Source organism: Mesorhizobium sp. AD1-1, from assembly GCF_020164655.1.
Taxonomy (GTDB): Bacteria; Pseudomonadota; Alphaproteobacteria; order Rhizobiales; family Rhizobiaceae; genus Mesorhizobium; species Mesorhizobium ciceri.
In genome coordinates, this window is sequence record NZ_JAIUGP010000016.1 from 1 (window position 1) to 55753 (window position 55753).

Below are 55753 nucleotides of genomic sequence, written 5' to 3' on the forward strand. Positions count from 1 at the left end.
CCCCCCCCCCGCCACTGCCGCGAGCAGCCCGGCCGAGGCCGCCGCCCGGGCCGGCAATGCCATCACGTGCCTGCCTTCGCCCAAGGTCAGCGAAGCGGTGCTGGCCGGACCCGGCGGATTGCTGGAGGGCCTACCCCAAGGCGGCACCTGGATCGAGATGTCCACCAACGGCCGCGACGAGATTCTTCGCCTTGCGGCCCTCGCCTCGGCCAGGGGCGTCGAGACGCTGGAATGCCCGGTCACCGGTGGCGTGCATCTGGCGGCGGCTGGCAAGATCACCGCGCTGGTCGGCGGCGATCCAGCGCTCTACGAACGTCATCGGCCGGCCATCGAGGCGATGTGCGCAAAGTCGTTCCTGATGGGTCCGGTCGGCTCGGCGGCGGTGATCAAGGTGATCACCAACATGCTCGCCTTCATCCATCTCGTCGCCGCCGGCGAGGCGCTGATGCTGGCGAAACAGGGCGGGCTCGACCTCGCCCAGTCCTACCATGCCATCTCAGCCTCCTCCGGCAACAGCTTCGTCCACGAGACCGAAAGCCAGCTCATTCTCAACGGCTCCTACGACATCGGCTTCACCATGGACCTGGCGCTGAAGGACCTCGGCTTCGCGCTGGCGATGGGCAGGGAATTCAGACTGCCGCTCCAACTGGCGCCGCTTGTGAGTGAGATTTTCCAGATGGGCAAACAGGAATATGGCGGCAGCGCCTGGTCCACCCAGATCGTCAAATTGCTCGAGGATGCCGTCGATACCGACCTGCGCGCGCCCGGTTTTCCGGCCAAGCTGGAACTCTGACATCAGCCAGTTATCAAGCGATTTCAGGACGTTGGATTGATGGGCGGATTCATCTGAATCAATCTGTCAACGGATTGATTCAGTATCTGAGCGTCAATGCACCCGGCAGGATCTCGAAGGTCGCGGGTATGCGTCCCGGCGACTCGCCGTCTATATCGACCAGGGCGCCATTCTCTGACGCATCGCCGAGCGGCTCGACCACCACTTTCCTGCCGCGCAGGATGGTGATCGCCGGATGGTTGCGGTGCCGGCCGCCATAGAGCAGCCGGATGTCCCAGATCAGCTTCAGCTTGCCGGCGGCGCGCAGGATGACGATGTCGAACTGCCCGTCGGTGATTTCGGCATCCGGCGCGATCATCATGCCGCCGCCGAAGAACTTTCCATTGGCGACCGCCACCAGCGCCATGCGCGCTTCGACGGGTGCGCCGCCGTCGACCGTGATCCTGACGTCCTGAAAACGGTAGCGGATGAACTCCACCACGGTGCGCCACAGGAACAGTGCCTTGGCCGACATCCTGCCCTTGCGCTTGTCGGCATTGACGGCGCGGTCGGTGGCGCCGGAAAGTCCCAGACTGGCGATGTTGATGAAGTGCCGGCTGGCCAGCGCGCCGTGATCGTCGATGTAGCCGATGCGCCCGGCATCGACCTTGCGACCCTTGGCTTCGGCCAACCGCTTCAGCACGGCATCCACCTCTTTCGGCAGGCCGAGCCCGCGCGCGAAATCGATGCCGGTGCCGCACGGCAACAGGCCAAGTTCAGTGATCCGGCCGCTCTCCTGGGCCGCTTGCAGAAGCCCGTCGGCCACTTCGCTGGCGGTGCCGTCACCGCCGGCCGCAATCACCAGATCGAAGCCAATCATTGCGAGATCGATTGCCAGCCTTTCGGCATCGCCTTCGGCCTGCGTTTCGCGCAGCTCGAATTCGCCGAAATGCTTTTTCAGCGACACGGCGACATCGGGCCAATGCCGTTTCAGCCGGCCGCCACCGGCAATCGGGTTGAGAACCACTCCGACTTTCAAAATACCCGCCCTCCCCGGCGCCGGACATGCAGGTCCGATCCTTTGCCGGCATTGAAGCCCGCGACCACCGGCGGAGCAAGGGGCGCTGTCGGCTCGTACGCAAAAAAGCGGGCGGGCTGTCTAAAGCAGCCGGCGCTCGAATTCCCCGGTTTGTGGCTAACGATCCCCGGTAATCCCGCTATCCACAGGGCAGCGGCCATTCCCCAGGACCCTTACCCGGCGTACATTAAACCCATCTCAGGCGGCTACCGATCATCAAGCCGAAAGGCGAAGTGAAAGGCGGATTTCCTGAGGCCCGTACGGCCCGAAGCGAGAGCAGGCTTGCCTGTTTCGAGGGACGGAGCCGAGACCTACGGGGCCGCGGAAAGCGTGCCAACGCCGACGGCGGACCGATGCTGCCATGAAGGACGGCAAAAACCTTCGATGGTGCGCAGGGCAAAGCTCGCAAGGGTGGAGACCGGCGTGGTCCCGAACGGACGCTGCTCTCGGGCGGCGGACTGGCAGGACCGTCAAAATCAAGGCCGGCAAGGCGCGACGACTTTACGGAAGTTGCTGCCGCGACCGCGTCCTGATCTGACAGGGAGGCGCTGGGAGAAATCCCGGCGCCGACTGTCTTTTGGCCTCCCTGATCTCCTTTGCCGACGATCTTGCGAGCGCCGCTTCACCGCGCGCTAAAATCGGTTAGTATCGCCTGGTCAGAGCCCGTTTGAAAATGCGCTCTGCCGAGTCGGATGGCGTGGTTTTCGAGAACCGAAGCGTAGCGGACCTTTGAGTCCGTGAGCATAGGAAGCGCAGAAAACCGCGTCAGGCGGCCGGCAGAGTAGCGTTTACAAATGGGCTCGTAGAAGGGGGATACTTCATGACGCTCGTCCAGAAGCTTGCCGTTGCCTACGCTTTCCTGTTCTTCGGCGTCGTCGCCATCGGCTACATACCGGCGTTCAACGATGCCGACGGCAATCTGTTCGGCCTTTTCTCGCTGCAATGGTACGACGACCTGCTGCACGCCTTCTCCGGCGTCTGGGCGCTGGCCGCCGCCTTCATCTCCCACCGCCAGGCAGTGTTCTATTTCAAGCTGTTCGGCTCGGTCTACCTGTTCGACGGCGTGCTCGGGCTGGTCACCGGTTCCGGCTGCCTCGACGCCGGTATCTTCATCAACGGCTTCCGCTCTCTCAACGATATCGAATTCCCGGCCCGCTTCTTCGCCAACCTGCCGCACATCGTCATTGGCGGCTTCGCCGTCTATGTCGGCTTCCGGCTGGCCAGGCGCGTACACGACCACTTCGCCACGGCCTGACCAGGCATGTTCCTGTTCCGCTGGCTGAAGCGCATCATCAAGACGATCCTCTGGCTGATCGTCGTCGTCATCCTCATCCCGATCGCCGGGCTGAGCTACGGCTTCCTGACGACGTCGTCGCTCGACAAGACGCCGCTGCCCGGCATTGCCGACGGCGCCCCGCCCAAGGCGCTGGCCGACAAGGTCCGCGCCGAGATTCCGGGTTACCAGCGGCCGGAGGAATCGACCTTCCTCACCTATCCGGAATGGGCGATCGTCTACGCCGCACGCGAATATGCCGGCTTCGTCGACAAGGACCAGCCGAGCGGCTTCCCCTACTGGTCCTATATCGGCCGCTTCTGGCAGGACTACGCCATGGTGATCCGCGCCAGCTCTCCCTACAAGTTCAACTACGCCAACCACCAGATGCTGGTCATCATCGGCACCAGCCACTCGATCGAGCATATATTGCAGTGGGCCTATGAGAACACGGTCGGCCGCATCACCGAGGCGACGACGGCCAAGCGCACCGCCGCCGACATTTATCAGGCCAAGGTGGCGGCGGACTATGCCGCGTTTCTCGACCAGGTGCCGTGGTATCAGTTCCCCTATGCCGACAAGCGTGCCGGCCTGTTTGCCGTGCAGCCGGCGCCGGGCGACAGCTCGATCCGCACCAGCGAACGCAAGCTGGCGTTCGGCCTCGCCGACACCATCAAGCAGGGCTATGCCGACCTGATAAAAAAGGCCCTCGCTGCCACGATGGACCCCGCCTTGCTCGACATCCATGTCTGGGCCAAGGGGCCCGTCGGCGAAGCCACGCGCAACGAGCCCGACACCTTGCTCGAACGCGACATGGGCGCTGACGGCACCATCTTCGTCACCAGGCGCTATCAGGTCTTCACCGAAATGATCCTGCGCCTGATCGACAAGGGCGTCTCCTTCGTCGAGATCGGCGGCAATGACGAGATCATGGCCACGGTGCTCTCCACCGATACGATCGCCATTCCCGAAGGCATGCGCATCCTGTTCAGCTATCCGCTGCCGGCCGATCAATCCACGCGCCGCACCGGCATGATCGTTGCCGTGCGCAAGCTGCATCTCGTGTTGCCGGCGCTGATCAAGTCCGGCGCCAGGCTCGAACACGTCTACGATTACTGAGGCCTTTCGGTCACGCCCGGCCAAGATTACGCATTTCCTGGCCTCCGTCACGCCCATTCCACAATCGCGGCCAAATCCCGCCTTGTTCGCGCGCGAAGGAATGGGAAGAAATGGAAGGGCTGCCGGGGGGCATCTCGAAGGGACAAGACCGTGATCAAGACCGCCCTTGTCGCCATGACCATTGTCGGCTGCGACTGTGACGCCAAGCTTTGCGAATATATCGGCGAGACGCCGGCCAAATGGTCGACCGTCGCCGAGTGCGAAGCCGCGATGAAGAGCCAGATGCTGCACGAGCGCAATTTCAACTATCCGCTCGTCTCCGGCATTTGCCGCACGAAGGGTTCGTCGTCCTCCTCGCAACTGGCCGCGACCGCATCGCGCCCGGAACTGAAGCCCGCCAGCCGCGTCGTCAGAACCGAAAGCCCGCTGCCGCCGGAACTCAGCCACCGGCCGAGCGTCTCGGTCGGTTCGCCGACGACCGCCATGGAAGCCGACGCCGCCCGGCCCGTTGCCTATGAACAGGTGGTCGATGGCGGAACCGGTGTGCTCTATCGCACCAAGAACGGCTACGCCGTGGTCAAGACCGATCTCGGCCGCGCCGCCTCGGCAACCGCCGACGCCGCGAAGCGCTCTGTGAACTGGCTGGCTGGCCTGATGCCGAAGGGGCTGTAGGCCCGCTGGCGTCTCGGTTCGACTACGTGATCAGGCAGGCACATAGGTCAACCTGATCACGTCGTCGCCAATCAAATCGCTGGCCACAAAGCGAAGCGGCGGCCGGGGGCCGGCGAAGAATGGCTTGCCATGACCAAGCACGAACGGATGGAGGTAGAGTTGGTACGCATCGACAAGACCAAGGTCGGTCAGGCTTCGCGCCAGGCCTGGTCCAGAAACTGAAATCTCCCCGACGAGCTCAGCCTTAAGCCCGCGTATCACCGCCTCGACGTCATCCGCGACAAGTGTTGCGTTAGGGCCGGCCGACTTCAGAGAGCGCGACACAACCCACTTCGGTTGGCTCCGCCACGCCGCCGCGAATTCATGCGCCTCCGCACTCCACTCAGCATGGTCTTCGTCCCAATAGCGCATGACCTCGTACATGCCGCGACCGTACACACTGCCGCTCAAATTGCGCACTTGCTCTATCCAGTGACGAAAGATCGTCGGGCCCGACGGCATTTTCTGGTGGTCGACATAGCCGTCGAGTGACTGGTTCATTCTGAAAATGAGCTTCGCCATGCTGCAGGATCTCCAACCCGGGGTCATCAGAATAACTTGAGCCGCCGATACGCAAAACCCCAGCCGAAATCCAAACTGAGACACGATCCTAGTCCGGCCTGAACCTGACTTTCAGGCTCTGCCAGAACTTGTCGACAAGCGGCTTTTCGGTCGCTGCATCCTCACCGGCAATGCGGGTGATGAACAGCAGCCCCCGATCGGCCAGGCCGAAGCCGACGATCTCGAAATCGGCGGTGTCGGTGCGTGTCTTCACCTCGGCCCGGATCCCGGTCAATTCCTTGCCGTCGGCGAGTTTGCGCGTGGTCGGCCCCTGCGTCAGCTTGGCGCCGGCCTGCACCGATTGCCTGGTCATCTCCTGCAGCATCAATTGGTTGAGCGACACCGGATTCATGGCGCCATACTCCTGCACGACGACGATCGTGCCCAGCGCCGAGGCCATCAGATACTGCGTGATGTCATCGCCGAGATCGGTCTTGGTCACCGAAATGCCGCTGGGGTGGACGAAGGAAAAATCGCTGCCGGAAAAGGTAGCGAAGTCGTTGCGCGCGAGCGTCACCTTGCTCTGCTTGCCGCCGGGCAGCGTCACATCGGCGCTCTCGCCGGGATCGATATCGACCGTCAAGCCGTCGATGGTCAGCTTGAAGGCCTTGAGATCCTCGCCTCCGGCCGGTCCGGCGCACAGCGCGATGAGGGTGAGTGCCGCCGCCGATACCATCCGCATGGCTGTTCTCCTGCTTCTTACGACACCCCGCTCAGCGCCTTGATGGCACGGTAGAAGGTCGAGGAAAACAGTTCCGTCGGGTCATACTGCCGCTTCGCCGCCAGGAAGGCCGGCAGTTCGGGATAGGAGGCCAGCAATTCCCTGGCCGTATAATGCAGCTGGTAAGGCAGGAAGAAGCGCCCGCCATGCTTGATCGTCACGTCGATCAGCGCCCGCGTCAGCGCCCGCATCCTGGCATTGCCGTCGGCATCGGTCGGCTGGTTGACGTAGAGCACCAGCGAATAGGCCGGCTCCGGCGCGTAGGTCAGCGCCACATCTTCTTTGTGGACGATGCGCACCGAAGCATTGAGCACCGGCAGCGTCTGGTTGCGCAGGATCTCGCGCGCTTCCGCGATGAATTCGACATAGGCGGCACGCGGAATAAAATATTCGTGCAGGATGTCGGTCTCTTCCATCTGATCGTTGAACAGATAGGGCACCGAATCGTGCATCGGGTTGTTGCGGGTGACGAGACAGGCCTCGCCCTCGGCCATGGCCGAGGTGCGCGCCACCGTGCAGCTTTCGAATTTCGGCTCCAGTGTCTTTTCGGTGAACCACTTCAATTCCTGGAACAGGCTGCCCCATTTCGCCAGGTTGATGATCACCCGCTTCAACCCGACCGATCCCGGTTCGCCGATCTCGGGCTGATCGGCCGGCGGCCGCTCGGCCACCTTGTCGTAACGGTAGACGATCATGTCCTCGAGGAAATTGCCGGGCGCCGTCGACAGATGGCCGTAGAACAGGCCGATATCCTTGTTCGGCTCCAGCACCTTGGCGAAGAATTCCGGAAAATCGTCCGATTTGATGATTTCGCGCGAGGTGCGGTAGACGGCGTTGTCGACGATATCGAGCGTCGCCTCCAGCACCACGCCGAACAGGCCGTAACCGCCGACGACGTGGCGGAACAGATCGGTGTTCTCGGTCGGCGAGCAGGTCGTCACCGAACCGTCGGCCAGCATCACCCGCATCGAGCGGATCGAGCCCGCCACCGAACCCGCCTGGTGGTCCATGCCATGCGCATTGACCGACAGCGAACCGCCGACCGAGAAGATGTCGGTCGACTGCATCGCCTTCACCGCGAAGTGCGGATGCAGAAGGTTCTGGATGTCATGCCAGCGCGCGCCCGGCTGCAAGGTCATGGTCTTGGCCGCCGCATCGACGGTGACCCTGTTGAACTTTCTGAGGTCGAGCACCAGCGCGTTGTCGTCGAAGGCATGCCCGCCCATGGAATGGCGGATGGCGGCCAGCGATATTTTCAGCCCATTGGCACGCGCGAAGGCCAGGGCCTTGGCGATGTGCTCGTCCCCGCTGACCTCGACCACGCCGTAGACCGGCGTCATCGACAGGCCGCTGGCATCGTTGATGTCACCACCCTTTGCCGACCAGGGCAGTGACGCATCGAAGGCCGGCGCATTGTCCAGCGGCTTCAGAGGCAGCGCGAAGCCGTCTATATCGGCTATCCGTCCTGCGTTCTTCGGCCCCGAAGGTCCGCGTGCCAGCCGCGCCACCGTGTTGCCGCCCCACAGCACCGCGCCGCCGACGACAGCCGCACCCAGCAGCAATCGCCGCGACAGGCGAAACCCTTTTTGCTCGTCGGCCATGACTATCCCCCGCTGGCCAAGGGATAGCGCGGCTCTTTGGCAAAAACCATAGCGGCGCCGCCGGGACGGCGGTTTGCCTGGCGTCGAGGGTGGAGGGCACGAAATGGCCGGTCCCCTGAGGACCGGCCAGAATGGAACAGGGTCTGAAATTGCGTCAGCAGGTCTGCCGACGAACGACGCTGACGCCTTACGAGGCCTTCTTGATCGACGTCACGATGCCGGTCTTGTCATCGACGGTCACCGCCACCTTGGCGCCGACCTTCAGTTTCCCGATCGTCGCTTCGGGCGACAGCTGGTAGATCTTGCCGTCGTCGAGGGTGATCGACTTGGTCGTCGGATCGACGGCCTGGATGGTGCCCTGAACGGTCGCGGCATAAGCGGTGCCGAGGAAGGCGAGCAGAGCAGCGGTGGTTGCGAGGGTCTTCTTCATTGGTAAGCACTCCGTGCTGTTTCACTTTTCCGGACCGCCGCCTTGGGAAACGACAGCACCGGACGGCCTGAAACTGGACGGAAAGCGTACCCTCCGCAAATCACATTGGGTGAATTTTCGCAAACAATATCATAGGCTTAATTCCGACACATTATCTGCGACCGAGATCATTTCAGGCCGCTTCGGCTCCCCCAATGAACGCACTTCTGTCCGCGAAAAGAGTCACTTGGCCGATTGTGACGGGCGGCTTTCGATCACCACGCAGCCGCCGCAATCCATCTCGGGCGGCATCACGAAACAGAGCGCTGACCGATCGTCGATACACATTTTGTTTCGCGGATCAGTTCAAAAACCGCCACGCCAACGCTGATCAAACTCGCGCTACGGTTGCAAACCGACGTCGAATGCGGGATGGTGTCGACCGTTGACATGAAGGGGCCTTCCATGAAGCTTGCAGTCCGGACTGCGATGTCCCTGATGCTGGCGCTTGCTCCAGGATTGGCCGGCGCACAAGCCACGGATCCGGGCGACGACAAAACAATTATCTTCACTCCCGGCGACCCAGAGATGGCAGCGGCGACCGCGCAGGCGCTCGCCAGCCTGGACGACTTCCTGGCACTGTCCGAGGCGCCTCCCGCCGACACAGAGAGGTTCAAATTGAAGGTCAAGGTACGGGACGGCAACGTCACCGAACACTTCTGGGTCATACCGTTCCGCCGCACCGAAACCGGATTTGTCGGCATATTGGCAAACCAGCCGGAGGAAGTGCACAACGTCGTCCTCGGCCAGAACATAGAATTCACCAGGGACGATATTTCCGACTGGGGATACACACGCGGCGGACGTCAGGTCGGCAGCTTCACCGTGTGCGTCATGTTCAACAAAATGTCGAAAGAAGAGGCGGACTACATGCGTGACAAATACGGCTTCGAGTGCTGAAAGCGCAGCCCGATCAACCCGCTTCGTCCTTCGCGCCGATCTTGCGCACAAGTGCCGCCGTCGCCAGCATCGCGCCCATGTCTGATATCATCGGCGCGACATGCCTGCTGTAGTCCAGCGGCACCGAAATATCCGGCAGCTCGAAGAAGTTCTTCGTCTGCGGCAACAGCAGGAAACCATCGCTGCCGTTGAGCGCGACGCGGGCTGGGTCGTCCGGCCAGGTTTCGCCAAGCCATTTCAGCGCCTGCGCCAGCCGGCCGCTCACCAATGGCTGTGCCGCCCCGAGATTGTCGGTGCGGAACTCGTAGGCGGCGTCGAGCAAAGCGTCGCCGCTGGACAGCTCTTGCAGCTTGCTGGCGAATATGCCGCGAAAGAAGCTGATCACCGCGTTGGTCCGCCGCGTCGCCACCAATATGCCGGGAAACGGCGCGATGGTCTCGAAAGCGACGATGACGCCCTGGAAGGCGGTCGAGGAGCCTTTGCCCGACCCTTCCCGCAGATGCGCCTCGTACAGCTCGAACGGAAACCCCTCATAGCGGCCCGCCACGATGTCGTCGAACGCCTGCCGGTTGAACGGACCAACCGCCGTGCGCGGCAACCGGTCGAAGGAATTCGGCGTCACGCCATGCTGGTAGCGCATGTCGGCGATGAAGCCGAAGATGATCGGCAGCAGCGTCTCGCGGAACGATTGCTGCAGCCGCGTCGCCGGTTTCCTGGCCTGGAAATAGAGCAGGATCGAAGCCGCGAAGCCGATCACATAGAGAAATACATGCGGCGTCGAGACCCATTGCTCGTTGGGGTCGGCGACCTTGTTGAACAGCCAGGCGACCAGCACCACGGCCACCAGCACCAGCCCCACGAACACCGGCACCCGCCAGCGCACCTGCCGGACCGCCGAAGCCCTCGCCGCTTCATAGGCCTCGATGTCTTTCCGGATGCCGGCGATGACCGTTTCACTCGGCATGAAATCCGCTGATTCCACCGCTATCCCCGCAATCCTGCCTCTGCGGGAGCATGATAGTTGGTTTTGCAAGGGCCGCCAGATGGTTAAGCGGGAACGCCTTCATCGGTTGGTGGAGAAGGGAAGACCGCTTTCAGTCGCTCCGCGACCCTGTCACGCATTCGGCCCTCCAAAGCCTCCACCAACACCAGCCGCTCGTGGTCGCCAGCGCGCAGGCGCATGAAGGGATGCATCCGGTAAGACGCGATCCTGCCGCGCGTCCCGGCATCGGCACTGACATCGACAATGAGGATAGAGCCGATGCGGCCCGGCCATGGCTGCCGGGCAAAGGCGGTACCGAGGAAATCGCCGAGCCCATAGGCGACGATCGTCCCATCAATCTTTTCCACCGGCTGCACGACATGGGCATGATGGCCCGCGATCAGCCCGGCGCCCTGCCCGGCCAGCCGCCTGGCCAGCGCTCGCGTCCCGTCGCGCGGAAAATGCCGGAACTCCCAGTCCCAATGCGGCACGGCGCAGAGAAGGTCCAAGCCAGCGGGTGGCCAGCCCGCCGGATCGCTGTCCATCGAAACGCGCCCGGCAAACAGTTTTTCATCGGCGTTCCGCCACAGCGTGAAGGCGGCGAAGCCGATATCAAGCGATCCAACCTGAATCGGCACAACCGGACCGTCGGCCAGGCCGATCGTGCGGATGCCGAGCCGCAGCAACGCCGCGATTGTCCCGTCGAAACCGGCGATGCCCTGATCCAGTACATGGTTGTTGGCCAGCGACAGCACGAGTTTTTCGCGCGCAACACCAACCGCCGTCAGCGCCTCGGCCAGGAACGGCTCGCTCATCGCATGATGCGTGCCGAGCCTTGTGCCCAGCACCGCGCTTGGCCTGTCCACAACAGGGCTTTCGCAATTGCCGATCACCAGATCGGCAGCGCCGAGCAGCGCCTTGATCGCCGGATCGCAATCCGGCGCGCTGCGGTTGGCCACTGCCGAGATGTCGCCGACAAAGGCAAGCCGCACCGCTTGCTTCGGCGGTGGATCCATCAGCGTCCCGGCCATCGGCGCAAAGTCTTGAGCGTCGCCGGCCAGTGACGGCTTCAGGAAACGCGGCAGCCAGGACAGCTTGTAGGAAAACGGATAATTCGACACGCGATGCCCAATTGTTTGCCCTGTGTAGACCGTCCGCGGGGCGGGTTGAAGCGCGACGCTGCAAATGGTGTATGTTTGCACTGCGCGACAAACATTTGGGGGAAAAGATGACACGACTGGCAGGCCTGCTGACATCCGCTTTCATTCTGCTCCTGCCGCTGTCTTCCGCGTCGGCGGCAATGCCAGAAGCGGCAACCACACTGTTCAAGGCGAAGACCGTGGCCGCGCGCGACACCGCTCTCTCGACGCTGGAGGCTGCCGCGCCAAAAGACCCGGCATCCGCCTATGCGGCCGGGGCGGGCGAGTTCTTTACCGCACTGGAGATCCTGGCCACCGGCCTGCACCGTCATGGTTTCGAAAGCCCGCAATCCTTCATGCTGCCGCTGATGCGGTTGCCGGTGCCCGACAATCCCAATCCCGAGCCGCTCACTTACGAGCAGTTCCGCGCCATCCTGGTCGGCTTCCGTGACCGGCTGGAGAAATCCGCAGCCACGTTTGCCTCGGTGCCGCCCAATGCCGATATCGGCATGGTCATCGATCTCACCCATGCCGGCATCGACCTCAACGAGGACGGCACCATCGCGCCGGACGAGAGCATGGCGGCGATCATCGCCTCACTCTCGCGCGGCGGTATCTCGTCGGACGCCGCCGCCCCCACGCTCACCTTCCGCTTCGACCGCGCCGACGGCTACTGGCTGCAGGGCTATGCCGAGTTCCTGATGGCGCAGGCCGATTTCTGGCTGGCGCATGATTTCAGGAGCACCTTCGACGGCTCGTTTCACATGCTGTTCCCGCGCGCCAAATTGCCGCTGCAGGATATTCTGGTGCCGCCGGCCGGCGACATGGGCTCGAGCATCTTCTCCTCGGAATGGCGCATCGCCGATTTCATCTCGATGGTGCATCTCGTCAACTGGCCGGTGATCGAACCGGAGCGCCGGCAAGCGGCGCGCCGCCACCTGCTGGAAATGATCCGGCTGTCGCGCGAGGACTGGAAGGCGATCCGCGCCGAGACCGACAATGACCGCGAATGGCTGCCTGGACCGCAGCAGAAGGGCGAGAACCCGCTCACCGGCCTCGAAGTCGGCGAGGAGCAGGTCCAGGCCTGGCTCGCCGCCTTGACCATGGCCGAGGATCTCCTGGAAGGCCGCAAGCTGCTGCCGCATTTCCGCGTCACCGCCAGTACTGGGCTTGGCATCAACATGAAGCGCTTCTTCGACGAGCCAAAAAACTTCGATCTCGTGCTGTCGATCACCGGCCCGGCCATCGCGCCCTACCTCGAAAGCGGCGAGCTCGCGACCAGCGACGATTTCGACCAGATCCAGCGCCAGTTCGGCGGCGGCGGGTTTTTGACGTTTGCGCTTTGGTTCAACTGAGGGTGGGCCGTTTGAGGCCGCCTTCCCGCGAGAAATCTAGCATGGCAGGCAACAGTTTTACCGGAAACACGCGCGCCTTTTGTAGGCAGGTCTGCCGGCAGTCGGTTCGCTGCATACACCGCGCGGAGGCGCTGCGTAAAAATTAGCAGTGGCTGTTTTGCTTGACTCGGCCGCCAAAAACAGGCAGCAAAACCAGGTCGGAAGGGCGACAACACCACTTTCCTGGCCGTGGACGAAGGCTGATTTGGCCAAAATCCACATCTCGTCGTTGGTTTTGAGAGGAATTGATTAACCAACTTTGTCCATATTTTGAAGCAATCGGCAACCAACTACAGACGCGGTAAACGCGTCGGGGACCACCTGGGATCACTCACAGAATGGTCGTCGCGGCTCTCAAGGCCACGTACGGGGAAACCGATTGAAGCGAGATTGGTTGCATGGCGTTGTTGAGTACACACAAAAAAAACCGGGGACAGCGTGAGGGCGGCGAGTTCGTCGATGCTCCACGTTCCCCTTCCTTCAACGCTGGCCGGGTGGCCCGCTGGGTCGCGCTGCCTTGCGTCAGCACCGCCATCGGCCTTTGGTTGATCGGCACCATGGCTGGCCTCAGTTCCGTCGGCGCCTCTCTATCGGCAACTTCGGTTGGCCTGCCCCAGACACTGTCGACACCGGGATCGCTCGCACTTGCCGATCCGCTGAAACAGCACTTTTTGAAAGCACCCTTCGTGCTGGCCAACGCCAATGGCGGCACTCAGGCCCTGCATGATCATTCGGTGCAGTGCGGCGCCAGCTGTTTCAAGCTGGCCAGGGTAAGCGCGCGGGCGGAAAAATCCGAACGCCTTGTAGCGCAGGCAAAGCCGATGCCCGCCGCCGTGAAGTCGAAGGCGCAGGAGCGCTTCGAACGCATGGAAGCGTCGCTTTCGCCGATGAAGCTGGCCGCTGCCTTTGCCGACGCCGGAAAGCCTGCCGCCAGTGCCAACACCCGCCCGGTGATCTCCACCGTCGCACCGCGAATTGCCGAGGCGTCGTTGGTGCCCTCCGTCCAGGTCACAGCCAGCCTGTCCGATAACATGCCAGTTCCGGCGGCCGAACGTTTCGCCCGGCTGGATACCGACTCGGTGGTCGTGCAGACCGCACCGCCGCCGATGGGTTCTGCCCAATCCGATACGCCGGACAATTCGCAGTTGGCGCTTGCTCTGGTGCAGTCCCTGCCGGCCGACGACGAGGCGTTCGCCTCACCGCTGCCGATCGAGGAATCGTCAGCCGATGTCGTGGTTTCACCCGTCGAAACCCAGCAGGATCAACCCGGCGATGCCGCCGCGCTGCCGGACGCTCTGACCGACGACGTGCCGTTGCCGACCCGGCGTCCACAATTCGACGCGCCGCAGCCCAAAGTGGTCCAGCAGGAGCCTAAGTCCGTCCAGCAGCCGAAATCCGTTCAGCAGCCGAAGCCGGCACGCGAGACGGTCCAGCAGGCCCAGCCGGCAAAACCGACGCGGCAAGGCCGGCCGGCCGATGGCGGCGATGTGCTGGCCTATGCCAAGCCCGATACCCCGTCGGGCGGCCTTGGCAAGGCGTTCAGGAACCTCTTCAACTCGCCAGCCGCCAGGAGCGGAGCCGGCAATGGCGTCGCCGTGTACGACATCAGCAGCGCGACCGTCTACATGCCTGACGGCTCGAGGCTCGAGGCGCATTCAGGCATCGGCGCCATGGCGGACCAGCCGCGTTATGCCGACCAGAAGAATCGCGGACCGACGCCGCCCAACACCTACAATCTGTCGATGCGCGAGTCGCGCTTCCACGGAGTGGAGGCCTTGCGCCTGACACCGGTCGATGGCCGCAACAAATACAATCGCAACGGCCTGCTGGCCCATACCTACCTGCTCCGGGGCCGCTACGCCCAGTCGAGCGGCTGCGTCGCCTTCAAGGACTATGCGCGCTTCCTCGCCGCTTTCAAGAAGGGCAAAATCAAACGCCTCGTCGTGGTGCCGCGCCTGAACGGGTCGGCGACGCAGGTCGCATCAGCCGCCAGGGGCGTGTAACGACAAGAGGCTTTCGGGCGCCTTCCCGCTGCTGCTGACAGCCTGCTGTCAGGAGCAGCGCTGTCCGGCACGCCTCTCCCCACCGCGCTCTTTCCATTTTGGCCAGGAAATCCCATATTCGGGACATGGCCAAATCTCCCGATCAGAAAACGCCGCCGACGGCGAATGACGACCGCGCCGCGCCGAAGCGGCGCAGCCCGCTGACCGATTTCCTCGACGCCTCCGAGCCGCTGCACAAAGGCGGCTTCGCCGAGATGCCGCAGCCGGAGCTCTCTGGCACGCCGCTGACCGGTTCGATCGCGGATTGGGCCGAGCAGATCGAGCAGGAAGCCGAAAACGAAGGACGTCTTGTCGCCAAGGGTGACGGCGGCAAATCGCCGAAGCCGTCGAAGAAGATACCCGAGCGCTCAAGCTCGCCGGGGCGCAGTTCGCGCGGCACCTCGATGGGTGGCGCGGCGTCAGCCAGGGAGCGCACGGCAGCCGGCCTCAATCCGGTCGCCGGCCTCGACATCTCGCTGGAGGACGCCGAGACCATGGCCTCGGGCAGCGTCACCGCGACGGTGGCGGCACTGTCGGCGCTGATCGAATCCGGCAATCCGCTGCACAAGGACGGCGTGCTGTGGACGCCGCACCGCCCTGCCCGCCCCGAAAAATCCGAAGGCGGCATCGCCATCAAGATGGTGTCGGAGTTCGAGCCGGCCGGCGACCAGCCGACCGCGATCAAGGATCTGGTCGAAGGCGTCGATAACCACGACCGCACCCAGGTGCTGCTCGGCGTCACCGGCTCAGGAAAAACCTTCACCATGGCCAAGGTGATCGAGGAGACGCAGCGCCCTGCCTTGATCTTGGCGCCGAACAAGACGCTTGCCGCGCAGCTCTATTCCGAGTTCAAGAAATTCTTCCCGGAAAACGCCGTCGAGTATTTCGTCTCCTACTACGATTATTACCAGCCGGAAGCCTACGTCCCGCGCACCGACACTTTCATCGAGAAGGAATCCTCGATCAACGAGCAGATCGACCGCATGCGCCACTCGGCGACGCGTTCGCTGCTTGAGCGCGACGACGTCATCATCGTCGCCTCTGTGTCCTGCATCTACGGTATCGGCTCGGTCGAAACCTATACGGCGATGACCTTCCAGATGCAGATCGGCGACCGGCTCGACCAGCGCGCGCTGCTCGCCGATCTCGTCGCCCAGCAGTACAAGCGGCAGGACATCAACTTTGTCCGCGGCTCGTTCCGCGTGCGCGGCGACACCATCGAAATCTTCCCGGCCCACCTGGAAGACCGCGCCTGGCGCATCTCGATGTTCGGCGACGAGATCGAGCAGATCACCGAATTCGACCCGCTGACCGGCCAGAAGACCGGCGAGCTGAAAAGCGTCAAGATCTACGCCAATTCGCACTATGTGACGCCGCGCCCGACGCTGAACCAGGCGATCAAGTCGATCAAGGAAGAGCTCAAGCACCGGCTGGTCGAACTCGAACGCGCCGGCCGCCTGCTTGAGGCACAGCGGCTGGAACAGCGCTGCCGCTTCGACCTTGAAATGCTGGAAGCCACCGGCTCGTGCGCCGGCATCGAGAACTATTCGCGCTATCTCACCGGCCGCCAGCCGGGCGATCCGCCGCCGACGCTGTTTGAGTACATCCCCGACAACGCACTGGTCTTCATCGACGAAAGCCATGTCACCGTGCCGCAGATCGGCGGCATGTATCGCGGCGACTTTCGCCGCAAGGCGACGCTGGCCGAATACGGCTTCCGTCTGCCGTCCTGCATGGACAACCGGCCGCTGCGCTTCGAGGAGTGGGATGCCATGCGTCCGCTTTCGGTCGCGGTCTCGGCGACCCCTGGCGCCTGGGAGATGGAACAGGCCGGCGGCGTCTTCGCCGAGCAGGTCATCCGTCCGACCGGCCTGATCGATCCGCCGGTCGAGGTCCGCCCGGCCAAGAGCCAGGTCGACGATGTCGTCGGCGAGATTCGCGATACCACCAAGGCCGGCTACCGCACCTTGGTCACCGTGCTGACCAAGCGCATGGCCGAGGATTTGACCGAGTATCTGCATGAGCAGGGCATCCGCGTCCGCTACATGCACTCCGACATCGATACGCTGGAGCGCATCGAGATCCTGCGCGATCTGCGCCTCGGCGCCTTCGACGTGCTGGTCGGGATCAATCTTCTGCGCGAAGGCCTCGACATTCCCGAATGCGGCTTCGTCGCCATTCTCGACGCCGACAAGGAAGGTTTCCTGCGATCGGAAACCTCGCTGATCCAGACCATCGGGCGCGCCGCCAGAAACGTCGACGGCAAGGTCATCCTCTATGCCGACCAGGTGACCGGCTCGATGGAACGGGCGATGGCCGAAACCAACCGTCGCCGCGAAAAGCAGATGGAGTGGAACGCGGCCAACGGCATCACACCGGAATCGGTCAAGTCGCGCATCTCCGACATTCTCGATTCGGTCTACGAGAAGGACCACGTCCGCGCCGATATCTCGCAGTTCACCGACGGTGCCGGCGCCATGATGGGCAACAACCTCAAGGCCCATCTCGACGCGATGGAAAAGCAGATGCGCGATGCCGCGGCCAATCTCGACTTCGAGAAGGCGGCCCGCATCCGCGACGAAATCAAGCGCCTGCGTGAGATGGAACTGTCCATCTCCGAAGACCCGCTGGCCAAATACGCCGACATGGAAAGCCCGGCCTCCGGCCGCGAAAAGGGCAAGCACAACAAGGGCGTGGCCAAACATCGGACAGCAGAGGAACAGGAGCGTTTTCGCAAGCTCGACGCAGCGCGTGCCGCCGAAGAGGCAGCCAAGGCTGCCCGGCCCAACCTCTTCCGCAAGCCTGATCTCGACGAGATGGGCGCCGATGGCACTGTGCCGGTGAAAAAGCCGCTGTTTTCGAAACCCTCGATCGACGACATGGGTCCAGGTACCGACATGCCGACGCCGGCCGGCGCGGTGTCACGCTCGCTGTTCAAGAAACAGTCGGCCGAAGAGGCGCACGGCTCCGACTTCGGCATTCCCGGCGACGTCACCAAGCCACTGTTCAAGAAGAACTCGCTCGATGAAATGACTGTACGGCGGACGGAAAAACCGATCGAAGGAAAAGTGCCGGCCAAGCCGCAGCCAATCTCCCCCCTCGTGGGGGACGAATCCGCCAAGCCAGTTGTTCGCCAGCGAACAGGCATTGGCTCCTACGAAGACCCCGCCGACGCCCGTCGGGAAAAGCGCCGGCCGGGCAAGACGGGTAGGCCGGGAAAGTAGCGCCTTCCCCTTCTCCCAGAAGGGGAAGGGAAGCGCTCCGCCGCCGCCGCATTCCGCCGACCCACTTGCCACCAGCCCCGCCTTTGGTGTAATCGCTCCCCACACTCGAACGTCTTGAAAGGAGGGCTCACGTGTTTACGTTTTTTCGTCACCATCGTCAGCGTGGCCCGATTTCTGCCCTGCGAGCTTGCTTGCAGGGCTGACCAGGGACGGTCCGGGTTTTTCCCGCTTCGATTTTTTGGTCTGCCCTTCGTGGTGTTGCAACGCCGAGCCTGATGGCCAGCCTGCGCACCGTCAAAGTGCATTGAACCGGACTTTTCCTCCGGCAAGACCAGAGAAATCAAATGGCCCTGATCAGCCTCAAATCCCTCGGCGTCACCATGAGTGCGCCGCTGTTTGCCAATCTCGACCTCACCATCGGCACCGGCGACCGGCTCGGCATTGTCGCCGCCAATGGCCGCGGCAAGTCGACTTTGCTGAAATGCCTGACCGGCGGGATGGAGCCGACCTCCGGTGACATCACCCGCACGCGCGGCCTGCGCGTCGGTCATGTCGAACAGTCGGTTGCCCAGGCCCTTCTCACCCGTACGTTCCGGCAGGTGGTGGCGGATGCCTTGCCGTCCGAGCAGGCCGAAAGCGAGATGTGGCGTGTCGACGTGGTTCTGGATTCACTCGACGTGCCCGAGCCGATGCGCGAGCGGCCAATGCAGGCGCTGAGTGGCGGCTGGCAGAGGCTTGCGCTAATCGCACGCGTCTGGGTCACCGATCCGGACGTGCTGTTGCTCGACGAGCCGACCAACCATCTCGACCTTGTCCGCATCAGCCAGCTCGAAACCTGGCTGAACACGCTGCCGCGCGAGGTGCCCGTCGTCATCGCCAGCCACGACCGCGCCTTCCTCGACGCCACCACCAACCGGACCCTATTCCTGCGCCCGGAACAGTCGCCGGCGTTTGCCCTGCCCTACTCCCGCGCAAGACAGGCGCTCGACGACGTCGACGCCTCGACCGAGCGCAAGTTCCAGCGCGACATGAAGGCGGCGCAGCAATTGCGCCGGCAGGCGGCCAAGCTCAACAACATCGGCATCAATTCGGGCAGCGACCTTTTGACGGTGAAGACCAAGCAGCTCAACCTGCGGGCCGAAAAACTGGAAGAAGCGGCCGCACCGGCGCACCGCGAAAAGTCGGCGGGTGCCATAAAACTGGCCAATCGCGGCACCCACGCCAAGGTGCTGATCACGCTCGACGACGCGGCTGTGGAAACACCCGACGGCACCCCGCTGTTTCGAACCGGCAAGCGCCATATCTGCCAGGGCGACCGCATCGTGCTGCTCGGCCGCAACGGCGTCGGCAAGTCGCGCTTCGTCACCCTGATCCGCAATGCCATTGTCGAACCGGACACGGTGCCGAATGTGAAGGTGACGCCGTCGACGGTGCTAGGCTACAGCGACCAGGCGCTGTCGGGCATCAGCGGCGACGACACGCCGCTGATGCTGGTCTCGCGCCGCTACGATGTCGGCGAGCAGCGTGCCCGCTCGCTGCTGGCAGGCGCCGGCGTGGTCATCGAGATGCAGGAGAAAAAGATCGGTGCGCTGTCCGGCGGCCAGAAGGCGCGGCTGATGATGCTGGCGCTGAGGCTCGCCAATCCCAACTTCTATCTGCTGGACGAGCCGACCAACCATCTCGACATCGACGGCCAGGAAGCCCTGGAAGCGGAACTGCTGGCACATCAGGCAAGCTGTGTGCTCGCCTCGCACGACCGCTCCTTCATCCGCGCCATCGGCAACCGCTTCTGGCTGATCGAGAAACGGCGGCTGACCGAAGTCGAAGACCCAGAGGATTTCTTCCGCTCGGTGGCGGAGGGCGCTGGCTAATCGGTGAACAAAACTGCCGATGAAGTTCCGGCCTGTCGAGCGCAGGCCGGAGTTTCGTATCATGTTACGAGACGTCTTCTTGACTTCCGAAGCGTATCATGCCATGGTACGCCACTCGGGTCGGCAAGATGATACGCTCCTTCAAAGACAAGACCAGCGAAGCCGTTTCGAACGGCAAGGCTCCGAAGGGCTTCCCATCGGACCTTGTTCGCTCAGCCCAGCGGAAGCTGTTCATGATCGACAACGCCGCCGAACTGTCGGATCTGAAGACCTCCCGGCAACAGGCTTGAGCCGCTGAAAGGTAACCGTGCGGGCCAGCATTCGATCCGCATCAACGATCAATTCCGCGTCTGCTTTCGGTGGGTGGAAGGGCAAGCGGAGGATGTTGAAATCACCGACTATCATTGAAGAGGGTTCAAAATGCTGAACATCAACCCACCTATCCATCCCGGAGAAATTCTCCGTGAGGAATATCTCGTGCCGCTCAATCTGAAGCCTTACACGCTGGCCAAAAAGCTGCATGTGCCCCGCACACGCATCGAGCGCCTGGCCAGCGAGACGACACCGGTAACGCCCGACACCGCTTTGCGCCTTGCGAAGTTCTTCGGAACCACGCCGCAGTTCTGGATGAATATGCAGGCGAGCTACGACCTCGCCGTAGAGGGAGAGGCGAAGAAGGCCGATCTTGAAACAATCGAACGTCTACAACCGCGGCCTGAAGTAATCGCGTTAGCAACAACCCGCTTCAAGCAGGCTGCGGAGCTAGCGATAAAAAAATCTCGGCGGTCTGTCGGATAGCCTCAGCCCGTCGCGTCCTTGGGATGCCGACACGATGATGCCGGCCCAACCCAGGGAGAATTATCATGTCGGTTCTTTCGTCCATCGGTCGCATGGCAACCCGGTATGCGGCAGCGCGCGCTCGTCACCGCAGCGAACGCGTCCTGCGTTCACTGCCTGCCTCGCTGCGCAAGGATATCGGGTTTCCGGACGTCTTCGATGCGCAAAACGGCCGCCGCCCCTGACCTCGCGGGGCGCCAGTCAGTCATGCGTATCGCCCGAAAGCGGCGTCGCCTGCATCGATACGCGTTTTTCGAAAGCCTCGAACCAGCGCGTCAGCAGTGCCCGTGAGCGAAAAGGCGGAAGGTGACGGAACGCCATCCAGGACAGCGTGGTGGCCAAGGCGATGTGGCCGATATGGAGCGGCGCCTCGTCGTCCAGCGTGCTCTCGATCCAGTCGTAGCTCGCCTCGATCTTTTCCCGGTATCCGTCGGCGAGAGCACCATAGCGCAACTTTTCGGGTCTCCTTTCCGTCTCCCAGCGCAAGGCTATACCCGTCTGCGCCAGGCCCTGGGCGACCGCCTGCAACCGCAATGCCTGCCAGCGCGCCTCGCCGTCCTGCGGCAGCAGCTTGCGACCGTCATGCAGCGTGTCGAGATAGGCGCAGATGACATCGGAATCGAAGATCGGCGACGCGTCGGGCCGCAATAGCACCGGCACTTTGCCGAGCGGGTTTTCGGCGTAGACGCGGGCATTGCGCAAGGTCGGACTGGTCTCGTGATGAATGACCTCCAGCCGATCGGCAATGCCAACCTCGTGGGCGAAGACGAGCGCCTTGCGCGCGAAGGGTGAGTGGGTCTGATAGTAGAGGATCATTGTCGTCCCAGGATTTGAAGAGGCGTTCGCCTGATCCATCTGTTCTAGCCTGCGAGCCGAGAGAATTGCGCTCTGATTGGGCGCGGTCGACGCAAGTTCGTTTCACGCCTCTCGTCCAACTGCGGCTGCGTGGACTGTCCAGGGCCGGTCGGCCAAAAAAATCTGCCGGCCATGTAGGAACGCCGGCACCTCATCCGTCCTTTGGCTCGCAAGGCCAAACGCAAAGAGGAACAACAGATGACCGATCAGACCCCCGTTCAGCCCGCGGCCAAAGTGCTCGGCGGATTGACCCCCTATCTGCAGCTGGATGGCGCCTTCAAGGCTGCCGAATTCTACAAGAAGGCCTTTGGTGCCGAGCAGGTCTTTGCCTATCCGGCGGACGAAAAAGGCCGCACCATGCACATCCACCTCCACATCAACGGCTCGACGCTGATGCTCTCCGACTTCTATCCCGAAAACGGCATGCCTGCCGTCAAGCCGCAGGGTTACACCATGCAGCTTCACCTCGGCAGCGACGACATCGAAGCCTGGTGGAAGCGCGCCGTCGATGCCGGCTGCGAAGTCGCCGTGCCGCTCCAGATCATGTTCTGGGGTGACCAGTGGGGCAATATGCGCGACCCGTTCGGCGTCGAATGGGCGATGAACGCGCCGGTCAAGAAAGCCTGATCTATCGCAAATGGCGAAGTCCCTCACCGGCTGGCGTCGGTGAGGGATTGTGAACTTCCAGGAGGAGACCCACAATGTCCTATGTCGATGGCTTCGTGCTTGCCGTGCCCAAGGCAAATCTCGATGACTACAAGAGGCTGGCCAACCTCGCAGGCCCTATATGGATGGAACACGGCGCGCTCGGCTATGTCGAATGCATCGGCGACGACGTGCCCTATGGCGAGGTCACTTCGTTCCCACGCGCCGTGCAGGCCAAGGACGACGAGATCGTCGTCTTCGCCTGGGCCCTCTATGAGTCGCGGGAGAGCCGCGATGCCGTCATGGCCAAAGTGATGGCAGATCCGCGCCTGAAGGCCGATTGGGCGGACATGCCGTTCGACGGGAAGCGCATGATCTTCGGCGGCTTCAAGCCATTCATAGAGCTTTGAGCAGCCGGTAGCAGATTGGCAGAAGCCCCTCAGCTTCGTCATCCTAAGACGAAGCAGGAGCGAAGCTCCGTCGTGAAGACCCTAGGATGACGACGCGGGTGCTTAGGCCAATCTCTAAGGCCACGATCAGCTAGAGAGCGTTGCGCTAATCCAGCCTGTCCAGAAGCGGCTTCAGCCGGTCACCATAGCGCTTCCATAGATCGACCGACCCCTGATACATCGGCTGGCGCACCTGTGCGGCTGAAGCCGTGCGCACCGGTCGGTCGGTCTCGTGGAACGATAGTGCCGCGTCGTCCCAGGGCAGGCCGAGATGGGCGATCAATGCCCGCGTCTGGCCTTCCTGGTCGGCGACAAAATCCTCGTAGCGTACATCGTGCACGACGCCTGGCAGCACCGTGTGCCAATGCTTCATGATGTCGGTGTAGAGATTGTGGAAGTCGGCGAGCTCGCCGAGATCGTAGCCATAGCGATGGCTGTCGCCGCGGAAATGCACCTTGTAGATCGACAGGCAGGTGGCCGCCGCATCGCGCGCGCAGTGGATGATCCTGGCCTTCGGCATCATCATGTGGATGAAGCCGACAAGCAGGAAGTTGCCCGGCATTTTGTCGGTGACGTGGCGCATGTTCGGATAGCGGGCATGGAGCATGTCGAGATAGGCTTGGCCTGCCTCGGCAAAATCCGAATCGCCCGTATCCGATACGCCCCATGGGAAGCCACCCGGCATAGTCGCCGGGAACTGCCTGCCGACCGCCTTCTTCAAAATGCTGAGCTCGCCTGCGCCATAGACCTGCGGATGGCTGGCAATGATCTGCTCGACCAGCGTCGTGCCCGAACGCGGCATGCCGACAATGAAGATCGGCGTGTCGTCGCTGATTGAGCTGGGCCTGTGCTTCTCGAAGAAGCCGGCATCGAAGGTGGCCTTCATCGCCTCGAACTCGGCCCGCGTCCTGGCCTGGTCGTAGTCGATGCCTTTGCGGCGGATCGCATTGCCCTCGGCGAAATAGTCGAAGGCCCGGCCATAATCCTTGAGATCGTCATTCGCCTTGCCGAGTCCGAAGGACAGCTGCATGCGCGCCAGGCTGTCCTGCGGCGCCTTGGCATGCTGGGCTTCCATGCCCCCAAGCTCGCTGTCGCGCTCCTTCTGGCGCTTGACCTGCGTCAGCATCAGCCAGGCTGTGGCCATGGCGGGGTTGATCGCCAACGCCTGCCGGAACAGGTCGGCCGCCTCGTCGAGCTTGCCCTTTTCCATCAACCCGACGCCGAGCCCGTGCAGCAGGTCGGCATCCTTGGGTCGGATCGCCAGCGCTTCGCGGAAGGCAGCCAGCGCCTCATCCAGCCGCCCGGCTTCCTGCAGGGTTTCGGCAAGCCCGATGCGGGCGCGCACATGAAATGGGTTGCGTGCAACCGTGCCGCGATAAATCTCTTCGGCCTCTTCGAACTGGCCGACCTGTTTCAGCGATGAGCCGAGATTGTCGCGCGCCGCGAGTTGGTCCGGCCGCAGATCCACTGCGCCGCGGAAGAAATCGATGGCCGCAGCAGGGCGGCCGAGGTCGCGCATCACCGTACCGAAATTGTTGAGGAAATCGGGATTCGTCGGCTGCAGGCTCACCGACCGTTCGATGAGATCCAGCCCTTCTTCGCTGCGCCCGGTCTGGTGAAGCAGCAGTCCCAGGAAATGCGCCGCGGCCGCGTGCTTGGGCTGACGCGCCAGCACCTGCCGGTAGATCGTCTCAGCCTCTTGCCGGCGCCCGGCCTGATGCAGTTGCAACGCCTGCTGCACATACTGGTCGAGGCCCAGCGGCGGCTGTCCGCCTGCGCCAGACCTGGCTCCCGCACCCGCCGCTCGTCTTTGATCTCTGTTGATGGGAAACCTACCGTGTTTTATCCGCCTGTGGCGATCTAGGCCATCGGCGCCGCAGGTTCAAGGCTTCGCTTGCTGTCTCGTCCTTTCGTCGGTGCGGAAAGATCAAATCAGCACACCGCGATCCGGCCCCAGCAAATCTGGCTCGAGGCCACGGAGCGCGCGTTCATCGATATCAACTCGGCCCGCTCAACGCTCGTTCGTGCCCGCGAACTTGGCCACGCAGTGGCAATCGACGACTTCGGCACCGGCTACTCCAGCCTGTCCTATCTCGAGGGGCTGCCGCTCGATGCGCTCCTAATCGACAAATCGTTCATCGATACGATCAGCACGAATTCCGCCACCAATTCCGTCACCGCGCATATCATCGACATGGCCAAGACACTAAAGCTGAAGATCGTTGCCGAAGGCGGGGAAACGCAGGCGCAGGCCGACTACCTCGCGGCGCGCGACGTCGACTACGGCCAGGGCCGGCTGTTTGCCAGACCCATGCCCGCGTCCGAGTTCGTCGCCGACTGTCGCCGGTGAAACCGACGGCTTGATGATTGTCTTCCTCAACGAGGCGCAGCGTTCTCAGCACGGCCCGTCGCCAACGACGCGATAGTCCGCGGCACGGGCTTCGCAGGAATTGGGGAAGGTGCGCATCTCGCCATGCCGGCGCGCGCACACCGGCGCATATTCGCGGGTGCAGAACGTCTGCTCTTCACCACCGCCGCCGCCGCCACCGCCGCCACCGTCGCGGCACGGACCGTCGCGCACGATGCGGTAGCCGGCCCGGTCGGCAAGACAGGCATTGGCGAAGGTCTGGCGATCGCCGCCGCGCCGGGCACAGACCGGCTCGTACTGCTTGCTGCAATATTGCGGTTCCGGCCGGGGCGGACGCGGACGCGGCCCTGGTCCGTCATCGACGACGACGGTGCAGGCGGCAAGAAGTGCCGACAGCAACAGGATGACAAAACCCTGCCGCGAAAAGATTGCCGCCAGATATTTCATGATGATCTCCCACGATCGCGTCCCCGGTTGCCGATCCTCGCCATTCCCTTGCCAAATGCAACCCCCGTTTGCAGCCCTTTCAGTCGGAAACGCGCTGGGGCTGTAGGCGGCGTCGACCTCCTCGGCCACCTCGACATCTGGCCCATTCGTGGCCCGGTTCTGGCCGATGACCCGGCCGGCAAGCAAGCCTATGCCGAGCCCATCGATGCTCAGGTCAGTCGATTGATGCGTCGGGACGCGCCAGTACGGCGGCCCGCGGCGGTATCTTGCAACCATCACGTTTCCGTGCGATAAATTCCGTGTTCGGGCATTTGCGACCCGGAGAGCGGAACGTTTTGGACGACCTTTCCCCGATACTGTGAATCTCTGACGGCCCCGTTTTCGGCGGGGGGTTTGACCATGCGCCAATGCATGACTGCCGAAGCAACCACCGGGAACTGCCCTTTGCGCCAGGCGGCGGGCGGGACCACCAAAGACTGAACGGGTGAAGGAGTTTCCCCAATGGCCCAGACCGGCACCGTTAAATTCTTCAACGCGACCAAAGGCTTCGGTTTCATCACGCCCGATGGTGGCGCCAAGGATGTGTTCGTCCATATCTCCGCGATCGAAGCTTCCGGCTTGCGCACGCTCGTTGACGGCCAGAAGGTCACCTTCGACGTCGAGCCGGACCGCATGGGCAAGGGCCCCAAGGCCGTCAACCTCCGCGCAGCCTGAGCCATCGGCGCGCCGCATGTCACTTAGACGTGCGACGGAGGCTCCATGCCTGCACCTGGCCTGGAGAGGGATCTGAATTTGGAAAGGCGCGGCGATCTTCGTCGCGCCTTTTCCTTATCGAAGGCGCGGGCCAGTGATGTCGCCCAAGCGGCCGGGTTCTGGGCAACGACTTGCATAAAAACAAAGACCCGAAGCATGCCGCAACGTGCTTTAGACGCCCGCAAAACTTTCTCTTGCCGATGACGCTAAAATAAAGGACAAATTTCCACTCGGGCATTTGCCGGCCCGAGACTGGAGTTTATGGGACAAAGGAGCTTCCCATGCCGCAGACCGGCACCGTCAAATTCTTCAATCATGCCAAGGGCTTCGGCTTCATCACGCCCGATGATGGCGCGAAGGATGTTTTCGTCCATATTTCAGCTGTGCAGGCGTCCGGTCTTCCCGGCCTCGAGGATGGGCAGAAAGTGTCGTTCGATACCGAGCCGGATAAGCGCGGCAAGGGTCCCAAGGCCGTCAACCTGTCGGTCGGCTGAGCCGGCTCCGAACCGGCGCTCCCGGGCAGATCGCTCCCTCGAGAGCCTGTGACGTCCGTTTTGAATAAACACGTTAAAATCCGTTCAGCCCCCGTTCAGCCACGGTCGCATATTAGTCTTCGGTAAAGCCGGACCGCATCCCCGAAACTGCACGGGCCGGAACGAAGGAGACCGACATGAACCGAATTTTCAAAACCGCCGTCCTGGCCGCTGCCGTGGCCGCCACCACGCTCACGGCCTTGCCCGCCGCCAATGCGCGCGACTGGCGCCGTCATCATGGCCATCATGGCAATGGCGATGCCATTGCCGCCGGCGTGCTCGGCCTCGCGGCCGGGGCGCTGATCGGTGGCGCATTGGCCAATGACCGCCCGCCGCCCGACGCTGACCGCTACTACGATGACGGTTACTACGATCGTGACGTCGTGGTGCGCCCGGCCCCGGTCCGCCGCTATTATGCGGAGCCGCGGGTGGTCTACGCCAATCGTTATGCCGAACCGTGGACGCGTGACTGGTACGAATATTGCTCGGACCGCTACCGCAGCTTCAATTCCCGTACCGGCACGTTCACCGGCAATGACGGCGAACAGCATTTCTGCACTGCCAACTAACCAAGGGCTTCCCTGCCCCAAAACAGAAAAGCGCTGACCGCAAGGCCAGCGCTTTTTTGTTGTGGTCTCTACAATGTCAACGGTCTGCTTGAGGCTGATGAAAAACAGCAACGGTTCCGAGCCTGGTTCAAGTCAAAAAAGGATTGGTCCGCCTCTCCTCGCCAAAACGTCCGCCGGGACCGTGGCCACAGATGAAGCCGATGTCGTCGCCGAGCGGCAGGAGCTTGTCCTTGATCGAAGCGATCAGCGCCGCGTGGTCGCCGCCCGGCAGGTCGGTGCGGCCGACCGAGCCGCGGAACAGCACGTCGCCGACATGGGCGAACTTGGCTGCGCGGTTGTAGTAGACGACGTGACCGGGCGCATGGCCGGGGCAGTGCAGCACCTCGAACACATGGCCGCCGAACGACACGGTCTCGCCTTCGGCCAGGAACCGGTCGGGCACGCAGTTGCGCGCTCCGGCGATGCCGTAGCGCTTGCCCTGGTTTTCCAGATTGTCGAGCAGCGACTTGTCGGCCTCATGCGGACCGATGATCTCGACGCCGAGCGCCTCCTTCAACTCCATTGCACCGCCGGCATGGTCGATGTGGCCATGCGTTATCCAGATAGCTCCGGCTGAGATCGCATTGTCCTTCAGCACCGCCAGTACCTTGTCGATATCGCCGCCCGGATCGACGACGACGCCATGCTTGTCATCCATGTCGAACAGGATGGTGCAATTCTGCTGGAACGGTGTGACCGGCACGATGCCGGCATTGAGCTGACCCATGATCGTCCTTTCGATGTTCACGGGTGATGTAGAGGTGCCGACAAAGGGCGTCCACCCTCGAAAGACGAACAGTTAGTAGCCCCAAAACGGAAATGGGCGGCCGAAGCCGCCCATTTGGAAAGACCGAAACGGCCTGCTTACTTCTTCATGGCGCCCATGACCGCACCGAGAATGGCGGTCAGGATCGCGCCGCCGCCGGCGCCGCCGACGATGTTCTGCAGGTTCAGCGCGCTGCCGAGACCGCTCGTTGCTGCTGCCGCAGCCGCCGGATCGACCGCACCGCCACCCAGCAGGCTGCCGAGGATCGCCGCACCACCGACGCCGCCAATGGCTCCGCCCAGGATTTTGGGAAGCTGACCCATCGCCGCCGTCTTGAGCGCCGCACCGACCGCCTGACCACCAATGATGCCAGTAATCACCTGTATGATGATCGGAAGAAGCGTGTTCATGTCCATATGATTAGTCCCTCCATAGCTGTCAGCCTCCCGGGCCGACACCATCATGAGACGCCGAATTGGACGAAAGTCAAATGCAGAAACGCTGAAATAAAAGGGGCGGCCCGAAAACCGCCCCTACTTCTTAAAAAAGCTGTGACTTTCGTTATTCTGCGGCGATCGCGTGCTTGGGCTGAACGGCCGCAGAATAGTCATTCATAAGATTCTTGGCTATTTCGCCGACCTCGAATCGGTAAGGCCCGATCTCCGAAACCGGCGTCACTTCCGCTGCCGTCCCGGTCAGGAAGCACTGCTCGAAGCTTTCCAGCTCTTCCGGCAGGATGGCGCGTTCAATTACCTCCAGGCCGCGATCCTTGGCCAACCCGATGACCGTGCGGCGGGTGATGCCGTCGAGGAAGCAGTCGGGCTTGGGTGTGTGGATCTTGCCGTCCTTGACGAAGAAGATGTTGGCTCCGGTCGCTTCGGCGACCTGGCCACGCCAGTCGAGCATCATGGCGTCGGCATAGCCCTTGGCCTCGGCGGCGTGCTTGGACATGGTGCAGATCATGTAGAGCCCGGCGGCCTTCGACTTGGAAGGCGCGGTGCGCGGGTCGGGCCGGCGCCATTCCGCCACATCGAGACGGATGCCTTTCAGCTTCTGCGCAGGATCGAAATAGCTCGGCCATTGCCAGATGGCGATGGCGCAGTTGATGCGGTTGTTCTGCGCCGAGACGCCCATCTGCTCACTGCCGCGCCAGGCGATCGGCCGGACATAGGCGTCCTGGAAACCCTGCTTCTTGAGAAGCGTGGAAGAGGCGTCGTTGAGTTCGGCCACCGAATACGGGATCTTGAAACCGAGCAGGCGTGCCGATTCATGCAGGCGCTCGGTGTGTTCGTTGAGCTTGAAGATCTCGCCGCCATAGGCGCGCTCTCCCTCGAAAACAGCGCTGGCGTAATGCAGCCCGTGCGTCAGCACATGGATCTTGGCGTCACCCCATTGGACGAATTCGCCGTTCATCCAGATGAAGCCATCGAGTTGATCGAAGGGAACGGATGCCATGGTAACCTCCCACGGGCGGCAGCCCGGATAGTTGTATCGTTGTGTGTTTCGTGTCGGCCGCCCAAAGCGGCTTTTATGGTGGAGCGTAGGCGGATAATTGCGCTCTGGCAAACTTAGGAAATTCCGGAAAAACCGGCTTCCCTTGCCTTTTCGTTCGCAATCCGCCCAAAAGCTTGTCAAAAATTACCATTGCAGGGAAATTACGTCAATAGTACTGACATAATCTCTCTTTCCCACGGAGAAATAATGACGGATCGAAGCCCAGCCGCCGGAAAACCGATCAGGACCGCAATGTCGGTCGAGGACGGCATCGACTTCGCCATCATCGAGCTGCTCTTCTTTGCCTATCGCGACTTCACCTCCGATCCGGACCAGATCCTGGCCGATTACGGCTTCGGCCGGGCCCACCACCGGGTGCTGCATTTCGTCAACCGCAGGCCGGGCCTGACGGTCGCCGAACTGCTCGACGTGCTGAAGATCACCAAGCAGAGCCTGGCCCGTGTGCTCAAGCAACTGATCGACACCGACCATATCGTGCAGTTGCAAGGTCCGCGCGACCGCCGCCAGCGCGAACTTTATCCGACAGCCAAAGGCCGTGCGCTGGCGCTGGCGCTGGCGCGGCCACAGTCGCGCCGCATCCATGCTGCATTGGGGGATTCCGGAGTAACCGAACGGACCTTGGTGGAACGGTTCCTCGAAGCGATGGTCAATCCGGAACTGAGGGCGCAGATCGACGTTGGGTCCGCAAAAATGTCAGGGAAAAGCCATGGAGAGCACTGAACGGGTCGATCACGCGGCCGCGCCGGACGACGACGCGCCGCATCTGCTTGTCGTCGACGACGACACCCGCATCCGCAATCTTCTCAAGCAGTATCTGACCGAAAATGGCTTTCGCGTCACCGTTGCCGGCAATGCCGGCGAAGCCAGGCGCAAGCTTGCCGGCCTCGACTTCGACCTTCTGGTGCTGGACGTCATGATGCCCGGCGAGACGGGCGTCGACCTGACCAAGTCGCTGCGGGCCGAAAAGAACGTACCGATCCTGATGCTCACAGCGCTGTCGGAGACCGACAGCCGCATCTCAGGGCTGGAGGCTGGCGCCGACGACTATCTGCCAAAGCCGTTCGATCCGCGCGAGTTGATCCTGCGCATCAACAACATCCTGCGCCGCGGTGGCCCGGCGACCACGCCCAAGGTCGAGCAGTTGGTCTTCGGCCCCTACACCTTCCAGATCGCCCGGCGCGAATTGAAGCGTGGCGGCGAGGCGTTGAAGCTGACCGATCGCGAGCAGGAGATCCTGGCGATCTTCGCCGCGCGGGCGGGCGAGACGATACCCCGCCACGAGCTTGTCGGCGACGATTCGGAAGTCGGCGAGCGCACCATCGACGTCCAGATCAACCGGCTGCGCCGCAAGATCGAGCGCGATCCGTCCAATCCGGTCTGGCTGCAGACCGTACGCGGTATTGGGTATCGGCTCAGCGTGGAATAGAATGCCGCCTGCGGCCGGCTGAACGGCTGCGGGCAAACGAAAAGAGCGAATGGCAACCACGGAACTGGAACAGCCGGGCAATGGCGGCTTGAGCGCACGCGCCGCGCGGACGCTGAAGGCGGTGCCGCGCGCCTGGAACCGCTTCTGGCGCCTCGTCTCGCTCTATATGCCCAAGCGGCTCTATGCCCGCTCGCTGATCATCGTCATCGCGCCGATGATCCTGCTGCAATCGGTCGTCGCCTTCGTCTTCATGGAACGTCACTGGGCAACCGTGACGCAGCGCCTGTCGCAGGCCACCGTGCGCGACATCGCCGCCATCATCGACCTGATCGAGACCTATCCGCGCGATGCCGACTACACCAACATCATCCGCATCGCCCAGGACCGCATGCAGCTGAAGGTCGACCTCTTGCCGCCCGACCCACTTCCCGCGCCCGGTCCAAAGCCGTTTTTCTCGATTTTGGATGATGTTCTCTCGTCCGAGATCACCCGCCAGATCAACCGCCCGTTCTGGATCGACACGGTCGGCAACTCCAACATCGTCGAGGTGCGCGTGCAGCTCGAGGGCAAGGTGCTGCGCGTCTTCGTGCGCCGCAGCCAGGCCTATGCCTCGAACACCCACATCTTCCTGATCTGGATGGTCGGCACCTCGCTGGTGCTGCTGATGATCGCCATTCCCTTCCTGCGCAACCAGATCCGGCCGATCCTGATGCTTGCCGAAGCCGCCGAAAGCTTTGGCAAGGGCCGGCCGATGCCGCGCGATTTCCGGCCGCGCGGCGCCGAGGAGGTTCGCCGCGCCGGCTTTGCCTTCATGCAGATGCGCGAGCGCATCGAACGCCAGATCGAACAGCGCACCGCCATGCTGACCGGCGTCAGCCATGACCTCAGAACCATCCTCACTCGCTTCAAGCTGCAGCTGGCGCTTTCCGGCGGCAAGGCCGAGACCAAGGCAGCGCTCGACCAGGACATCGACGACATGCAGTCGATGCTCGAAGGCTATCTGTCCTTTGCCCGCGGCGAAGCTTCGGAAGACGCCGGACGGTTCGATCTCGAGGCCTATTTCGAAAAGCTCGACGAGGAAGCCAGGCTGCGCAAGCGTAAGCTGTCGACGACGCTTGCCGGCGATCACGATGTGCATGTGCGGCCCAATGCCTTTGCCCGGCTGATGTCCAACGTCATCGGCAACGCCTTCCGCTATGCCAAGACGGTGGAGGTCAACGCCACCCATGGCCGCGGCTCGCTGCTGGTCACCATCGACGACGATGGTCCGGGCATTCCCGCCGACCGACGCGAAGACGTGTTCAAGCCTTTCGTGCGGCTCGACGAGGCCCGCAACCTCGATGCCAGCGGCACCGGGCTCGGCCTGTCGATCGCCCGCGACATCGCCCGCTCCCATGGCGGAGACATCACTCTTGAAGACAGCCCGCTCGGCGGACTGCGCGCCATCATCAAGGTTCCGGCATAACCGGGCACGATTGCGAAAAGTGGAACCGGCTTCATCCGCCCGTCATGAAACCATGATCAAGAGCGCGCATGAAGCGCGCGACCTCAATTGATTCGGCCTTGCCGCCTATCTTCGACCCCGTACCTGTCCGGGTGCGCTGGAGCGAAGCGAGAGCAGCAGGCTGGTCGCCGTTCCGGCATCGTCTCAAGGCAACCGTCGACCTTTCAAGCAAAGGGCCGCCATGCGCATACTGATGGTCACCGATGCCTGGCGCCCGCAGGTCAACGGCGTCGTCCACACGTTGGAGCGGCTCACCGAGACGCTGAAATCCTTCGACGTCGCGGTGGATTTCCTGACGCCCAATATCTTTCGCACCCTGCCCTTGCCGACCTATCCCGACATCAGGCTGGCGCTGACCACGCCCGGCCATGTCGCGCGCCTGATCGACGCCGGCAAGGCCGACCACATCCACATCGTCACCGAAGGACCGCTGGGCATCATGGCGCGGCGCTATTGCCGCAATGCCGGCCGTCCATTCACCACCAGCTATCACACGCGCTTTCCCGAATATCTCAGCGCCCGCCTGCCGGTGCCGGAAAGCTGGGCCTATCGCTGGCTGCGCGATTTTCATAATTCCGGCCAGGGCACGCTGGTGGCCACCCAGTCGCTCGCCGACGACCTTTCCGCGCGCGGCTTCACCAAGCTGCGGCCATGGACGCGCGGCGTCGACACCGACCATTTCCGCCCGGACAGGAAGAAGGACCTCGGCTTCCCCGGCCCGATCTTCCTCTGCGTCGGCCGCGTCGCCATCGAAAAGAACCTGGGTGCTTTCCTCGACCTCGACCTGCCCGGCAGCAAGGTGATCGTCGGCGAAGGCCCCGAGCTTGCCAGACTGAAGGCGAAATATCCGCAAGCGCATTTCCTCGGCCATCGCCCCAACGACGAACTGGCCGAGATCTATGCCTCGGCCGACGTCTTCGTCTTCCCGAGCCGCACCGACACGTTCGGCAACGTCATCATCGAGGCACTGGCCAGCGGCACGCCGGTTGCCGCCTATCCGGTGACCGGGCCGATCGACATTGTCGGCGATGGTTTTGGCGGCGCGGTCTCCAACGATTTGCGCGAGGCCTCACTCGCCGCGCTCAACGTCGACCGTGCCGAAGCCCGCGAACGCGCCATGCGCTACAGCTGGAAGGCCTGTGCGGAAATGTTCCTCGACACGGTCGAGGAAGCACTGGGCACACGGCGAAAGCTGGCGGCCTGATCGTGCTTTTCGTTATCCAAGGGCGAAGCTGACACACCGCCACGGATGACAAAGCGCGGCGACGCACAATCAACCGTTAGTCTGCCACGGCACCTTGTTTCAAAGGGATGGTTCGGCGTGACGTATTGTGCGACTTCGGAGCCATGACCAAGTCAGATTGATAATTGTCGGCGACTCAAAATTTACCATTTCTACCTACATTGTGGCATGCTCGAAGCAACAGCCAGCAACAAAATCAACAGTTACACGAGCCATTTCATCAGGCCCGAAGGTATCTTGCTGATAGTTCTGCTGGTGGTGGCTTTCTTGCCCGTACTGCTCGTCGACATACCCGCTATGGCAGACTATCCAAATCATCTCGCAAGAATGTCGATCCTGATGCGCGCCGGTACGCCCGAAGCCCATCCCTATTATGAAGCCGCGTGGGCACCCTACCCTAATCTAGCCATGGATCTCGTCGTCCCGTTCGCTGGGCGCTTGATCGGGATCGAACTGGCATCAAAGCTTTTCTATCTAGTCTCGCAAATGCTGGTCGTCAGCGGGGCAATGGCCGTCGGAGCGGCCGCACAGGGGCGTGTGATCCTCAGCGGCTTCGTCGCTTCGCTCTTCCTCTACGCCATGCCTTTCGCTTTCGGATTCGTGAATTTTGAATTTGGACTGGGGATCGTTCTTTGGTCCATCGCGGTTTGGATTTGGCTTGCGGAAAGACCTTTGCCGCTGCGCCTTGCGATCCACGCCGTCTTCGTCCTGGTTCTGTATATCTCTCACCTATTTGCCCTCGGCCTGTATGGCATTGTGGTGGGGCTGTACGAACTCTCCCGCTGGCCAGACCATATTGAGAATTGGAAACGCACGATCTTGCTGGTTGCCGGAATGGCTGCTCCGGTCGTCGCAGTTGGCGCCCTGGCGCTCGCCTACGGCGGCAAAGTGGGTGGCGAAGGAACCGAATGGGCCCTGTCGGCGAAATTGTTGGCGCTGGTTCAAGTCAACGGCTTCAGCAGATACACTTCCTCAGCTGTGACCGTGGTGCTGGTCATTCTCAGTTACCTTGCGGTGAAGCACAGGATGGTGGCGGTCTCTCGCGTCGGCTGCTGGATAGGCTTTGGGCTCTTGTGCCTGTTCATTGTCATGCCGTTTCGCGTTGTGGACACGGCCTTTGTCGACGGGCGCGTCCTTCTGGCGCTTATTCTGATCCTGCCAGCCTTCGTCACGATCAAGCGTCCGCAAGACTCGCGTGGAACACTTCTCGTCGCGCTGGCGTTTGGCGCCGGGCTTGCAAACAGTGGCATCGCGATCTGGGCCCAAACGTCGTGCCGCAGCGAATATCGTGCCCTTATGACCGCGTTCGACGCCATTCCAATGGGTTCGCGAATCCTTACCGGCCAGAATGGCCTTCCAGACGACCCGCCAACGAATCTGCTCCTTTATCCAATGTACAATGCTGCCGCGTTGGCCGTAGTCACACGCAATGCACTGATGCCAACGCTGTTCACCTATCCGGGAAAACAGCCGGTCAGGCCCCGGCCGGAAGTGGCAAACCTGACCGTTCCGCAAGGCGGGCCTATCCCGATGTCTGAGCTGGAGGCCTACGCCGCCGGTGCATTACCACCGGTCGAGGCGGCGTATGCAGCGCATTGGACCCGTGACTTTGACTATCTGCTGGTAATCGCGCCGGAGCGCAGCCCGCCACGACACGGCAACCTTGAATTAATCGCCGAAGGCAAACAGTTCAAATTTTACAGAATAAGGAAATTGGTCGACGCGGACAGGAAAAGCGGATGATGTCCACGCGCGACACTCCTGTCACGACATGGCATGAAATTCATGCTGAAGCATCTGCCGAAAGGATTATCAATCCATCCCGGTTCGCGGGGGATTCCGATCCCCAGTTGAGACCCTAAAACAACCGCCCGCCATCCGGCACCTTACGCTCGATCGCGCCGAGCACCACGGCGCCCTCTTCGTCGGGAAAGCCGAGAGTGAGCACTTCCGACATGAATGGACCGATCTGGCGCGGCGGGAAATTGACCACCGCGAACACCTGCCGGCCGATCAGCGTCTCCGGTGTATAGTATTTGGTGATCTGCGCCGACGATTTCTTGATACCGATGCCGGCGCCGAAATCGATCTTCAGCTTGAACGCGGGCTTGCGCGCCTCGGGAAACGGCTCGGCCTCGACGATCGTGCCGGCGCGGATGTCGACACGATCGAAATCGGCAAAACTGATCTCGGGCTTGCGCTCGGTGTTCGAACTCATCTTGGTCTTGTCTGCCTTAACGGGGACTCAGGCGTTGCCGTAGGTCTCGAACAGCACACCGGCCAGGGCGTCCTTGGCCGAGGTTCCCGACCAGACGACGAACTGGAACGCCTGGAAATAGCATTCGCAGGCTTCCAGCGCCGACGACAGCAACACTTCGACCTGCTGGCTCGACGGCTCGACCCCGCCGGCCAGCAGCAGCGACTGGCGGAACATGATCGCGCCCTCCTGCTCCCAGAGGTCGAAATGGCCAAACAGCATCTGCTCGTTGATCAGCGACAAGAGCCGCATCACTTCCAGCGTGCGGGTCTCCGGCACCTTGATATCGAAGGCGCAGGCCAGGTGCAGCGCCTCGAAATCCTCCATCCACGAAAAGGAGACGTGATAGTCGGTCCAGCTTCCGGCAACCGAGATCGAAATCTCGTCGTCGCCGGCCCGCTCGAAGGACCAGTCGTTGTTGTGGGCCACCTGCTCGATAACATCCACCGGATGGATTTCGCGGGAGAATTCGAGTTCGAGAAGTTCCATGGAATGCTTCCTGTCGTTCTGTACGAGCGCCGCCACACGCTCCGCGGGAGGGCACACACAACGAACAATCTTGTCTAGAACTCGGACGGCCAGGACTTTCTTCGCGCAAAGACGACTTCTCGACGCAAAGACCCCAGACCGGACCCCACCGCCCGGTCGCATGATCCTGCTCCGAATCATGCAACAAATTCAGTCTATTGATCGGGAGTCGCGTGAACAGCCCAATTTTTCGCACTGCGTCATTCGCATGTGGAAAGCCGCTGTCACAAAGATTCATGCAATGCCGTTAAGCGATTCACGGCAAAGCGCTTTTCAGGATCGGGCTATGTGGAAAAGTTTAACGATTATTTTTTTGTGCGCGGCTTGGCGGCCGTCGCTGGTGTGGCGTCGCCGGCCAGTTCTGCAAGCTTCGCCTCGAGCGCCTCGATGCGGGCGGCAAGGCGGGTATTCTCTTCCCGCGCTTTGGCGGCCATCTCGCGCGCGGCTTCGAACTCTTCGCGCTGCACCACGTCCATCGTATTGAGAATGCGCTCGGCCTGCCCCTTGAAGGCGGTCTCCACCTCACGGCGCACGCCCTGGGCGGCGCCGGCGGCGTCGGTCATCAGCTTGGCGAATTCATCGAGAATGCGGTTCGGTCCGGTCGACATGGCAAATCCTCGCGCTTGCACAAAATTGACGTAGTGGCGCCGCGCGTCGAATGCAAGCTTGTTGCACCTTGCTGCGGCATCAAGTCGAGTGCGCCCACCTTGCCTTGACCCTGCCAAAACCCTGCCGCATGGTCCGCGCCCAAACACGCTCGCAACCGAGAGTTCCCCGTTGAACGAATATTTCCTGCTGCCGCTGGCCTCCCTGCCCTTCCCCAACATCAACCCGATCCTCATCCAGATCGGGCCGCTGGCGGTGCACTGGTATGGCGTCGGCTATATCGTCGGCATCCTGTTCGCCTGGTGGTATGCCAAGCGGCTCGCCGCCAATGCCAGGCTGTGGCCGAACGGCGTCCTGCCGATGAAGCCGGAGGATCTCGACGATTTCATCGTCTGGGCGGCCATCGGCGTCGTGCTCGGAGGCCGCACCGGCTATGTGCTCTTCTATGATCTGGCGCGCTACATCGCGCACCCGCTCGATATCTTCGCCGTGTGGCAGGGCGGGATGTCGTTCCATGGCGGCCTGCTCGGCGTCATCCTCGCCATGACGCTGTTTTCCATCAAGCGCGGCATCCGCACCTGGTCGCTGTTCGATGTCGTGGCGGCCGGCGTGCCGGTCGGCCTCGGCCTGGTGCGCGTCGCCAACTTCATCAATTCCGAACTGTGGGGCCGACCAACCGACGTGCCCTGGGCGTTCGAGTTTCCCAATGGCGGGCCGTTTGCCCGTCATCCGAGCCAGCTTTACGAGGCGCTGCTCGAGGGTGTGGTGCTGTTCCTCGTGCTGCGCATTCTCACCCATTCGCGCCTCAGGCTGAAGACGCCGCGCTTCGTCGGCGGCGCCTTCATCTGCGGCTATGGCCTGTCGCGCATCTTCGTCGAGTTCTTCCGCGAGCCTGACCAGCAGCTCGGCTATCTCCTCGGCACCAACTGGTTGACCATGGGCATGATCCTGTCGTCGCCGATGGTGCTGGCCGGCATCTGGGCGATGCTGACCGCCAAGCCGGTGGCACAGCCGCAGCCGGCATGACACGGCTGAAGACCCGCATCGTCGACCTGATCGAGGCCCTTGGGCCGCTTCCCGTCAACGAGTACATGGCGCTGTGCCTGTTCGACCCGGCGGACGGCTACTACACGACGCGCGAGCCCTTTGGTGCGGGCGGCGACTTCGTCACCGCGCCGGAGATCAGCCAGATGTTCGGCGAACTGGTCGCGGTCTGGATGTACCAGGTCTGGGCAGCGAGCGGCCGGCCACTGCCGGTCACCATCGCCGAGATCGGACCCGGCCGCGGCACGCTGATGAAGGACATGCTGCGCACGCTGTCGCGGCTCGATCCTGACCTGGCCAACGGCGCCACCTTCGCCATGATCGAGACAAGCCCGCGCCTGACCGAGGTGCAAAAAAAGACGCTTGGCGTCACACCCTTCGCGGTTGGCTGGCACGAAACCATCGAGACCTTGCCGCAACAATCGCTGTTCATCGTCGGCAACGAACTGTTCGACGCAGTGCCCATCCGCCAGTTCATCCGCGCCGGCGCCGGCTGGCGCGAGCGCATGGTCGGCCTCGACGAGACCAACGACCTTTGCTTCTTCGCCGGCGCCGGCTCGGTCGACCCGACGCTGCTGCCCGCCGATGCCGCTGACGCGCCGCAAGGTGCGATCGCCGAAGTGGCGCCTGCCCGCACCGCGCTGATGGCAACAATCGCCGAGCGCATATCCAGGCATGGTGGCGCCGGCCTGTTTCTCGACTACGGCCATTTCCAGCCGGGTGTCGGGGACACCCTGCAGGCCTTGCGCAGCCACGATCACGAAGATGTGCTGGCCAATCCCGGTGAGGCCGACCTCACCTCCCACGTCGATTTCGCCGCCCTTGCCGCGATCGCGCGTGCACATGGCCTCGAAGCCCATCTGACGACACAGGGCGATTTCCTGCTCGGCATGGGCATCCTCGAGCGCGCCGGCCGGCTTGGCGCCGATGCCGGCCAGGCGGCGCGCGAAAGGATCGCCGGCGACGTCGAGCGCCTCGCAGGGCCGCAAGCCATGGGCGAGCTGTTCAAGGTGCTTGCGGTGCTGCCTCGCGGCGTGGCGGTTCGGCCCTTTGCCGAGGCGGATTGACTTTTTACCGCCGCCCCTCCCAATCTCCCGTCCGCGCTTTGCAGCCTGTTCTCGACCAAGCACCTTCTTCTTGACGAAACCGCCCACACGGACAACAACGCCCGCATGCTGAATCAGACCAAACCGGATCCCGTTCGGTCGCCGCTGCTGGACGAGGCGCAGGCACAAGGCATCCGCCACGGCTATTTCACCCGCGTCGGCGGTGTTTCCGGCGGCATCTATCAGGGCCTCAACATCGGCACCGGATCGGATGACGACCAGGTGCTGGTGGCTGAGAACCGCGCCCGTGTCGCTGCCTGGATGGGCGTGCCGGCAAGGCATCTGTTGACCGCCTGGCAAATCCATTCGCCCGATGTCGTCATCGCCAAGGAGCCCTTTGCCGGCGAGCGCCCCAAGGCGGACGCCATCGTCACCGACCGGCCGGGCATCGCCATCGGCGCCTCGACCGCCGATTGCGGTCCCGTGCTGTTCGCTGATGCGCAGGCGCGCATCATCGGCGCCGCGCATGCCGGCTGGAAAGGCGCGTTCACCGGCGTGCTCGAAAACACCATCCTGGCGATGGAAAGCCTCGGCGCCCGGCGCCAAAACATCGTCGCCGTGCTAGGCCCCTCCATCGGCCCGCGAAACTACGAGGTCGGCCCGGAATTCGTCGCCCGCTTTGTCGAAGCCGACGCCGAAAACATCCTCTATTTCGCTCCGTCCGCCAATGCCGGCCATGCGATGTTCGACCTCAACCGCTACACGGTTGACCGGCTGGCCAAGGCAGGCGTGACGGCTGAGGGCCTAGACCGCTGCACTTACGCCGAGGAAGGCCTGTTCTACTCCTATCGGCGCACCACGCATCGCAAGGAGCCCGATTACGGCCGGCAGGTTTCGGCAATTGTCTTGGAGAGGGAATAATGGCGCTGCATTTTGAACGATCTGAATTTGACGCGCGGCGCGACCGGCTGATCATCGAGATGGCCGAAAAGAAGCTCGACGCCATCCTGCTGTTCGCGCAGGAAAGCATGTATTGGCTGACCGGCTACGACACGTTCGGCTTCTGCTTCTTCCAGTGCCTGGTGGTCAAGGCCGACGGTTCGATGGTGCTTCTGACCCGCTCGGCCGACCTGCGCCAGGCGCGTCAGACCTCGATTATCGACAACATCGTCTTGTGGACCGACCGCAACGGCGCCAATCCTGCGGTCGACCTGCGCAATCTGCTCAACGAACTCGACCTGCTCGGCGCCCGCATCGGCGTCGAATACGACACCCACGGCCTGACCGCCTTCAACGGCCGCCGCCTGGACGAGCAGTTGCAGACCTTCGGCCAGATCGCCGATGCGTCCGGCATTGTCGGCCGGCTGCGCCTGTTTAAGAGCCCGGCCGAGATAGCCAAGGCCGAGAAGGCCGCCAATCTCTCCGACGATGCGCTCGACGCGGCACTGCCGCTGATCAAGCAAGGCGGCGACGAAGCTCTGATCCTGGCCGCCATGCAGGGCGCGATCTTCGCCGGCGGCGGCGACTATCCGGCCAACGAGTTCATCATCGGCTCCGGCGTCGATGCGCTGCTGTGCCGCTACAAGGCCGGCCGCCGCAAGCTCACCAAGAACGACCAGCTGACGCTCGAATGGGCCGGCGTCTTCAACCACTACCATGCGCCGATGATGCGCACGGTGCTGACCGGCAAGGTGTCGAAGCGCCATCAGGAACTGTTCGACGCCGCCCGCGCAGCACTCCTGGCTGTCGAGAAGGCGATGATGCCGGGCAACAGCTTCGGCGACGTCTTCGATGCGCATGCCCGCACCATGGAGGCACACGGCCTGACCAAGCACCGGCTGAACGCCTGCGGCTATTCGGTCGGCGCCCGCTTCACCCCGTCCTGGATGGACATGCCGATGTTCTACCAGGGCAATCCCGAACCGATCGCGCCCAACATGACGCTGTTCGCCCATATGATCATCATGGACTCCGACACCGAGACGGCGATGACGCTTGGCCGCACCTACCTGACCACCGAATCCCAGCCCAGGCCGCTGTCCCGCCATGATCTCGACTTGATCGTAAAGTGAATCCACAGTGGGAGGCGTTCTTCGCCAAGGAGTTAGAAGGCAAATGAGACGATCGCATGTGACGACCGTGTCATTGCTTGTGGCATTGGCTCTTGCTGCCTGCACCAACGCAAAGGACGTGCTCGAACCGTCGGCGATCACCCCGCCGGCGACGTCGACCCAGACGCTGCCCGCAACGTCAGGCAACACGGCGGCGACGGTTCCGGCCGGGCCCGCCACCAGCACGTCTGGCGCTCCCGCAACCGCCGCCGCCCCGGTCACATCAGCCCAAAGCGCTGCCATCCTGTCGAAGACCCGCTTGCAGATCGCGCCGATCGTAGGCGCTTCGGTGGAAGCTGCGACACCTCTGACGGCGGAGTTGCAGACCCGTGCCAGGCAGCGCGGCATCACTCTCGCCGGCAGCGCCGACCAGACCGTGACACATGTGCTGAAAGGCTATTTCTCGACGATGTCGGAAGGCGCCGACACCACCGTCATCTATGTCTGGGACGTCTATGACCCCGCTGGCAACCGGCTGCACCGCATCAATGGCCAGCAGAAGGCTCCGTCGGTCAATTCCGGCGGCAGCGCGGGCGGCGACAGCTGGAAGGGGATCTCGCCGGCCACCATGCAGGCGATCGCCGACCAGACCATCGACCAGTTCGCCGCCTGGCTCGGCGGCAAGGCGGGCTAGAGGCATCGGACCCCAAAGTGGAGACGGTTTTGGGAAAATCCGATGCCCAATGAGAAGAAGGACCAGCACAAATCCCGTGCTCCCTGTTGCAGTCCGGCGATGGCGCGGAGCTTTCTTGAGTTTAGCCGGCGGATTCCCGATCTCGGCGCTTGCAATACCAGCGCGGGCCGCTAAAAGCCCGGTTAAAGGGCGCAAGCGAGTCCGTCAGGCCTCATCATCCTCCACCAGGAACCGTGCATGAAACTCTTCGCGGGCAATTCCAACAGGGTGCTGGCCGAAGCAGTCGCCCGGTACCTCAATGTCCCGCTGGGCAAAGCCACGGTCAGGCGCTTCGCCGACCAGGAAATCTTCGTCGAAATCCAGGAAAACGTGCGCGGCGAAGATGTCTTCATCCTGCAGTCGACCTCGTTTCCGACCAACGATCATTTGATGGAACTGCTCATCATGATCGATGCCTTCATGCGCTCCTCGGCCAAGCGCATCACGGCGGTCATCCCTTATTTCGGCTACGCCAGGCAGGACCGCCGCGCCTCCGGCCGCACGCCGATCTCGGCCAAGCTGGTTGCCAACATGATCACCCGCGCCGGCGTCGACCGCGTTCTGACGCTCGACCTGCATGCCGGCCAGATCCAGGGCTTCTTCGACATCCCGACCGACAATCTGTTTTCCGTGCCGGTCATGGCCCGCGACGTGAAGGCCAAATACAAGCAACTCGGCAACGTCGTGGTGGTTTCGCCCGACATTGGCGGCGTGGTCCGCGCCCGTGCGCTGGCCAAGCGCTTCGATGCGCAACTGGCCATCGTCGACAAGCGCCGCGAACGGCCGGGCGAATCGGAAGTCATGAACATCATCGGCGCGGTCGCCGGCAAGGATTGCCTGCTGATCGACGACATCGTCGATTCCGGCGGCACGCTGTGCAATGCCGCCGATGCACTGCTGGCCAACGGCGCCACCAGCGTCACCGCCTACATCACCCACGGCGTGCTGTCGGGCGGTGCCGTTGCCCGCATCAGCGGCTCGAAGCTGCAGGAACTGGTGATCACCGATTCCATCCAGCCGACCCAGGGCGTGCTCGACGCGCCCAACATCCGCGTCATCTCGATCGCCGACCTGATGGGCGAAGCCATCTCGCGCACGGCGACTGAGGAATCGGTGTCCAGCCTGTTCGACTAAACCCGCCTGCCCTTAAGGCGCGGAGCTTTCCAACCGAACCGGGCCGATCAGGCGACGAGCGACCTCGACGTTCTCGCGTGCGCCGCGCATATAGCCGCGCGGCGAGGTCCCCAGCATGCGCTTGAACATGGTGATGAAGGCCGGCACGCTGTCATAGCCGAGATCAAGCGCCACCCTGGTGATCGGCTCGCCGTCCGCCAGCCTGGGCAGCGCCGCGAACAGGCAGGCCTGCTGGCGCCATGTCGACAGCGACAGGCCGGTCTGGCGCTGGAAGGCGCGCGTGAAGGAACGGCGGCTCATGCCGGCTGCATCGGCCCACTCGTCGATGGTCGCATGCGGCGACGGTGCTGCGACGAAGCGTCGGCACAGCGCCGACAATCTTGGATCCGACGGAAATGGCAGCCCAAGAGGCCGTTCCGGCAAGGTCGGGATTTCGTGCAGCAAAAGGTTCATGATCAGCCCACCGCGCCCTTCCAGAACGCCGCCTTGCGGGAGCTTCTCCGATTCCACGATCAGGCTGTGCATCAGGTCGGTGACGCCGACGACGCGCAAGCCTTCGGGCAGCCCGGGGATCGCCTGTGGCATGACATAAACCGAACGCATCGAGACGTCGCCCAGCATCTCGACGGAATGCTCGGTGCCGGCTGGAATCCACATCGCGTGGTCGGGCGGCACCATCCAGCGCCCGTAGCGTGTCGTCACCAGCACCACACCGACAAGCGCATGCAAGAGCTGGCTGCGGCTGTGGCGGTGCTGTGGCACGCGGTAGCCGTCAGGATATTCGGTCGGCAATGCCACCGCCGGCCCGGCCACTTGCTCAAGCCACTGCCAGCGGCTCTCGTGCAACTGGCCGAGATTGGCATTGCCAGCGTGAAAGACTTCTTTGCCGTGCGGCATCTAGTTATGGCCCACTTGCGAAACTATTGGACCAAACCACGAAAGAAGTCGTCTCGCAAGCGGCTTATAAGGCACCGTCCCCAGGGTGGCCGCAAGGAGCGTCCGCCAGTTGCCTGCGGGCGTGCCCGCCAAAAAGACCACGGAGCCTACCTTGACCGATACGACAGCAGCCAGCGTCGCCCCACCGGCGAGCGCCAGTCACGCCTCAGCCCAGGCGACGGCCTTCACCGTCATCCTGGCGGTGAGCTTCTGCCACTGCATCAACGACATCATGCAGTCGCTGCTATCGGCCATTTACCCGCTCCTGAAAGAGAATTATGGCCTCGATTTCTGGCAGATCGGCTTGTTGACCTTCACTTTCCAGGTGACCGCATCCTTGCTGCAGCCGCTGATCGGCATGATCACCGACAAGCGGCCGATGCCCTATTCGCTGCCCTACGGCATGGCGTCGTCGCTGATCGGCCTGATCGTGCTCGCCTATGCCGGGCATTATTCGCTGCTGCTGATCGGCGCCTCGCTGATCGGCATCGGCTCGGCGATCTTCCACCCGGAATCCTCGCGCATCGCCCGCTTCGCTTCCGGCGGCCGCTTCGGGCTGGCGCAGTCGCTGTTCCAGGTGGGCGGCAATTTCGGCCAGTCCATGGGGCCGCTGCTGGCGGCCTTCATTGTCGTGCCGTTCGGCCAGACCAGCATTTCCTGGTTCGCCGTCGGCTCGCTGATCGGCATCATCGTTTTGTGGCAGGTCGGCGGCTGGTACAGCCGGCTGCGTGCCGCGCAGGGCACCCGCAAGGCGGCGAGCTTCGTTTCGCCCTTCCCGCGCCGCAAGGTGATGACTGCACTGATGGTGCTGACACTGCTGGTGCTGAGCAAGAATGCCTACATCGCCAGCCTCGCCAGCTACTACACCTTTTATTCCATGCATAAGTTCGGCGTTTCTGTGCAGATGAGCCAGGTCATGCTGTTCCTGTTCCTCGGTGCCTCGGCGCTGGGCATCCTGCTCGGCGGCCCGTTCGGCGACCGCTATGGGCAAAAGGCGATGATCTGGTTCTCCATCGTCGGCGTGCTGCCCTTCACGCTCGCCCTGCCCTACGCCAATCTGGAATGGACGATGGTGCTGACGGTGCTGATCGGCCTGATCCTCTCCTCGGCGTTCTCCAACATTGTCGTCTTTGCGCAGGAGCTCGTGCCGGGTCGCGTCGGCATGATCGCCGGCATCTTCTTCGGCTTCGCCTTCGGCATGGGCGGCATCGCGGCGGCCGTGCTCGGCGTCGTCGCCGACATGAAGGGCATCGATTTCGTCTTCCAGATCTGCTCCTATTTGCCGTTCCTTGGATTGCTGACCGTGTTCCTGCCCAACATGAAGGAAGCGCGCAAGGCGCAGGCGGCCGCCTAGATCAGGCCTGAAACCCACGCAAGGAAAAGCACCCGCCGGACGGCGGGTGCTTTTTTCGTTCCAACGGCCTATGCTTTGAAGAAGGCCAGCAGGTCGGCGTTGACGATGTCTGCATGGGTCGTGGCCATGCCGTGCGGGAAGCCCTTGTAGACCTTGAGCTCGCCCTCCTTGAGCAGCTTGATCGTCAGCAGCGCCGAGTCCGCGATGGGAACGATCTGGTCGTCGTCGCCGTGCATGACCAGCACAGGCACGTCGATCGCCTTCAGATCCTCGGTGAAGTCGGTTTCCGAAAAGGCCTTGATGCAATCATAATGCGCCTTGGTGCCGCCCATCATGCCCTGGCGCCACCAATTGTCGATGACGCCCTGCGATACCTCTGCGCCCGGGCGGTTGAAGCCGTAGAACGGACCTGATGGAACGTCGCGGAAGAACTGGGCGCGATTGGCTGCCTGCGCGGAGCGGAAGCCGTCGAACACTTCGATCGGCAGGCCGCCGGGATTGGCGGCAGTCTTGAGCATGATTGGCGGCACCGCGCCGATCAGCACCGCCTTGGCGACACGGCCGCCGGCGCCATACTTGGCGACATAACGCGCCACTTCGCCGCCGCCGGTCGAATGGCCGACATGGATGGCGTTCTTGAGGTCCAGATGGGCTGCGAGTTCCGCGACGTCGGCGGCATAGGTGTCCATCTCGTTGCCGATATCCGTCTGGGTCGAGCGGCCATGGCCTCGGCGATCATGGGCAATGACACGGTAGCCCTGTGACACGAAGAACAGCATCTGGGCGTCCCAATCGTCGCTGCTCAACGGCCAGCCGTGATGAAAGACGACAGGCTGCCCGGTCCCCCAGTCCTTGTAGTAAATCTGCGTTCCGTCCCTGGTGGTGATCGTACCGCTGCCGGAGCTGGGTTTGGTTTGCGAGGTCATCTCAATCTCCTTCTGGTTATTTTCGCGATAAACAATATCGCGATAACGACATAGCTAACGCGGCCTAAAACCCTTGTCCACACAAATATGTATCGCGATATCATTTTTCGTGGTATCGAAATGATGCCCACATTGGCAAAAGGAATGCGCCGTGCCTCTCCCGTTGGACAATCAGCTCTGTTTCACGCTCTATGCCACCAGCATGGCGATCAACCGCACCTACAAGCCGATGCTGGACGAGATGGGCATCACCTATCCGCAGTACCTGGTGTTGAACGCGCTTGGAGAGGCCGACGGCATGTCGGTCGGCACCATCGCCCATCGGCTCGCTTTGGAATCGAGCACCGTCACGCCGCTGGTGAAGCGAATGGAGCAGGCCGGGCTGGTGACCCGCCAGCGCAGCCAGACCGACGAACGCCAGGTGCAGGTCGATCTGACATCAGCCGGGCGCGCACTGCTTGTCCAATGCAACTGCCTGAACGAAGCCTTGGTCGAACGCTCGGGCATGACGCTGACTGAGCTCGATGCGCTGAACCGGCAGATCCAGGCGTTACGCGCCGCGTTGACCGGCGACCGCTAGCACGGCTTGACGACGGCTAGCCAAACGTCGGAAGAGGCCACCATCATGCGGACTTAAGCACGGCAAATGGCCGTTTGCGCATGGCTCGCTTTGCCTGGAAACTGACGGCGGGAGCGGGACGGCCGACATGGAAGCCCTGGATCTTGTCTATGCCGAATTCGCGCATAAGGGCCATCTGCTCGTCTGTCTCCACCCCTTCGACCAGGATTTTGTGGCCGCGATTTCGAACCAGGGTGATAATGTCCTGCAGCATCGCCTTGCCGCTCGGAGAGCTGCAGTCATGCAGAAACGAGCGATCGATCTTCACCGTATCGAAATCGATCAGGCGAAGCCACGAAAGGCCCGCAAAGCCGGTCCCGAAATCATCAAGCCAGATCTTGATCCCGAGCAGCTTCAGGTCGCTGATGCAGCGCAGGATGTCGGAGTGCATCTCCATCTCCAGCCCTTCGGTGATCTCGAAGGCCAGCCTGCTGCCTGCGACACCCGTCTCGCCCAGAATGGTCGCGACCGACGTCGCGAAGCCCGGTGTCTTGAGCTGGATCGGGGAGACGTTGACACTGACGACACGGACGTGGTCGTCCGCCAGCAGTTCGGCGCACACTGTCCTTATCGCCCAGCGCCCGAGTTCCAGGATCGCACCGGTCCGTTCGGCGACCGGAATGAACAGGCTCGGCGGAACCGATGTGCCGTCGAGCATCTTGAGGCGCATCAGAGCCTCCACCGCTTCAACCCGGTCCGATTTGACATCCTGGATAGGCTGGTAAACGAGTGAAACGAGATTCTGGCCGATCGCGATCTTCAGCAAAGCCGCAATGTTCTCGCTCTCGTCACTGCTTTGCGGGTCGGTTGGATCGAACAGCCGGGCACAATTTCGGCCGCCGGCTTTTGCCAGATAGAGAGCGCGATCGGCCTCGTGAATGATTTTCTCCAGCTTGGCCCCGGTCTGCGTCCGGGTGAATGCGGCGCCAACGCTTACCGTTACGATCGAGACGCCGTCGCGCCGCAGTTCGTGCGTCAGAGCCAGGTTCTCCACCGTGCTGCAAATGGCTTCCGCAATGTCCAGGATCTGCTCCTTTTTCTCCATGCGAGCCAGGACGATGAACTCTTCGCCGCCATAGCGGCCGATGGAGCCATTATACTGTTTGATCATATCGCTAAGGGCATTGGCGACATGGATCAGGCAGCGGTCGCCTTCCTGATGGCCGTAGCAGTCATTGAACTTCTTGAAGAAGTCCACGTCGATGAGGATCGCCCCAAAGCTGGTGCCGACCTTTTGCCAATCGTTCCAGTAGTCTCGCAGCTTCTCGTCGATCGCGCGCCGGTTCTCCAGACCCGTGAGCGGATCGGTCCGCGACAACCTCAGCAGGGCCTTGCCGCGTTCGGTCGCCTCATTGTGCTGGATCTTGGCTTCCAGGGCGTTCAGGAAGACGTTGTAGCGTTCCTCGTTCAGTTTCCAGTTCACATATGAGGTGAACGTGAAACAAGAAACATAGAAAGCCCCAAATACCATTTTGTATATGAGGGTTGATGGAACAAAGTAATTTACGATATAAAGTATACATAAGATTATTGTCGAGGTTACGATAGAAAGCTTGAAATTGAATGTAAAGAAAAGATTGGCGCTCATCATGAATATGGTCCCAAAGACCATATAGTAAGAGACGCTTTCCTTGTCCGCGCCCATAATCGCCGGACACAGCCAACCAACATAGCCAAAGATGATGGCCCCGGCGCAGGTCACGTCGAGCCATTCCGTCCCGACGCCGTGGCGAAGCTGCGCTTCCAGGATCAAAAGCGCGCTCAAGCCGACCGCGAAGCGCGCCGTGATCGTATAGGCGGCCACATCCGGGATCAGCAGCAGATCCGTTGCCGAAAACAAGAGATAGATCGCAACTGCGATCCAAAGCCCTGGCCTGGCTTCCCCTCTTCGCGTCGCCCGGGCTTCGGTGCGGTAGAGGGCGCGAAGTTCGTCGGCCCCCAGTTCGTAGCGCGGCTCGTACGGCTCCGCATCAACCGTATCGGCCAATGCGGATGACACGTGTTCGTTCATCACAATCGACCCCTTTTGAAAGGGATTTTGTTTTCCGAACTCATTTCCAGCTTCTGCCCCCACGCGGGCCGGCTCCTTGGGACGCGACGGCGATTGCGAACGCCGGGCAAACAAATGCAATCGCGCAAGACAAGTTTCCGTTAACTCGAACCCGGAATCCGGCTCGGAAGCTGATTAACCAACGAACATGGTTGGCGGGAAATTAATCATAAACCTAAAATGCCGTCGGCCCGACATTGGCAAAGGGAGCATTCTACGCAATAAGTTAACCGACTGTTAACTATGGAGTGATGGCGTGCAGACCGTTCTTGATGGCAAAAGCTTGATTACTGCCGAGATGCTCGCCGGCACGCTGCCTCGGGGAAAGATCGAGCATCATGGCGAAGCGTTCGAAACCGCGCGCGCGGAGCTTGCCCTCATTCTCCACGCGACACAGCAGCAGGTCGAACAGGACAAGAACCCGGCCGAGATCGTCGGCCGCTTGCTGTCCTTCCTCAATGGCCTGCATTCCAAGGTTCATCCCGACGTCTGGCATGCGTTGATACCGGTCGCGCAGAACCATCCGATCCTGAAGTATTTTCTCGAGGATCCACTGACGCACTGGTCCTTCACCAAACCCAGGGGCTATTCCGGCGACGCGCAGTTGCTCGACTACATCTATTGTGATCCGCACGTGGCAGAGAGCGTGGCGAACGCCTCGGAGGTCGGCAAAGCACTCTATAGCCATACCCAGAACGTACCGTCATGCGTCGCGGCCCGGGAACGACGCGACCTCCTGACCCGATATGTCGACGAGATCGCGGCCAAGAACGGACCGGAAACCGAGGTTCTGGCGATCGCGGCCGGCCATTTGCGGGAAGCCAATCGTTCGGTCGCCCTGACGGAGGGCCGTCTCAAGCGCTGGGTTGCGCTCGACCAGGATCCCCAGAGCGTTGGGCTGATCTCGCGCGACTTCCAGGGCACCGCCGTCGAAGCCATCGACGGCTCGGTGCGAACCGTGCTCACGCGGGGCCACAAGCTCGGCAAATTCGACTTCATCTACGCCTCCGGCCTTTACGACTACCTCGCCCACAACGTCGCGGTGAAACTCACGAAGACCTGCCTGCAGATGTTGAAGCCGAACGGAACATTCCTGTTCGCCAACTACGCCGAGGGCACCCCCGACGCGGGGTATCGGGAGACGTTCATGGACTGGGTGTTGCTGCTGCGATCGGAGGTCGATATGTGGAACATCGTCAATGCCAGCGTCGACCGCAACACCGTCGAGGCGCAGGTATTCTTCGGCGAGAACCGCAACGTGCTCTATGCCGTCATCGAAAAGCGCGGATAGCGGCCGTCTGGGCTGCACCAGGCCGGTCGTGCCTTTGGCTTGCACCTCCGGCCGCCTTCCGCTATAGAGCCGCCACCCGCGTAGACACCCTTGGAGGCAACGCGGCGGAAGGCCGCCTTCCCGCATGATCCCGAAAAGTGGATTCCGGTTTTCGGACCAGATCATGCATGGGTATGTCGGCTTTCGACGTTTACGGTCCAGGCACTCTGCCCACCGTGAGCGCTCCAGAACAAACCGAAAGGAAATGCCATGAGCCACGACACTTACGAGCTCAAGGCCGAAGCACGCGAACAGGTCGGTAAGGGGTCCGCCCGTGCAGTTCGCCGCAACGGTAAAGTGCCTGCAGTAATTTATGGTGACAAGCAGCCTCCCCTGGCTATCGCGCTCACCTACAAGGACATCTACTACAAGATCCATGGCGGCGGGTTCCTGACCACGATCGCCACGATCGATGTCGACGGCAAGAAGATCCAGGTCCTGCCGAAGGACTTCCAGCTCGACCCGGTCAAGGATTTCCCTGTCCATGTCGACTTCCTGCGCATCGGCAAGGACACCGAAGTCAATGTCGACGTGCCTGTCCACTTCATCAACGAGGACAAGTCGCCCGGCATCAAGCGCGGCGGCGTACTCAACATCGTGCGTCACGAAGTCGAGTTCCACTGCCCGGCCAATGCGATCCCGGAATTCATCACCGTCGATCTCACCGGCGCCAACATTGGCGATTCGATCCACATCTCGGCGGTCAAGCTGCCGGCTGGGGTCAAGCCTGTGATCTCCGACCGCGACTTCACCATCGCGACCATTGCCGGTTCGTCGGCGATGAAGCCGGAGACGGAAGAGACGGCTGAAGCGGCTGCACCTGAAGCGGCTCCTGCCGCCGAAGAGAAGTAACTCTTTCACGCCCGGAGCAGGCGATGCTGCTGTTTGCAGGTCTCGGCAATCCGGGCGCGAAATACGCCGGCAATCGGCACAATGTCGGTTTCATGGCGGCGGACGCAATCGCCCGCCGCCATTCCTTTTCGCCCTGGTCGAAGAAATTTCAGGGCCTGATCGCCGAGGGCTCGCTCGGCGGCGAAAAAGTCGTCCTGATCAAGCCGCAGACCTTCATGAACCTGTCCGGCCAGTCGGTCGGCGAAGCGCTGCGCTTCTACAAGCTCGAGCTTTCCGCGCTCACCGTCTTCTATGACGAGATCGATCTTGCCGAAGGCAAGCTGCGCATAAAGACCGGCGGCGGCGCCGGCGGCCATAACGGCATCCGTTCGATCGATGGCCATGTCGGCAACGCCTATCGCCGCGTACGCATCGGCGTCGGCCATCCAGGCGTCAAGGAAATGGTCCAGCACCATGTGCTCGGCGATTTCGACAAGGCCGACCGCGAATGGCTTGACCCGCTGCTCGACGCGATCGCCGACAACGCCGCCATGATCGCCAAAGGCGACGAATCCGGCTTCATGAACAAAGCCAGTCTCGCCGTCCAGGGCAAGGCCGGGCCGGAGCCCGAAAAATCGGCACCTAAGCAGCCGGCGCAGAAGCAGCAAAGTCACGTCCGCCAGGCACGGCCCCAACAGCCCCTGGCCAAGCTGCCGGAAAGCGGTCCGATGGCCGCCATGCTGAAGAAGCTGTTCGGCGGCAAGGACTGAGCATCAAGGGAACCGAAGGGCTTGACGTTGATCACCCCTATCGCCCATAGCCCTGATCAAATTTCTATTTCCCGATAGGACCGGACAAAATGGGTTTCAAATGCGGCATCGTTGGCTTGCCCAACGTCGGCAAGTCGACGCTTTTCAACGCGTTGACCAGAACGGCTGCGGCGCAGGCCGCCAACTATCCGTTCTGCACCATCGAACCGAATACCGGCGAGGTCGCGGTGCCCGATCCGCGCCTGCAGAAGATCGCGGCGATTGGCAAGTCAAAGGAGATCATCCCGACCCGCATCTCCTTCGTCGACATTGCCGGTCTGGTGCGCGGCGCCTCGAAGGGCGAAGGGCTGGGCAACCAGTTCCTCGCCAACATCCGCGAGGTCGACGCCATCGTGCATGTGCTGCGCTGCTTCGAGGATGACGACATTACCCATGTCGAGGGCCGCATCGACCCGGTGGCCGATGCCGAGACGGTCGAAACCGAGCTGATGCTCGCCGACCTCGACAGCCTCGAGCGCCGCATCGTGCAATTCCGCAAGCGCGCCGGCAGCAAGGACAAGGAAGCGACGTCAGTGCTGCCGATGATGGAGGCAGCGCTCGAACTGCTGCAGGCCGGCAAGCCGACCCGCATCCTGCTCAAGGATATTTCGGCCGAAGATTTGCGCATCCTGCAGGGCCTGAACCTTCTGACCTCGCATCCCGTGCTCTATGTCTGCAACGTCGCCGAGGCCGACGCAGCCACCGGCAACGAGCACACCAGGGCCGTGGAAAAGATGGCGACCGCCCAGGGCGCCGGCACCGTGGTGATCTCGGCCGCCATCGAAGCCGAGGTCGCACAGCTCTCCGATGAGGAAGAGATGGAATTCCTGTCCTCGCTCGGCCTCGACGAGCCCGGCCTCAACAAGGTCATCCGCGCCGGCTACGATCTGTTGCACCTCATCACCTACTTCACCGTCGGGCCGAAGGAGACGCGCGCCTGGACCATCCATAAGGGCGACAAGGCCCCCCAGGCCGCCGGCGTCATCCACACCGATTTCGAGCGCGGCTTCATCCGCGCCCAGACCATCGCCTACAATGACTTCGTCACACTGGGCGGCGAAGTGGCGGCCAAGGAAGCCGGCAAGGCCCGCGACGAAGGCAAGGAATATGTCGTCCAGGACGGCGACATCCTGCTGTTCAAGTTCAACACGTGATTTGATGGAAGTCCTTCGAGACTGTCCGCGGGCCGGCTGAGCCGACCACCAGATATCAGGCCCAAAGTGTCGCCTATAAAGCTGATAATATTTGATTGTGACGGCGTCCTCGTGAACAGCGAGGAGATATACCAGGCAACCGAGCTTGAATATCTGGCGGCGGCCGGCATCACGTTCGAACCAAGCGCCTATACGCAAGCCTTCATGGGATTGTCTCCCGCTATGTGGCAGGCGAAGCTCGAAGCGATCGGCCAAGAGCGAGCCAAGCCGCTCTCTCCGCTCTTTTTTGAACAGCTTGCCGACCACACCAACGAACGCTTGCGTAAGAATCTGGCGGCCTTACCCGATGCACGGAATGTGATTGGCCGGCTCGCCGCATGGAGATGTGTGGCGTCAAGCACGCCGCTGGCCCGATTGCGTTGGAAACTCGAACACACGGGCCTTGTCGACCTTTTCGATCCTAATATTTTTTCATCGGACATGGTCGTCAATGGAAAGCCGGAACCAGACCTGTTCTTGCATGCGGCGGACACGATCGGTGTTCATGCAAAGGAGTGCATCGTGGTCGAGGACAGCGTGAATGGCGTCCTGGCGGGCAAGGCAGCAGGTATGCGCGTGATCGGATTTACCGCTGGCAGTCATTGCACCGGCACTCATGGCGATGCTCTGTTGCGACATGGCGCGGATGCCCTCGTCGGCGCATACGAGGACTTGGAGGTCACTCTAGCCAGTCTTTAGATCGATCCGCTGACGCGGCTTCCGAGCCGCGAGGGCCGTCCCCCGGCCCGATTCGGGCTTGTCTTGATTTTGTCACGTCACAGGTCTAAGCGGCAGACGCACGGTCGGCGCTGGCGCCGGGAACCGTGCAATCCAACACGACGCGTCAATCCGAACACACCCTTTGGCCCCAGCAAGGGATATCAGGCGATGATCAAGGCCTTCGTCGTGGACAATGATCGCCTGCGCCTCGTCGACGATCTCCTGGCAAACAGCGAGACCATCGTCTGGGCGGACCTGTTCAACCCGACAAAGGAAGAGGAAGCGACGATCGAGAGCTGGCTCGGCGTGGCCATTCCGACGCGCGAGGAGATGGAGGAGATCGAGATTTCGAGCCGCCTCTATGTCGAGGACGGCGCCTACTTCATGACCGCAACCCTGCCCGCCCAGACCGAGGTCGACGATCCCTTGATGTCGCCGGTCACCTTCGTGCTCGCCGGCACAAGGTTGATCACTGTGCGCTACCACGAGCCGAAGGCCTTCAAGACCTTTCCGCAGCGCGCCGAGAAGGTGGCGACCGGCTGCACCAGCGGCGACACCATCCTGATCGGCTTGCTGGAGGCGATCGTCGACCGTCTCGCCGACATTCTGGAGCGTGCCGGCCGTGACATCGAGGCGATCTCGCGCGATATCTTCGAGGCGCGATCGACCAAGGTTTCCAAGCGCAATCGCGACTTCCAGGAATTGTTGAAAGCCATCGGCCGCAAGGAGGACATCGCGTCTTCGATCCGCGACAGCCTGATCTCGCTGCAGCGCCTGGCGGGCTTTTTCGCCCATGCCTCGACCCGCACCAAGATGAGCAAGGACACCAAGGCGCGCATCAAGACGCTGTCTCGCGACGTGCTGTCACTCGCCGACCACGCCACCTTCCTGTCGCAGAAGATCTCCTTCCTGCTCGACGCGACGCTCGGCATGATCTCGATCGAGCAGAACGCCATCATCAAGATCTTTTCGGTCGCCGCCGTCATCTTCCTGCCGCCGACTTTGGTCGCCTCGATCTACGGCATGAATTTCGACGTCATCCCCGAGTTGAAATGGGAACTTGGCTATCCCTTCGCCATCGCCATGATGGTGCTGTCGGCGATCCTGCCCTTCTGGTATTTCCGCCGCCGCGGCTGGCTCTGAGTGGGCCTGTCGATCGGCTGCCACAGGCTGGCGCAGTAGAAATCGCTTGACCAAATGAACGCCGGCCTGCATCCGGAAACCCCGATCCTGAGGATCGTGGGTCGACAAGCCGGATTCCAGACCATGACCGCAGAGATAAAAACATGGGCCTATGAGGACTTCATCGAGGGTGCATCGATCGACCTCGGCTCGAAGCTCGTGAGTGCCGCCGAGATCGTCGAATTCGCCGGAGAATTCGACCCGCAGCCGATGCATCTCGACGAGGAAGCCGGCAAGGCCAGCATCCTCGGTGGGCTGGCGGCGTCGGGCTGGCACACCTGCGCCATGTTCATGCGCATGCTGTGCGATGCCTTCCTGCTGGACTCGACCTGCCAGGGCGCGCCCGGCGTCGATCAGGTCAAATGGAAGAAGCCGGTCCTGGCCGGCGATCAACTGACCGGCACCCTGGTGGTCGTTGCCAAGCGCCTGTCCAAATCGAAGCCGCAACTCGGCTTCGTTACAATGCGCAGCGAACTGTTCAACCAGCGCGGCGAAAGCGTCTTCGAGCTCGAGAACTCCGTCATGTTCCTCACGCGCGATGCCGCGGGGAGCCAAGCATGACACTGGACGAGTTCTTTCGTATCGGCACCACGGTGAC

The 55753-nt window shown here is 62.3% G+C and carries 56 protein-coding genes and 3 pseudogenes (1 of these 59 cut by a window edge); 39 read left to right on the forward strand and 20 right to left on the reverse strand.

Going from position 1 to position 55753, the window contains the following annotated elements:
• The coding region (locus LB519_RS25115; protein ID WP_224621467.1) for an NAD(P)-dependent oxidoreductase at positions 1-793 on the forward strand (793 nt) is incomplete at its 5' end.
• Positions 794-872: 79 nt separating this feature from the next.
• Here the strand turns inward: LB519_RS25115 and LB519_RS25120 are convergent.
• Entirely contained in the window at positions 873-1811 is a 939-nt protein-coding gene (locus LB519_RS25120; RefSeq protein WP_224621468.1) for a diacylglycerol/lipid kinase family protein, read from the reverse strand.
• 859 nt (positions 1812-2670) lie between these two features.
• Between LB519_RS25120 and LB519_RS25125 the strand changes: the two genes are divergently transcribed.
• The 3 genes from LB519_RS25125 to LB519_RS25135 all read left to right on the forward strand — a co-directional run bounded on the left by LB519_RS25125 (position 2671) and on the right by LB519_RS25135 (position 4914).
• Positions 2671-3105: a DUF4383 domain-containing protein gene (locus LB519_RS25125; protein ID WP_013530043.1), complete on the forward strand. Its 435-nt coding sequence runs from the start codon at positions 2671-2673 to the stop codon at positions 3103-3105.
• 6 nt (positions 3106-3111) lie between these two features.
• On the forward strand, positions 3112-4242 hold the full coding sequence (locus LB519_RS25130; RefSeq protein WP_224621469.1) for a hypothetical protein: 1131 nt from the start codon (positions 3112-3114) through the stop codon (positions 4240-4242).
• Positions 4243-4392: 150 nt separating this feature from the next.
• Positions 4393-4914 carry a hypothetical protein gene (locus LB519_RS25135; protein ID WP_013530041.1) on the forward strand — a complete coding sequence of 174 codons (522 nt, stop codon included), beginning with the start codon at positions 4393-4395 and terminating at the stop codon, positions 4912-4914.
• 30 nt (positions 4915-4944) lie between these two features.
• Here LB519_RS25135 and LB519_RS25140 read toward each other — a convergent pair whose 3' ends face one another.
• The 5 genes from LB519_RS25140 to LB519_RS25160 form a co-directional block, all read right to left on the reverse strand.
• On the reverse strand, positions 4945-5475 hold the full coding sequence (locus LB519_RS25140; RefSeq protein ID WP_127384775.1) for a dihydrofolate reductase family protein: 531 nt from the start codon (positions 5473-5475) through the stop codon (positions 4945-4947).
• An 88-nt stretch (positions 5476-5563) separates the two neighbouring features.
• Entirely contained in the window at positions 5564-6196 is a 633-nt protein-coding gene (locus tag LB519_RS25145; protein ID WP_224621470.1) for a hypothetical protein, read from the reverse strand.
• A 17-nt stretch (positions 6197-6213) separates the two neighbouring features.
• Positions 6214-7836 carry an FAD-binding oxidoreductase gene (locus LB519_RS25150; protein ID WP_224621471.1) on the reverse strand — a complete coding sequence of 541 codons (1623 nt, stop codon included), beginning with the start codon at positions 7834-7836 and terminating at the stop codon, positions 6214-6216.
• Between the two features lie 187 nt (positions 7837-8023).
• Complete coding sequence (locus LB519_RS25155; protein ID WP_013530037.1) at positions 8024-8266, reverse strand: DUF1344 domain-containing protein; 243 nt, start codon at positions 8264-8266, stop codon at positions 8024-8026.
• Positions 8267-8556: 290 nt separating this feature from the next.
• The gene (locus LB519_RS25160; RefSeq protein WP_224621472.1) at positions 8557-8697 is read right to left on the reverse strand and encodes a hypothetical protein; all 141 of its coding nucleotides are present in this window, start codon (positions 8695-8697) and stop codon (positions 8557-8559) included.
• Between the two features lie 13 nt (positions 8698-8710).
• Between LB519_RS25160 and LB519_RS25165 the strand changes: the two genes are divergently transcribed.
• Complete coding sequence (locus tag LB519_RS25165; protein WP_013530036.1) at positions 8711-9205, forward strand: YegJ family protein; 495 nt, start codon at positions 8711-8713, stop codon at positions 9203-9205.
• A 13-nt stretch (positions 9206-9218) separates the two neighbouring features.
• On the opposite strand, the gene LB519_RS25170 is transcribed toward LB519_RS25165, so the two are convergent.
• Positions 9219-10169, reverse strand: coding sequence for a DUF3137 domain-containing protein (locus LB519_RS25170; protein ID WP_164747158.1), 951 nt, complete (start codon positions 10167-10169; stop codon positions 9219-9221).
• Positions 10170-10252: 83 nt separating this feature from the next.
• Positions 10253-11308 (reverse strand): CapA family protein, encoded by a 1056-nt coding sequence (locus tag LB519_RS25175; RefSeq protein WP_224621474.1) that lies wholly within the window; start codon positions 11306-11308, stop codon positions 10253-10255.
• Positions 11309-11415: 107 nt separating this feature from the next.
• Between LB519_RS25175 and LB519_RS25180 the strand changes: the two genes are divergently transcribed.
• The 7 genes and pseudogenes from LB519_RS25180 to LB519_RS25210 all read left to right on the forward strand — a co-directional run bounded on the left by LB519_RS25180 (position 11416) and on the right by LB519_RS25210 (position 20879).
• Positions 11416-12681 carry a hypothetical protein gene (locus LB519_RS25180; protein WP_224621475.1) on the forward strand — a complete coding sequence of 422 codons (1266 nt, stop codon included), beginning with the start codon at positions 11416-11418 and terminating at the stop codon, positions 12679-12681.
• A gap of 437 nt (positions 12682-13118) precedes the next feature.
• The gene (locus tag LB519_RS25185; protein ID WP_224621476.1) at positions 13119-14723 is read left to right on the forward strand and encodes a DUF2778 domain-containing protein; all 1605 of its coding nucleotides are present in this window, start codon (positions 13119-13121) and stop codon (positions 14721-14723) included.
• 125 nt (positions 14724-14848) lie between these two features.
• Positions 14849-17986, forward strand: coding sequence for an excinuclease ABC subunit UvrB (gene uvrB, locus LB519_RS25190; protein ID WP_224621477.1), 3138 nt, complete (start codon positions 14849-14851; stop codon positions 17984-17986).
• Between the two features lie 344 nt (positions 17987-18330).
• Entirely contained in the window at positions 18331-19857 is a 1527-nt protein-coding gene (locus LB519_RS25195) for an ABC-F family ATP-binding cassette domain-containing protein (RefSeq protein ID WP_224621478.1), read from the forward strand.
• Between the two features lie 128 nt (positions 19858-19985).
• Positions 19986-20265: pseudogene (locus LB519_RS25200) on the forward strand (type II toxin-antitoxin system RelE/ParE family toxin).
• Between the two features lie 12 nt (positions 20266-20277).
• A pseudogene (locus LB519_RS25205) lies at positions 20278-20562 on the forward strand (HigA family addiction module antitoxin); the annotation flags it as partial.
• A gap of 158 nt (positions 20563-20720) precedes the next feature.
• A complete protein-coding gene (locus LB519_RS25210; protein WP_224621479.1) occupies positions 20721-20879 on the forward strand; it encodes a hypothetical protein in 159 nt (52 codons plus the stop codon).
• Between the two features lie 16 nt (positions 20880-20895).
• Here the strand turns inward: LB519_RS25210 and LB519_RS25215 are convergent, their stop codons facing one another.
• The gene (locus LB519_RS25215) at positions 20896-21510 is read right to left on the reverse strand and encodes a glutathione S-transferase family protein (RefSeq protein WP_024504188.1); all 615 of its coding nucleotides are present in this window, start codon (positions 21508-21510) and stop codon (positions 20896-20898) included.
• Positions 21511-21747: 237 nt separating this feature from the next.
• On the opposite strand from LB519_RS25215, the gene LB519_RS25220 reads away from it, so the two are divergent.
• Both LB519_RS25220 and LB519_RS25225 read left to right on the forward strand, forming a co-directional pair.
• Positions 21748-22176 (forward strand): VOC family protein, encoded by a 429-nt coding sequence (locus LB519_RS25220; protein WP_013530024.1) that lies wholly within the window; start codon positions 21748-21750, stop codon positions 22174-22176.
• Between the two features lie 74 nt (positions 22177-22250).
• Entirely contained in the window at positions 22251-22604 is a 354-nt protein-coding gene (locus LB519_RS25225) for a DUF1428 domain-containing protein (RefSeq protein WP_027162146.1), read from the forward strand.
• Positions 22605-22749: 145 nt separating this feature from the next.
• On the opposite strand, the gene LB519_RS25230 is transcribed toward LB519_RS25225, so the two are convergent.
• Entirely contained in the window at positions 22750-24372 is a 1623-nt protein-coding gene (locus LB519_RS25230; protein ID WP_224621480.1) for a tetratricopeptide repeat-containing sulfotransferase family protein, read from the reverse strand.
• A 195-nt stretch (positions 24373-24567) separates the two neighbouring features.
• On the opposite strand from LB519_RS25230, the pseudogene LB519_RS25235 reads away from it, so the two are divergent.
• A pseudogene (locus LB519_RS25235) lies at positions 24568-24993 on the forward strand (EAL domain-containing protein); the annotation flags it as partial.
• A gap of 45 nt (positions 24994-25038) precedes the next feature.
• Here LB519_RS25235 and LB519_RS25240 read toward each other — a convergent pair.
• Positions 25039-25458, reverse strand: a complete 420-nt coding sequence (locus LB519_RS25240; RefSeq protein WP_013530021.1) for a Kazal-type serine protease inhibitor domain-containing protein — start codon at positions 25456-25458, stop codon at positions 25039-25041.
• Between the two features lie 501 nt (positions 25459-25959).
• Between LB519_RS25240 and LB519_RS25245 the strand changes: the two genes are divergently transcribed.
• The 3 genes from LB519_RS25245 to LB519_RS25255 all read left to right on the forward strand — a co-directional run bounded on the left by LB519_RS25245 (position 25960) and on the right by LB519_RS25255 (position 27313).
• Positions 25960-26172: a cold-shock protein gene (locus tag LB519_RS25245; RefSeq protein ID WP_006202520.1), complete on the forward strand. Its 213-nt coding sequence runs from the start codon at positions 25960-25962 to the stop codon at positions 26170-26172.
• 320 nt (positions 26173-26492) lie between these two features.
• Entirely contained in the window at positions 26493-26705 is a 213-nt protein-coding gene (locus LB519_RS25250; protein ID WP_013530020.1) for a cold-shock protein, read from the forward strand.
• A 176-nt stretch (positions 26706-26881) separates the two neighbouring features.
• Positions 26882-27313 carry a BA14K family protein gene (locus tag LB519_RS25255; protein WP_013530019.1) on the forward strand — a complete coding sequence of 144 codons (432 nt, stop codon included), beginning with the start codon at positions 26882-26884 and terminating at the stop codon, positions 27311-27313.
• 127 nt (positions 27314-27440) lie between these two features.
• On the opposite strand, the gene LB519_RS25260 is transcribed toward LB519_RS25255, so the two are convergent.
• The 3 genes from LB519_RS25260 to LB519_RS25270 form a co-directional block, all read right to left on the reverse strand.
• Positions 27441-28079 (reverse strand): MBL fold metallo-hydrolase, encoded by a 639-nt coding sequence (locus LB519_RS25260; protein ID WP_024505622.1) that lies wholly within the window; start codon positions 28077-28079, stop codon positions 27441-27443.
• Positions 28080-28216: 137 nt separating this feature from the next.
• Complete coding sequence (locus tag LB519_RS25265; RefSeq protein WP_013530017.1) at positions 28217-28534, reverse strand: hypothetical protein; 318 nt, start codon at positions 28532-28534, stop codon at positions 28217-28219.
• Positions 28535-28679: 145 nt separating this feature from the next.
• Positions 28680-29573 carry a branched-chain amino acid aminotransferase gene (locus LB519_RS25270; protein WP_013530016.1) on the reverse strand — a complete coding sequence of 298 codons (894 nt, stop codon included), beginning with the start codon at positions 29571-29573 and terminating at the stop codon, positions 28680-28682.
• Between the two features lie 246 nt (positions 29574-29819).
• Between LB519_RS25270 and LB519_RS25275 the strand changes: the two genes are divergently transcribed.
• From LB519_RS25275 to LB519_RS25295, 5 genes are all read left to right on the forward strand, one after another.
• Entirely contained in the window at positions 29820-30353 is a 534-nt protein-coding gene (locus LB519_RS25275; protein ID WP_024505623.1) for a MarR family winged helix-turn-helix transcriptional regulator, read from the forward strand.
• Complete coding sequence (locus LB519_RS25280) at positions 30340-31059, forward strand: response regulator (protein WP_013530014.1); 720 nt, start codon at positions 30340-30342, stop codon at positions 31057-31059. Before LB519_RS25275 ends, LB519_RS25280 begins: the two co-directional genes overlap by 14 nt.
• 49 nt (positions 31060-31108) lie before the next feature.
• The gene (locus tag LB519_RS25285) at positions 31109-32524 is read left to right on the forward strand and encodes an ATP-binding protein (RefSeq protein ID WP_013530013.1); all 1416 of its coding nucleotides are present in this window, start codon (positions 31109-31111) and stop codon (positions 32522-32524) included.
• Positions 32525-32744: 220 nt separating this feature from the next.
• A complete protein-coding gene (locus LB519_RS25290; protein WP_013530012.1) occupies positions 32745-33767 on the forward strand; it encodes a glycosyltransferase family 4 protein in 1023 nt (340 codons plus the stop codon).
• Between the two features lie 207 nt (positions 33768-33974).
• Positions 33975-35549: a hypothetical protein gene (locus tag LB519_RS25295; protein WP_013530011.1), complete on the forward strand. Its 1575-nt coding sequence runs from the start codon at positions 33975-33977 to the stop codon at positions 35547-35549.
• 115 nt (positions 35550-35664) lie between these two features.
• Here LB519_RS25295 and LB519_RS25300 read toward each other — a convergent pair whose 3' ends face one another.
• From LB519_RS25300 to LB519_RS25310, 3 genes are all read right to left on the reverse strand, one after another.
• On the reverse strand, positions 35665-36024 hold the full coding sequence (locus LB519_RS25300; protein WP_013530010.1) for a tRNA-binding protein: 360 nt from the start codon (positions 36022-36024) through the stop codon (positions 35665-35667).
• Positions 36025-36051: 27 nt separating this feature from the next.
• Positions 36052-36552, reverse strand: a complete 501-nt coding sequence (locus LB519_RS25305; protein WP_013530009.1) for a YbjN domain-containing protein — start codon at positions 36550-36552, stop codon at positions 36052-36054.
• A gap of 344 nt (positions 36553-36896) precedes the next feature.
• Entirely contained in the window at positions 36897-37199 is a 303-nt protein-coding gene (locus tag LB519_RS25310; RefSeq protein ID WP_013530008.1) for an accessory factor UbiK family protein, read from the reverse strand.
• A gap of 169 nt (positions 37200-37368) precedes the next feature.
• On the opposite strand from LB519_RS25310, the gene lgt reads away from it, so the two are divergent.
• The 6 genes from lgt (at position 37369) to LB519_RS25340 (ending at position 43205) form a co-directional block, all read left to right on the forward strand.
• Entirely contained in the window at positions 37369-38223 is an 855-nt protein-coding gene (gene lgt / locus LB519_RS25315) for a prolipoprotein diacylglyceryl transferase (protein ID WP_013530007.1), read from the forward strand.
• Positions 38220-39308, forward strand: a complete 1089-nt coding sequence (locus LB519_RS25320; protein WP_013530006.1) for a class I SAM-dependent methyltransferase — start codon at positions 38220-38222, stop codon at positions 39306-39308. Before lgt ends, LB519_RS25320 begins: the two co-directional genes overlap by 4 nt.
• A gap of 105 nt (positions 39309-39413) precedes the next feature.
• Positions 39414-40208 carry a peptidoglycan editing factor PgeF gene (gene pgeF, locus LB519_RS25325; protein ID WP_013530005.1) on the forward strand — a complete coding sequence of 265 codons (795 nt, stop codon included), beginning with the start codon at positions 39414-39416 and terminating at the stop codon, positions 40206-40208.
• Positions 40208-41359, forward strand: coding sequence for a M24 family metallopeptidase (locus tag LB519_RS25330; protein ID WP_013530004.1), 1152 nt, complete (start codon positions 40208-40210; stop codon positions 41357-41359). The genes pgeF and LB519_RS25330 overlap by 1 nt, the downstream gene beginning before the upstream one ends.
• Positions 41360-41402: 43 nt before the next feature.
• A complete protein-coding gene (locus tag LB519_RS25335) occupies positions 41403-42032 on the forward strand; it encodes a hypothetical protein (protein WP_013530003.1) in 630 nt (209 codons plus the stop codon).
• Between the two features lie 237 nt (positions 42033-42269).
• Positions 42270-43205, forward strand: a complete 936-nt coding sequence (locus tag LB519_RS25340) for a ribose-phosphate pyrophosphokinase (RefSeq protein ID WP_013530002.1) — start codon at positions 42270-42272, stop codon at positions 43203-43205.
• 12 nt (positions 43206-43217) lie between these two features.
• On the opposite strand, the gene LB519_RS25345 is transcribed toward LB519_RS25340, so the two are convergent.
• Positions 43218-44102 (reverse strand): AraC family transcriptional regulator, encoded by an 885-nt coding sequence (locus LB519_RS25345; protein WP_013530001.1) that lies wholly within the window; start codon positions 44100-44102, stop codon positions 43218-43220.
• Between the two features lie 151 nt (positions 44103-44253).
• Between LB519_RS25345 and LB519_RS25350 the strand changes: the two genes are divergently transcribed.
• Entirely contained in the window at positions 44254-45495 is a 1242-nt protein-coding gene (locus LB519_RS25350; protein ID WP_032808647.1) for an MFS transporter, read from the forward strand.
• 68 nt (positions 45496-45563) lie between these two features.
• Here the strand turns inward: LB519_RS25350 and LB519_RS25355 are convergent, their stop codons facing one another.
• Positions 45564-46421, reverse strand: a complete 858-nt coding sequence (locus tag LB519_RS25355; protein ID WP_224621481.1) for an alpha/beta fold hydrolase — start codon at positions 46419-46421, stop codon at positions 45564-45566.
• A gap of 151 nt (positions 46422-46572) precedes the next feature.
• Here LB519_RS25355 and LB519_RS25360 point away from each other — a divergent pair, with 151 nt between their 5' ends.
• On the forward strand, positions 46573-47001 hold the full coding sequence (locus LB519_RS25360) for a MarR family winged helix-turn-helix transcriptional regulator (RefSeq protein WP_013529998.1): 429 nt from the start codon (positions 46573-46575) through the stop codon (positions 46999-47001).
• A 43-nt stretch (positions 47002-47044) separates the two neighbouring features.
• Here LB519_RS25360 and LB519_RS25365 read toward each other — a convergent pair whose 3' ends face one another.
• Entirely contained in the window at positions 47045-49051 is a 2007-nt protein-coding gene (locus LB519_RS25365; protein ID WP_032808605.1) for a putative bifunctional diguanylate cyclase/phosphodiesterase, read from the reverse strand.
• Between the two features lie 295 nt (positions 49052-49346).
• Here LB519_RS25365 and LB519_RS25370 point away from each other — a divergent pair, with 295 nt between their 5' ends.
• From LB519_RS25370 to LB519_RS25405, 8 genes are all read left to right on the forward strand, one after another.
• Positions 49347-50381 carry a methyltransferase gene (locus tag LB519_RS25370; RefSeq protein WP_013529996.1) on the forward strand — a complete coding sequence of 345 codons (1035 nt, stop codon included), beginning with the start codon at positions 49347-49349 and terminating at the stop codon, positions 50379-50381.
• Positions 50382-50630: 249 nt separating this feature from the next.
• Positions 50631-51272, forward strand: coding sequence for a 50S ribosomal protein L25/general stress protein Ctc (locus LB519_RS25375; RefSeq protein ID WP_013529995.1), 642 nt, complete (start codon positions 50631-50633; stop codon positions 51270-51272).
• 23 nt (positions 51273-51295) lie between these two features.
• Complete coding sequence (gene pth, locus LB519_RS25380) at positions 51296-52021, forward strand: aminoacyl-tRNA hydrolase (protein WP_027162157.1); 726 nt, start codon at positions 51296-51298, stop codon at positions 52019-52021.
• 89 nt (positions 52022-52110) lie between these two features.
• Positions 52111-53214 carry a redox-regulated ATPase YchF gene (gene ychF, locus LB519_RS25385; RefSeq protein ID WP_024505635.1) on the forward strand — a complete coding sequence of 368 codons (1104 nt, stop codon included), beginning with the start codon at positions 52111-52113 and terminating at the stop codon, positions 53212-53214.
• Between the two features lie 66 nt (positions 53215-53280).
• A complete protein-coding gene (locus LB519_RS25390; RefSeq protein ID WP_032808607.1) occupies positions 53281-53952 on the forward strand; it encodes an HAD family hydrolase in 672 nt (223 codons plus the stop codon).
• Between the two features lie 189 nt (positions 53953-54141).
• Positions 54142-55116: a magnesium/cobalt transporter CorA gene (gene corA / locus LB519_RS25395; RefSeq protein ID WP_013529992.1), complete on the forward strand. Its 975-nt coding sequence runs from the start codon at positions 54142-54144 to the stop codon at positions 55114-55116.
• A gap of 123 nt (positions 55117-55239) precedes the next feature.
• The gene (locus tag LB519_RS25400) at positions 55240-55716 is read left to right on the forward strand and encodes a MaoC family dehydratase (RefSeq protein WP_224621482.1); all 477 of its coding nucleotides are present in this window, start codon (positions 55240-55242) and stop codon (positions 55714-55716) included.
• Positions 55713-55753: the 5' portion of a MaoC family dehydratase gene (locus LB519_RS25405; protein ID WP_027162159.1), read on the forward strand. It continues 430 nt past the right edge of the window; the window shows 41 of its 471 coding nt (coding positions 1-41); its start codon is at positions 55713-55715; its stop codon lies off the right edge, out of view. Before LB519_RS25400 ends, LB519_RS25405 begins: the two co-directional genes overlap by 4 nt.

What these genes read in the sequence shown, in the direction of transcription:
- LB519_RS25215 (WP_024504188.1), bottom strand. Translation starts at nt 21,510, where the DNA reads ATGATCCTCTACTATCAGACCCACTCACCCTTCGCGCGCAAGGCGCTC.
- corA (WP_013529992.1), top strand. Translation starts at nt 54,142, where the DNA reads ATGATCAAGGCCTTCGTCGTGGACAATGATCGCCTGCGCCTCGTCGAC.
- LB519_RS25125 (WP_013530043.1), top strand. Translation starts at nt 2,671, where the DNA reads ATGACGCTCGTCCAGAAGCTTGCCGTTGCCTACGCTTTCCTGTTCTTC.
- LB519_RS25280 (WP_013530014.1), top strand. Translation starts at nt 30,340, where the DNA reads ATGGAGAGCACTGAACGGGTCGATCACGCGGCCGCGCCGGACGACGAC.
- LB519_RS25270 (WP_013530016.1), bottom strand. Translation starts at nt 29,573, where the DNA reads ATGGCATCCGTTCCCTTCGATCAACTCGATGGCTTCATCTGGATGAAC.
- LB519_RS25130 (WP_224621469.1), top strand. Translation starts at nt 3,112, where the DNA reads ATGTTCCTGTTCCGCTGGCTGAAGCGCATCATCAAGACGATCCTCTGG.
- LB519_RS25140 (WP_127384775.1), bottom strand. Translation starts at nt 5,475, where the DNA reads ATGGCGAAGCTCATTTTCAGAATGAACCAGTCACTCGACGGCTATGTC.
- LB519_RS25355 (WP_224621481.1), bottom strand. Translation starts at nt 46,421, where the DNA reads ATGACCTCGCAAACCAAACCCAGCTCCGGCAGCGGTACGATCACCACC.
- LB519_RS25400 (WP_224621482.1), top strand. Translation starts at nt 55,240, where the DNA reads ATGACCGCAGAGATAAAAACATGGGCCTATGAGGACTTCATCGAGGGT.
- LB519_RS25365 (WP_032808605.1), bottom strand. Translation starts at nt 49,051, where the DNA reads ATGAACGAACACGTGTCATCCGCATTGGCCGATACGGTTGATGCGGAG.
- LB519_RS25335 (WP_013530003.1), top strand. Translation starts at nt 41,403, where the DNA reads ATGAGACGATCGCATGTGACGACCGTGTCATTGCTTGTGGCATTGGCT.
- LB519_RS25155 (WP_013530037.1), bottom strand. Translation starts at nt 8,266, where the DNA reads ATGAAGAAGACCCTCGCAACCACCGCTGCTCTGCTCGCCTTCCTCGGC.
- LB519_RS25225 (WP_027162146.1), top strand. Translation starts at nt 22,251, where the DNA reads ATGTCCTATGTCGATGGCTTCGTGCTTGCCGTGCCCAAGGCAAATCTC.
- LB519_RS25375 (WP_013529995.1), top strand. Translation starts at nt 50,631, where the DNA reads ATGAGCCACGACACTTACGAGCTCAAGGCCGAAGCACGCGAACAGGTC.
- LB519_RS25240 (WP_013530021.1), bottom strand. Translation starts at nt 25,458, where the DNA reads ATGAAATATCTGGCGGCAATCTTTTCGCGGCAGGGTTTTGTCATCCTG.
- LB519_RS25320 (WP_013530006.1), top strand. Translation starts at nt 38,220, where the DNA reads ATGACACGGCTGAAGACCCGCATCGTCGACCTGATCGAGGCCCTTGGG.
- uvrB (WP_224621477.1), top strand. Translation starts at nt 14,849, where the DNA reads ATGGCCAAATCTCCCGATCAGAAAACGCCGCCGACGGCGAATGACGAC.
- LB519_RS25295 (WP_013530011.1), top strand. Translation starts at nt 33,975, where the DNA reads ATGCTCGAAGCAACAGCCAGCAACAAAATCAACAGTTACACGAGCCAT.
- LB519_RS25170 (WP_164747158.1), bottom strand. Translation starts at nt 10,169, where the DNA reads ATGCCGAGTGAAACGGTCATCGCCGGCATCCGGAAAGACATCGAGGCC.
- LB519_RS25250 (WP_013530020.1), top strand. Translation starts at nt 26,493, where the DNA reads ATGCCGCAGACCGGCACCGTCAAATTCTTCAATCATGCCAAGGGCTTC.
- LB519_RS25180 (WP_224621475.1), top strand. Translation starts at nt 11,416, where the DNA reads ATGACACGACTGGCAGGCCTGCTGACATCCGCTTTCATTCTGCTCCTG.
- LB519_RS25330 (WP_013530004.1), top strand. Translation starts at nt 40,208, where the DNA reads ATGGCGCTGCATTTTGAACGATCTGAATTTGACGCGCGGCGCGACCGG.
- LB519_RS25150 (WP_224621471.1), bottom strand. Translation starts at nt 7,836, where the DNA reads ATGGCCGACGAGCAAAAAGGGTTTCGCCTGTCGCGGCGATTGCTGCTG.
- LB519_RS25260 (WP_024505622.1), bottom strand. Translation starts at nt 28,079, where the DNA reads ATGGGTCAGCTCAATGCCGGCATCGTGCCGGTCACACCGTTCCAGCAG.
- LB519_RS25145 (WP_224621470.1), bottom strand. Translation starts at nt 6,196, where the DNA reads ATGCGGATGGTATCGGCGGCGGCACTCACCCTCATCGCGCTGTGCGCC.
- LB519_RS25210 (WP_224621479.1), top strand. Translation starts at nt 20,721, where the DNA reads ATGTCGGTTCTTTCGTCCATCGGTCGCATGGCAACCCGGTATGCGGCA.
- LB519_RS25275 (WP_024505623.1), top strand. Translation starts at nt 29,820, where the DNA reads ATGACGGATCGAAGCCCAGCCGCCGGAAAACCGATCAGGACCGCAATG.
- LB519_RS25265 (WP_013530017.1), bottom strand. Translation starts at nt 28,534, where the DNA reads ATGGACATGAACACGCTTCTTCCGATCATCATACAGGTGATTACTGGC.
- ychF (WP_024505635.1), top strand. Translation starts at nt 52,111, where the DNA reads ATGGGTTTCAAATGCGGCATCGTTGGCTTGCCCAACGTCGGCAAGTCG.
- LB519_RS25305 (WP_013530009.1), bottom strand. Translation starts at nt 36,552, where the DNA reads ATGGAACTTCTCGAACTCGAATTCTCCCGCGAAATCCATCCGGTGGAT.
- LB519_RS25185 (WP_224621476.1), top strand. Translation starts at nt 13,119, where the DNA reads ATGGCGTTGTTGAGTACACACAAAAAAAACCGGGGACAGCGTGAGGGC.
- LB519_RS25195 (WP_224621478.1), top strand. Translation starts at nt 18,331, where the DNA reads ATGGCCCTGATCAGCCTCAAATCCCTCGGCGTCACCATGAGTGCGCCG.
- LB519_RS25255 (WP_013530019.1), top strand. Translation starts at nt 26,882, where the DNA reads ATGAACCGAATTTTCAAAACCGCCGTCCTGGCCGCTGCCGTGGCCGCC.
- LB519_RS25160 (WP_224621472.1), bottom strand. Translation starts at nt 8,697, where the DNA reads ATGTCAACGGTCGACACCATCCCGCATTCGACGTCGGTTTGCAACCGT.
- LB519_RS25290 (WP_013530012.1), top strand. Translation starts at nt 32,745, where the DNA reads ATGCGCATACTGATGGTCACCGATGCCTGGCGCCCGCAGGTCAACGGC.
- LB519_RS25220 (WP_013530024.1), top strand. Translation starts at nt 21,748, where the DNA reads ATGACCGATCAGACCCCCGTTCAGCCCGCGGCCAAAGTGCTCGGCGGA.
- pth (WP_027162157.1), top strand. Translation starts at nt 51,296, where the DNA reads ATGCTGCTGTTTGCAGGTCTCGGCAATCCGGGCGCGAAATACGCCGGC.
- LB519_RS25245 (WP_006202520.1), top strand. Translation starts at nt 25,960, where the DNA reads ATGGCCCAGACCGGCACCGTTAAATTCTTCAACGCGACCAAAGGCTTC.
- LB519_RS25310 (WP_013530008.1), bottom strand. Translation starts at nt 37,199, where the DNA reads ATGTCGACCGGACCGAACCGCATTCTCGATGAATTCGCCAAGCTGATG.
- LB519_RS25345 (WP_013530001.1), bottom strand. Translation starts at nt 44,102, where the DNA reads ATGCCGCACGGCAAAGAAGTCTTTCACGCTGGCAATGCCAATCTCGGC.
- LB519_RS25165 (WP_013530036.1), top strand. Translation starts at nt 8,711, where the DNA reads ATGAAGCTTGCAGTCCGGACTGCGATGTCCCTGATGCTGGCGCTTGCT.
- LB519_RS25340 (WP_013530002.1), top strand. Translation starts at nt 42,270, where the DNA reads ATGAAACTCTTCGCGGGCAATTCCAACAGGGTGCTGGCCGAAGCAGTC.
- LB519_RS25285 (WP_013530013.1), top strand. Translation starts at nt 31,109, where the DNA reads ATGGCAACCACGGAACTGGAACAGCCGGGCAATGGCGGCTTGAGCGCA.
- LB519_RS25300 (WP_013530010.1), bottom strand. Translation starts at nt 36,024, where the DNA reads ATGAGTTCGAACACCGAGCGCAAGCCCGAGATCAGTTTTGCCGATTTC.
- pgeF (WP_013530005.1), top strand. Translation starts at nt 39,414, where the DNA reads ATGCTGAATCAGACCAAACCGGATCCCGTTCGGTCGCCGCTGCTGGAC.